We start from the raw sequence: 47,182 nt of genomic DNA, 5'->3' as shown, positions 1-47,182 counted from the left end.
TCGCTCGCCGCCGCGCGGCTGGCCCGGCACCGGGCCGTCCGCCGTGACCGGGCGGCCGCCCCGCCGGCCCCGGCGTGGACAGGCGCGGAACCGCCGGGCGCCGTCCGGCTCACCCCCGCGGAGAAACACCCCGCGTGAGCGCCGTCACTCGCCGGTGAAACGGGGCGCGCGCTTTTCCCGCTGAGCGGCGAGCCCCTCGGCCATGTCGCTCGTCGCCATCGTCACGGGCTGGGCGAGGGACTCCCACCGCAGCGCCGACTCCATGTCGGGATGGCCGCCGCCCGCCAGCGCGACCTTGGTGAGCCGGGTGGCGACGGGCGCCTGCGCGGCGACCCGCTCCGCGACGGCGAGCGCCTCGTCCAGGACGCGCTCGCGCGGGACGGCGGCGTTCACCAGTCCGTGCGCCGCGGCCTCGGCGCCGGTGAGGACGCGGCCGGTGAGCAGCAGCTCACGGGCCAGCGGCAGCCCGGCGACCTCGGGCAGCAGCCAGGTCGCGGCCATGCCGGGGTGCAGGCCGAGCGCGGTGAAGGGGGCCAGCAGCCGGGCGTCGGCGGCGGCGTAGCGCAGGTCGCAGGCCAGCGCGAGGCAGAGCCCGGCGCCGACGGCGTGGCCGTTCACGGCGGCGATCGTGGGCACTTCGAGCGTGCGGATCGACAGCCACGTCCGGTAGAAGCGGAGCATCCGGTCGCGCAGCGCGGGGACGGCGACGGCGTTCGCGTCGGCGAGCCAGGACAGCTCCCCGCCGGAGGTGAAGGCGCCGCCCGCCCCGGTCAGCACGACGCACCGCAGGTCGCCGTCGGCGCGGAGGCCGTCGATGGCGGCCTGGTAGGCGGCGGTCATCTCCTCGCCCATCGCGTTGCGCCGGGCCGGGTCGTTCAGCGTGAGGACGGCGATCCCGCCGGGACGGCGGTCGACCAGCAACACCTCGGCCCGGTCCGCGGTCGGCTCGGCACGAGTGCTTCCGGGCGTGTTCCCGGACGGTGAATCGGCGTGATCTTCGGGCATGGCCCGCACGGTACCGGGCGGGCCGGGCACGGGCTGGGGCGGCCCGTGAGAAAGCGCACACTTACCTCGTCTTCCCAGGTCGGCGGCCTCCCGGTTTCGGCCGGACCGGATTTGGGTCCGGCTCGTTGTGGCGCGAACGAGAGGCGATCACGGACAATGGTCGGCGTGAGCGATCTCCCCCGCCGCGCGGTGACGCGGTCAGCCAAGCTGGCGTCCCTTCCCCTCGGCTTCGCGGGGCGCGCCGCGCTCGGGCTGGGGAAGCGGACCATCGGCAGGCCGGCCGAGGCCGTCGCGATGGAGATCCAGACGCGCACCGCCGAGCAGCTGTTCACGGTGCTGGGCGAGCTCAAGGGCGGGGCCATGAAGCTCGGCCAGATGCTTTCGATCTTCGAGGCGGCGCTGCCCGCGGAGATCGCCGGCCCGTACCGCGCCACGCTGACCAAGCTGCAGGAGGCCGCTCCCCCGCTGCCGGCCTCGACCGTCCACAAGGTGCTGGCCGAGGCCCTCGGCGACGGCTGGCGCGACTCCTTCGTCTCCTTCGACGACCGGCCCGCCGCCGCCGCGTCGATCGGCCAGGTGCACCGGGCCGTGTGGCACGACGGCCGGGCCGTGGCGGTGAAGGTGCAGTACCCGGGCGCGGGCAAGGCGCTGATCGGCGACTTCAACCAGCTGGCCCGGCTCGGCCGGCTGTTCGGGGTGCTGATGCCGGGCCTGGACGTCAGGGCGATGCTCGCCGAGGTGAAGGAGCGGGTGGCCGAGGAGCTGGACTACTCGATCGAGGCGCGGTCGCAGACGGCCTTCCGGGACGCCTACGCCGGCGACCCCGACTTCGCCGTCCCCGAGGTGGTCGCGCAGGCCGGGAACGTGCTGGTCAGCGAGTGGATGGACGGCACGCCGCTGTCGCGGATCATCGCCGAGGGCGACCAGGAGACCCGCGACCACGTCGCGCTGCTGTACTGCCGTTTCCTGCTGTCGGGTCCCAGGCGGTCGGGGATGCTGCACGGCGACCCGCACCCCGGCAACTTCCGGCTGCTGGACGACGGGCGGCTCGGCGTCCTGGACTTCGGCGCCGTGGACCGCATCCCGGGCGGCTTCCAGAAGCGGCTCGGGCTGCTGCTGCGCATCGGCACGATGGCCGACATCGGCGAGGTCGAGGAGGCCCTCCGCCGGGAGGACTTCATCCGCGCGGGCGTCGAGGTCGACGCCGAGTCGCTGCGGGCGTTCCTGGCGCCGATCACCGAGCCGTTCGTCACCGAGACGTTCGCCTTCCGCCGCGCGTGGCTGCGCGACATGGCGGCGCGGGTCACCGACCTGCGCCCGACCAACGTCGTCCGGCAGCTGAACCTGCCGCCCGAATACGTGATCATCCACCGGGTGCTGTCGGCGGGCACCGGCGTGCTCTGCCAGCTCGAATGCGAGATCCCCGCCCGCGCCGAGTCGCTGCGGTGGGTTCCCGGCTTCGCCGACGACGAGGACGGCGAGCTGGTCGGCGGCTGAACCACAGCGGGGCCCCGCGCGCTGATGAGGCGCGCGAGGCCCCGCTTCGTGCGGCCGGTTCGGCGAGTGGGCCGCCGGACCGGCCGGGGCGCCCGCCCGGGAGGCGCGCCCGCCAAACCATCCAAGAAGGGCGGGCGGCCTGCGACCGGACGGGCCGGTGGTGGTCTCCTCAGGATCGGTGGCCGTCCGCCGCCTGCGAGTACTGCTCGGCGCTCACGGTGGGCGCGAGCAGCACGCGGCGGACGCGGAACGCCCGGGTTCGGGCGTCCCGGCGGGCGCGCCGCAGGGCGCGCACGCGCAGGACGAGCTCATCGGGCACGGCGCCGGGTATTCGCTCCCGGGACAGGTCCTGGCTGAGCAAGGTCATCTCGTTCTCCCTGGCCGCCCGGAGGCGCGGCCCCCGTGCGGGGGTCGCGCCTCCGGGGTTCTCCCGGCCGAGTATCGGCGTTGACGGCATCAGGTCCTCACACGGCCGCTTCGTCCGGCAGCGGGTGCTTGCGCGGACGGCCACGCGGCCGCTTGCGCGCGACGATCACACCGCGGACGAAGAGCTCGCCGCCCCAGACGCCCCAGGGCTCCTTGCGCTCGAGCGCGCCGGCGAGGCACTCCTTGCGGAGCGGGCACTCCAGGCACAGGGCCTTGGCCAGCTCGACGTCGGCGGGCGCCTCGGCGAAGAAGAGCTCCGGGTCGGTCCGGCACGGAAGCGTGAGGTCCTCCTCGCTCACTGCGAGAGCCCCCTGCATCACAGTCACCCTTGTTCCTCTCGTTGGATCTCAACGGGTGTGTCGGTGAGTTGTCTGGACAAACAAGAAGGCCGCGGATCCGGTTCGGATCCGCGGCCTGGGGGCTTGCCGGTGCTTGCTAGACCGGTCGCCTCCAGGGGTACGGACCCGACGCGTCACCCATGGGGGTGGCGCCCTTGTGGGCCGTGGCCGGAGCCTGGACGTCACTGCCATCGAGAAGGTGTTCGATGACGGTCCGTCCCCGCTCGTCCTGGACTCGCTGCTCGGAGCGCCTGCCGCGCAGATCACGCAGGCCGCGCAGTCGCACGCCGAACGCGCCGCCGTCATCGGTGGACGGACGCCACGCCGCATACGGCTCGCCGCTCAACGCGCTGGAGACATCCGCCCGCGCGGACACGCGCGCGAGGGCGTCACAGAAGCCGAGGCGTGCGGGGGCCCAGGACGGCGCTGATTTGATCAACGTGTTGTTCACCGGACTGCACACCACCTCTCTGGCTTCTCGGGCCACTGCCGGCGGATCGAGATCCGCGCGGCGGGCCGGTTGATTGCTCGCAACGAGCGTACGGGGACTACGGCAAATCAATCAAGGTATTTTTGACCTGCGGGTTTGCGGCCGGGTTCACCTCTGGGAGGAGGAACCTCCGGTGACGCGGACCAGGCCCTCCTGCATCACCGAGACCACCAGCTCGCCCGACCGGGTGAACACCTGGCCGCGGGCGAGGCCGCGCGCTCCGCCCGCGAAGGGCGTGTCCTGGTGGTACAGGAGCCAGTCGTCGGCGCGGAAGGGCCGGTGGAACCACATGGCGTGGTCGAGGCTGGCGCCCATCGTCCGGTTGTCGCCCCAGGCGAGGCCGTGGTTGAGCAGGACGGTGTCGAGCAGCGTCATGTCCGACGCGTACGTCATGAGGCACACGTGCAGGAGCGGGTCGTCGGGCAGGTCGCCGTCGACCTTGAGCCAGACCGCCGACACCGGCGTGGCGAGCGAGGGGTCCTTGGCCGCCTCCCAGGTCAGCGGCGTCGCGTGCCGGATGTCGAAGGGGCGGCTCTCGGCGAACTCGCGGGCGCGGGCCTCGCCGAACAGCGGGGTGAGGCGCTCCAGGAACGTCGGCAGGGTCTCCGGCTCCGGCGCGTCCGGCATGTCCGCCTGGTGGGCGGGACCGTCCTCGGTGATCTGGAAGGACGCGGACAGCGTGAAGATCGTCTGACCGTGCTGGACGGCCTTCACCCGGCGGGTCGTGAAGGACCGCCCGTCCCGGACCCGCTCGACGGTGTAGACGAGCGGGACGAGCGGGTCGCCGGGCCGGATGAAGTAGGCGTGCAGGGAGTGCACGGGCCGGTTCACCGGGACGGTGCGGCCGGCGGCGACGAGCGCCTGGCCGGCGACCTGGCCGCCGAAGACCCGCTGCTGGCGGTCGTCGGGGCTGCGCCCGCGGAAGATGTTGTTCTCGATCTGCTCCAGGTCCAGCAGGTCCAGCAGTGACTTCAGAGACTCCTTCACAGCGGCCAGTCTTCCCTATCGTCCCCTGTGATCGGTGTCTCACCCGGGCGGAAGGCAGCCGAGGGGCGGAACGGGACGGTCACGCGCCGCAGAGGCCGAGGACGGTCTCGCCGTAGCGGTCGAGCTTGACCTTGCCGACGCCGGGGATGCGGGCCAGTTCTTCCAGCGACCCGGGGGCGTGCTCGGCGATGGCCTGGAGCGTCGCGTCGGTGAACACGACGTAGGCGGGGATCCGCTGCTCCTCCGACACCTTGGCGCGCCATTCCTTGAGCGCGACGAGCAGGTCCTCGTTCAGCTCCGACGGGCAGTCCTCGCAGCGGCCCAGCTTGCGTTCGACGGCGGCGGTCAGCGGACGGCCGCACACCCGGCACGGCTGGGGTCCCTTCGCGGCGCGCCGCCGCGTCCGCTCGGCGCGGGGCGGGGCGGGCGTCGCGGCCCCGCCGGTGAGGCCGTCCAGGAAGCGGGACGGGCGGCGCCTGCGCGAATCGCCTGGCGAGCGCGACAGCGACCACGACAGTCCCAGGTGGACCCGCGCGCGGGTGATGCCCACGTACAGGAGCCTGCGCTCCTCCTCCAACTGCGCGGGCGTCTCGGCGTAGACGATCGGCAGCATGCCGTCGGTGAGGCCGGCGAGGAACACCGCGTCCCATTCCAGTCCCTTGGCGGCGTGCAGCGACGCGAGCGTGACGCCCTCCAGCGGCGGCGCGTGCTGGGCCGCGGCGCGCTCCTCCAGCTCGGCGACGAACTCCGGCAGCCCGGCGCGCGGGTCGTCGGCCGCCATGTCCTCGGCGAGCTGGGCCAGCGCGGCGAGCGACTCCCAGCGGGCGCGGGCCGCGCCGGCGCCCTCCGGCGGCCGGTCGGAGAACCCCGCGCCGGACAGGACGTGCCGGACGGTCAGGATCAGCCCGGTGCCGTCGGTCTCGGCGTCGGCGCCGGCGCGCGCGGCGCCGCGCAGCCGCACCACGGCCTCGCGCACCTCGGGCCGCTCGAAGAACCGCTCGGCGCCGCGCAGGACGTAGGGGACGCCCGCCGCCGCGAGCGCCGCCTCGTACGCCTCGGACTGGGCGTTGATCCGGTACAGGATCGCGATCTCGCGGGCGGGGACGCCCTCGTCGATCAGCTTGCGGGCGCGCCGCGCGGTGTCGTCGGCCTCGGCGACCTCGTCGTCGTACTGGGTGAACACCGGCTCGGGGCCGTCCGGGCGCTGCGCGACGAGGTGGAGCGGGTGGCCGCCCTTCGCCTGCCCGATGACGCCGTTGGCCAGCCGCACGACCTGCGGCGTGGAGCGGTAGTCGCGGACCAGCTCGACGACCGTCGCGCCGGGGTGGTCGCGGGTGAAGTCCAGCAGGTGGGACGCGCTCGCGCCGGTGAAGGAGTAGATGGTCTGGTTCGGGTCGCCGACCACGCACAGGTCGTCGCGGTCGCCGAGCCAGGTGTCGAGCAGCAGCTTCTGGAGCGGGTTGACGTCCTGGAACTCGTCGACGACGAAGTGCCGGTACTGCTCCCGGACCTGGCCCGCGACCTCGCGGTGCTCGGTGAGCACGGCCGCCGTCAGCTCCAGCATCCCCTCGAAGTCGAGCAGGTTCCGCTCGCGCCGCAGCTGCTCGTACATCGCGTAGACGCGGGCGACGTCGACGATGTCGGCGGGCGGCCGGCGGCCCGAGGTCGCGATCGCGGCGGCGTAGTCCTCGGGCCGGCGCTGGGTGACCTTCGACCACTCGATCTCGCTCGCGACGTCGCGCAGCTCGGTCCGGCCGAGGGAGAGCCGGCACGCGCGCGCCGCGTCCGCGACCAGGCCGATCTTCGACTCGATGATCTTCGGGGGTTCGCCGCCGATGACGCGCGGCCAGAAGTAGGTCAGCTGGCGCAGCGCCGCCGCGTGGAACGTGCGGGCCTGGACGCCGGGGACGCCGAGCTGGCGCAGCCGGGCCCGCAGCTCTCCCGCGGCGCGTGTGGTGAAGGTCACGGCCAGGACGCGCTGCGGCGCGACGACCCCCGACAGCGCCGCGTAGGCGATGCGGTGGGTGATGGCGCGCGTCTTGCCCGTACCGGCTCCGGCCAGCACGCATACCGGGCCGCGCACCGCCTCCGCGACCGCCCGCTGGTCGGGGTCGAGCCCCTCCAGCACCGCCTCAGCCATCATCCCCCCATCCTTGCAGCAGGAGGCGGCGCGTCCGGCCGGGCCCGCCGGAATGACAGACCGGCCCGCGCTGTTCTTCGATAGGCGTGATCGACGACAGGCGCGATCGACGCAGGGATCGAACGAACGAGGGAGACGACGCACCGATGGCGACGCCGACCACCGAACGTGCCAAGGGCCCGACCGGGCAGCAGCTCACCATGTACACGACCACCTGGTGCGGCTTCTGCCGCAGGTTGAAGAGCCAGCTCGCGCGGGACGGCATCGAGATGGTCGAGGTCGACATCGAGCGCGACCCCGCCGCGGCCGACTTCGTGATGAGCGTCAACGGCGGCAACCAGACGGTCCCCACCGTCACCATCGGCGATCGCGTGGTGCTCACGAACCCGAGCGCCAAGGAGGTCAAGCGCCACCTGGCGGAGCTGGCACTGGAGAGCTGAGCAGCACCCGTCAGAGGAAGCCAGGCAAGCGCCACACGCGTCAGCAGGCCGGCTCAGAAGGCGGGCATGTTGGGCAGTTCGCCGCCGTACCAGCGCATGATGAGCTGCGCCGCGATGGACAGCGGACCCGGCGCGACGATGTCGCCCGCGTCGATGGCGGCGCGCAGCTCGTCGCGGGTGTACCAGGCGGCGTCGAGGATCTCCTCGGGGTCGGGGCGCAGCGGAACGTTCCCGTCGGCGGTGGCGGTGAAGCCGACCATCAGGCTGCGCGGCAGCGGCCACGGCTGGCTGCCCGCGTAGCGGACGTCGCGGACGGCGAGCCCGACCTCCTCGGCGACCTCGCGCACGACGGCCTGCTCCAGCGACTCGCCGGGCTCGACGAACCCGGCGAGGACGGAGCGGCGGTCGGCGGGCCACTGCGGCCCGCGGGCCAGCAGGATCCGGTCCGCCGCGTCCGTGACGAGCATGATGACGGCGGGGTCGACGCGCGGGAAGTGCTGCGAGCCGTCCCGCGGGCAGACCCGCACGTGGCCGGCCGAGGCGACCTCCGTCTCGGCGCCGCAGCGCGGGCAGAACCGGTGGAGGGCGTGCCAGTTCTCCAGCGCGACGACGTGCGTGAGCAGCCCCGAGTCCCGGTCGCCGAGCAGCGCCCCGACCCGCCGCAGCCCGGCGGGCTCGGCGGCCTCGATGGCGGGCGGCGGCCCGGCCACGCCGAAGTAGGCGATGCCGTCGCCGTCCACGCCGAGCAGCCACCGGTCGCCGCCCGGCGCCTGCGCCGGCGGGACGAACACCAGCGCCGGCGTGGGCTCGAACACCACCGGGCACTGCCCGTCCCGCACGACGAGGACGCGCGTGCGCGGGTCGGCCCAGGCCGCCACGAGCCAGTCGTCGTCGCGGCGGTTGAGCGCGACCCGGTCCAGGGTTCCGCGCGCGAGCACCGGCGTTTCCAGCGGGCCGTCCTTCACCAACGAGGCCCTCCCCTCTGCATGCCTCAGGTTCAGCGCAGCGCGGCGGCGAACTCTTCCCACAGGTACGCGGCCGCCTCGGCGCCCTTCAGCAGCAGCGGGATCTCGACCTTCTCGTTGGGCGCGTGGATCCGGTCGTCGTTGAGCCCGACCGCGACGAACACCAGCGGCGCCTCGAGGATGTCGGCGAGGTCGGCCTCCGGGCCGCTGCCGCCCTCGCGGGTGAACAGGATCTCGCGGCCGAACGCGCGCTCCATGGCGCGGCGCGCGGCGCTGACGCCGGCGGAGCCGAGCGGGGAGAAGCAGGGCCGGACGCCGCCGCCGGGGATGTGCACGTCCGCCTCGATACCCGCCGGGGTGTGCTCGGCGACCCAGGCCCGGAACGCCTCCTGCACCTTCCCGGGGTCCTGCCCGGCGACGAGCCGGAAGGAGACCTTGGCGTGCGCCTCGCGGGGCACGATCGTCTTGGGGCCGGGGCCGGTGTGCCCGCCCCACATCCCGTTGATCTCGGCGGTGGGCCGGGCCCAGATCCGCTCCAGGGTGGTGTAGCCGCGCTCGCCGTGCGCGGCGCGGCTGTCGCCGGCGGTCCGCAGCCACTGCGCCTCGTCGAACGGGAGCCGCGCGAACAGGGCGCGCTCCTCGTCGGTCAGCGGGACGACGTCGTCGTAGAAGCCGGGGAGGGTGACGCGGCCGTCGGCGTCGTGCAGCGCGGCCAGGAGCGAGGCCATGGCGTGCAGCGGGTTGGGGACGGCGCCGCCGAACGAGCCGGAGTGCAGGTCGGAGGACGGGCCGCGCAGCGTCACCTCGGCCGTGCCGAGGCCGCGCATGCCGGTGCACATCGACGGGACGTCCGCCGCCCACATCGTGGTGTCGCTGATGACGATGGCGTCGCAGGCGAGCCGGTCGCGGTGTTCGCGCAGCAGGTCGGCGAAGTGCACCGAGCCCGACTCCTCCTCGCCCTCGACCAGGAGCTTGATCGTGACGGGCGGGGCGTCGGAGCCGGACGCGGCGAGCGCGGCGCGGACGCCGAGGGTGTGGAAGAAGATCTGGCCCTTGTCGTCGGACGTGCCGCGGCCGATGAGCCGCTCGTCCTTCTCGATGGGCGTGAACGGGTCGGTGTCCCATTCGTCGAGCGGCTCGACGGGCTGGACGTCGTGGTGGCCGTACACGACGACGGTCGGCGCGTCCGGGTCGGCGGCGGGCCATTCGGCGAACACGGCGGGCAGCCCCGGCGTCTCCCAGACCTCCACCGTCGGGAAGCCCTGGCCGCGCAGGTAGGAGGCGAGCCAGTCCGCCGAGCGCCGCACGTCCCCGCTGTGCGCGGGGTCGGCGGAAATCGAGGGAATCGCCAGCCACTCCTTGAGATCGGCGACGAAACGGTCCCTGTCCGCCTGGATGTACGCGACTACGTCGTTCACCTGCATGCCCCTTTGCACGTCGTACTGTCAAGGCACTGTAAAGGATCTGCTTGCGGAGGGGACCATCCGCCCTCCGCAATTCTCAGCGGGCTGGCAATTCTCAGCCGGCCAGGAGCACGAGTTCGGTCTGGACGTTGTGGCGCGCGCGTTCCTCGAACCGCGTCTTGGCCTCGGGCGTGTGGAACAGGGCGGGCAGCGCGAGGAGGCCGTTGAGGATTTCGGCCCGTCCGGCGCGGTAGATCTCTTCGGGGACGAACGCGTACTCCTCCCGGACGGCCGCGGTGTAGGCGGCGTACCGGGCGGGGTCCGCGCCGAGGATCGCGAGGTCGGCGTCGCACAGCACCCGGCCGTCGCGGTCGTCCTCCCGCGGGTCGTGCGCGGCGGTCAGCTCGACGAGCCGGACGACCCGCTCGACGACCGCGGGCGGGAGGTCGGTGTCGGCGAGCATGCGGGCGGCGAGGCGGGCGCTGCGCTCCTCGTTGTCGGCGCGCTGCGGGTCGTAGACGGCGTCGTGGAACCAGGCGGCGAGCCGGACCGCGTCGGGGTCGGCGGCGTGCCCGGCGAGCTCGTCCACCAGGTCGAGGACGGCGACGAGGTGCTCACGGGTGTGGTAGCGGCGATGCGGTTCGCCGTAGCGGCCGTCCAGTTCCACGCCGATGTGGCGGGCCTGCGGCCCGGCGAGGGCCACCCAGTGGTCCACGAGATCCATGGGCCCATCCTGGCGGATCGGCGGACGGGGCGGGACACGCGATGCGATCGTTCTTGCCTGCGGTCCGTGCCACGGCCACTATGGTGACACTTCGAGTTAGGCAAGGCTTACCTCACTCACTGGAAAGGCCGACCGTGGCCGCCTCTCTCCATGTCGTCGCCGGAAAGGCGACCGACTCGGTGACGCACGGATTCCTGCCCGCCGCCGCCCGCCTGGGCCTCGGCGCGGTGCTCCTCACCGACCGTCCCGCCGCGCACGCGGGCTCCCACGATGGACCGGTCGTCGAATGCGACGTCTCCGACTACCGGGACATCATCCACCGGATCTCCACGTGGACGGGCGTCGACGCGCCCACCGCGATCTTCTCCAACAGCGATTTCCTTCAGGCCCCCGCCGCGCTCGCCGCGGCGTACTTCGGGCTCCCCGGCAAGGACTGGCGCGCGGCGACCCGGGCGAAGAACAAGGCCCTGACCCGCCGCCACCTCGCCGGCCTGGACCCCGTCTTCTCGGCGGACGCGGCCCGCGTGCCGCCGGACGCGCCCTACCCGCTCGTCCTGAAACCCCGCGAAGGGGTGGCCAGCGAGGACGTGTTCCTCGTCGGGGACGCCGCCGAGCTGGCCGCCCGCCGCGCGGAGATCGCTTCCCGCCGGGGCGACCCGCTGGTGGCCGAGGAGTACCTCCCGGGCGCGCTGCACACACTGGAGACCCTCGGGGACGGGCACGAGCTGCGCGTCCTCGGGTCGTTCCGGACGCGGGTGTCGCCGCCGCCGTTCTTCGTCGAGGAGCGTCTGGAATGGGCCCCGCCGCCGCCGGAGACCCCGCAGGTCCTCGCGCAACTGGAGGCGCTGGGCGTGGGCTTCGGGGCGTGCCACACCGAGTTCGTCGTCCACGAGGGCCGGGCCCGGATCATCGAGGTGAACTACCGGCTGATCGGCGACCACTGCGACTTCCTGCTGGCGGACCTGCTCGGCGTGCCGCTGTTCGAGCAGATCCTGCGCGTCCATCTGGGCGAGCGGCTGGAACCGCTCGTCCCGCGGCCGCGCCGGCACGCGGTGGCCGAGCCGATCATCGCGGGCCGGTCCGGGACGCTGACCGCGGCGCCGGGCCCCCTGGAGCTGGAGGACGGGCCGGTGCGGCTGGCGTACCGGCCGCAGCGCGGCGTCGGCGAGACCATCGCCCTCACCCGCACGAACCGCGACTATCTGGGGACGGTCCGCGCCATCGGACCCGGGCCCGGGGAGGTGGAGGCGGCGCTGGCCCGCTTCCGTGCCGCCCACGACTGGACCATCGCGTGACCGGGATCGAGGGGTCGCTGGCGGCGCGGGTTCTGGACGCGCTCCTGCGCGAGGACTACGCGTGCCTGCGCGGCCTCGTCGACCCCGGCAGGCGGATTCTGAACCTTCCGGGCCGTCCCGTGAGGCTCGTGGCCGCCGATCCGCCCTTCCTGTCGGAACTGCTCGTCGACCGGACGCAGCCGCTGCGCCTCGGCGACGTGTTCACGGCCGTGCGCGCGCTCGCGGATCCGTACGACGACGTGGCGGCCTTCGAACGGGAGTGCCTGGACGCTCTGGCTACGGCGCGGCTCCACGAGGAGGCGCGGCCGGCCGTCCACCGCCATCTCGCGCGGATACCGGACGAGCTGCGGAGGGGGCCGGGGACGTTCTACGAGACGCTCGCCGCTTTCACGCACCATCCCGTCCACCCGGCGAGCCAGAGCCGTACGGGGCTGAGCAAGGCCGATCTCAGCCGCTACGCGCCCGAGTTCAGCCCCGCCTTCCCCTTGGCCTGGGCCGCCGTACCGAACGCGTCACTGACGGGCGAGCGGCCGACGTGGTGGCCTGACCCGTCCGACGTGGGGCTGCGCACAGACGACGCGATGTTCCCTGTGCATCCCCTGGCGGTTCCCATGGTGCGCAGGCAGCCCGGCGTGACCGTCGCCCCGGAGCGCTACCTCCAGGTCGCGCCCACCCTGTCGATGCGCACGGTCGCGGCGGCCCCGCTCGACCACCTGAAGATGCCGTTGCCGACGAGCACGCTCGGCCTGCGGAATCGCAGGACGATCGTTCCGGGCACGCTGCCGGACGGGGCGCTGGTCGAGCGGATCCTGCGCCGCGTCCTCGAACGGGAGAAGCTTCCCGTGCTCCTGGCGGACGAGCAGACCTACGGGCACGCGCACTCTCCACTGCTGGGCTATCTCGTTCGGCGATTCCCAGCCGAGACGGCGCGCGCGCACGTCGTCCCCGTCGCGGCGTTGCTCGCCCGGTCACCGGACGGCGGTCACGTCATCGAACGCTGGGACGTCGAGGAGCTCTTCGGCGCCTACCTGTCCGCGCTGTTCTCCTGGAACGTCGCGCTGTTCCAGTACGGCGTCGCGCTGGAGGCGCACCAGCAGAACGTCGCGCTCGTCCTCGACGACGGTCCGCTGCGTCTTCTTCTCAAGGACAACGACGGCGCGCTCATCGACCCCGCCGTGCTCCGCGAGCGGATTCCGCCCGTCCCGGGGAGCGATCCCCGGGATCTGGTCGACCGGCGCATGACGACCGGGGACCGAGAGGCGCTGGCCCGGGTCTTCGTCACGATCACCTTGCACCTGTGCGCCGCCGCGCCGGCCCTCGGGCTCGCGGAGCGGGGCCTGCTGCCGTGGCCCGTGGGCCGCGCCCTGATCCGCGCGCGGCTGGACGCCGCCCTCGGGCCCGGTGACGGCTTCCTGCGCGCCCGGACGCTGGACGCCGAGACGCTGCCGGCCAAGGCCATGGTCACCGCCGGGACCCTCGTCGACAAGGCCCGGACCGGCGCCGCCGACATCAACAAGCACTACGGCCCGCCGGGCCCGAACTACCTCAGGGACACCGAGTGCCCCTGACAGAGCCGACGTCGCCCACCTCGACCGCACAGCCAGAACAACATTGTGCTCCCAAACAACACCGTGCTCCCAAAACAACACTGACGGGACTTCACGTGCTCCTCAGCGACCCGGCCACGACCCCGGCCATCGCCGCCGGCGACGCCACTTCGACCGCGCTGCTGAACTGCCTCGTCCGTGAGGTCTGCGCGCCCGAGCACCAGCTGTGGCCCGGTGACGGGCGTCTCGTCATGCGGCTACCGCGCGCCGGGGTGGTCCTGCGGGCCGGTCTCGCCCGCCCGCCGGCGGCGACGTACCGCCTGGAGCCGCCGTTCGAGGAGCAGCGGGAGGAGGAGTGGGTCCCCGCGTCCTGGGAGCGCCTGGCCAGCCTGGTGGCCGGGGAGCTGGAGCTGGCGACAGGGTGTCCCAATCCCGAGTTCCTCACGCAGGTGGGTGACAGCAACACAGCCCTGGCCGCCATCATCGCCGCCCGGAGCGCTCCCCGCCCTGAGGACGGCCGGTACGTCGCGTCCGAACAGTCCCTCGTCGCGGGCCACCGCTTCCACCCGTCCCCCAAGGCGCGCCAGGGAGAACCGTCCGACTGGCTCCAGTACGCACCGGAGACCAGGGCACGCCTCCACCCGCATTGGCTCGCCGTAAGGAATGACATCGTCGCCGAGGAAGGGGACACCGACGCCTTCACGACCCTGGGCGGCCCGGCAGTTCCCCCGGGGCACAAGCTCCTTCCCGTCCATCCATGGCAGCTCTCACTGCTCTCGGATCGTCCCCTTCTACGCCACGCTCTGGCGAACGGGCTCATCATCGACCTGGGTCCATCCGAGACCGAGGCACTGCCCACGTCCTCCGTCCGGACGGTGTACCTCCCGGACGCGGACATGTTCTGCAAGTTCAGCCTGGACGTGCGCATCACCAACTGCGTCCGTAAGAACGCCTGGTACGAACTCGCGGGGACGATCGCCCTCAACGAGCTGCTTCCACCCCTGTTCACGACCCTCGGCGCGACGCTCCTCTCCGAGCCCGCCTACCGCAGCACCACGCTCGCGGACCAGCGCCTGTACGAGGGCTTGGGCGTGATCCTTCGCCAGGGCGTCAAAGCCCTCCCCGGCACACCGCTCCTAGCGGGCGCCTTGGCCGACCCCTACAGCACGTTCCTCACGGACCTGCCCGTCCTTGCGACACCCGACGGCGCCCTTGCCTGGTGGGACGCCTATGTGGCCCACGTGGCGCCGCCGGTGCTTCGCGCCTATCTGGACCATGGCGTCGTCCTCGAACCCCATCTGCAGAACGTCCTCATCTGTGTGGACGGAAACGGCATGCCCGTGCACGCCGCGTTCCGCGACTTGGAGGGCACGAAGCTGACCTCGGGCCGCTGGGATCTCGGCGCGCTTCCCCCACGGGTCGCCGAAGCACTCACCTATGCGCCCGATCACGGCTGGAACCGCGTCCTCTACTGCCTGGTGGTCAACCACCTCATGGAGGTCGCGGCGGCGGTGGCCGACCGTCATCCGTGCCTGGACGGCGCCCTGTGGCCCACCGCCCGCGCCCATTTCGTCCCCTACGGAGCCCACCCGCAGATCAGGGCACTGCTCTCCGGCGTACCGCTGCCCGCGAAGGCGAATCTGCGCACACGCTGGGCGCGCACCGCCGACCGCACCGCGACCTACGTCCCGACCCTAAATCCCTTGGCGCCATGAACCTCGACTACATCCGTGCTCTGGACCGCTATCCCGCCTACGTGTACGACCTCCGTGGCCTGGCCGACCACACGCGCGACATTCGCTCAGCCCTGGGCGCGACAGAACTGTTCTACGCCGCCAAGGCCAACCCGGACGCGGAGATCCTGCGTGCCATCGCACCTCACGTGGACGGTGTCGAGGTGTCGTCGGGTGGTGAGCTGACCCACGTCCGCGACGTTCTCCCACAGGCCCGCATCGCGTTCGGTGGCCCCGGCAAAACCGATGAGGAACTGGCTCTCGCCCTCGCCTTGGACGTCGACCGCATCCACGTGGAGAGTCCCCACGAACTCGCCCGTCTCGCCGCGCTCGGCCCCGCAGACGTACTACTGCGTGCCAATCTCCCCATCACGACCCCCAACGCGGTGCTCTCCATGAGCGGCCCGTTCGGCATGGACGAGGACGCTCTGACGGACTGTGCCCGTCACCTCGCCGGAACGCCCCACCTGCGCCTGCGCGGCGTCCACGCGCACCTGGCGTCCGGTCTCGACGCATCGACGATGGCCGACCTCGCCCGGAAGATCACCGACTGGGCGCTGCCCTGGCTGCGTGCCCTTGACGTGGCCGACCCCGAGGTCAACATCGGCGGCGGCATGGCCGTCGACTACGCGGAGCCCGACGCCCGCTTCGACTGGCACGCCTACGGCGCGGCCCTCCCCCAAGGCACCCTGCGCGTCGAACCCGGCCGTGCCATCACCGCCTATCACGGCTGGTACGTCACCGATGTCCTCGACGTGAAGACCACACGCGGCGAGACCTTCGTCGTGTTGCGCGGCGGCACCCACCATCTGCGCACGCCTGCGGCCAAGGGACACGACCAGCCCTTCACCGTCCTGACGCGTCCGCACGGCACCACGATGACGGCGACCCTGGTGGGCCAGCTCTGTACCCCTAAGGACGTCCTGGCGCGGAACGTCCCGGTGCCGCCGCTCGCACCGGGTGACGTCCTGGCGTTCACCATGGCGGGCGCCTACGCGTGGAACATCTCGCACCAGAACTTCCTGATGCATCCACCGCCCACTTTCCACTACCTCAGTTGAGGTCGCCCTGAGGCGTCCCGTACCAGCGCCACTGGGTTCGGCGGGGATGGCCGGGAAGTTCGGCACGTCCGGTCGCCCAAAGGAGGGTGGGCCACGGTTCCGCGCCGGTGGGGACGTCCGGGAAGAGGCGGGTGAGAACTTTCGCGCACAGGTCGGCGGGCGGGTTCCAGGGGAGGCCGAGTCCTTCGGCGAGGTCGTGGGTGTGCACGAGTGTTTCGACGATGCCCATCGCGGCGAATCCCGCCGCGTCCGACACACCGAAGCCGTGGTAGGCACGGACGTGCGGTGGTGTGAGGCGGACCATGGCCACGAGGAAGCCGCCGCACGATTCGAGGACCTGCAGCAGACCGGCGGGACCCGCTTTCCGGTCGGCGTGGATGGCGTTGGCGGGTCCGCCGGGCCGCCGCCGTTCCCAGATGAAGGGGATCTCGTTCTTGAGGGGCGGTGTCCTCGGGGCGAGTTGCGCGGCGTAGGCGAAGAGGTCGTCGCTCAGGTGCTCGACGGTCTCCCAGCAGTCCCATTGGAGGGATCCGGCGTTGGCGTCCCATGCCGAGGCCGGTGCCCGGCGGAGGGTGGCGAGGGAGAGTTGGACAACGCGGTCGAGGTCGTCCGCCGTCACGGCAACGTGCTCAGACATGCCAGGACACTAACTGTCTCACTGCCGTTCGGGTCGGACTATTTTCCAGCCACCGGACGGGGTGATCCAGACGAGGAGGCCGGGCCAGAGCTGGTGGAGCCCCCATCCGGGGCTTTGCTTGGTGCGGTGGTGCCGTCTGCACAGCGGGGCGAGGTTGCACCGGCAGGTGATCCCGGGCCGCCACGGTGTCGTGTGGTCGAGGTCGCAGTGCTGTGACCGCCGGTTGCAGGTGGGGAAGACGCAGGTGGCGTGCCGCGCCTGCACTTCCCGCCGCATCGCGGCCGGGGGACGGTGGGCGGTGCGGCCGTGCTCGGCGTCCGAGCCCCGGCAGAACGCCTCGCGCCGTTCGGCGAGTTCCTCGTGGATGCCCCGCACCGTCCGTTCCAGGGCCCCGCGCAGGCTGGCGCGTGAGGTCACGCGCTCGACATGCGCGAGCCGCATCCCGACCGTGTCCGCCAGGGCCTCGACGGCGGCGTCGCCGTCTCCGGAGGATTCTGTCTGCGTGAGGGGGGCTGCGTCGGGTGCCGCGTCGGGTGCGCCGGACGGGTTGAGCACGTCGCGGACGGCGCCGGGCAGGTCGGCTCCCTGGAGGAGGCGCACGGCCAGGTCCGCACGGATCTGGTGGAGAGTGCGGGCGTCACCGTCGTCCTTGATTCCGCGCGCGGCGGCACTGATCTTGTTGTAGACGGCCTGGGCGTCCTCGGGTGTCAGGTCCAGCACGGAGAGGTCTGCGGTGCCGTCGGGCGTCTCGCACAGCGCCAGGCGGCGCCGGGTGACGGCTTCTTTCCTGCGCTCGTCGACGGCCTCGGGCGCCAGGCGGTGGACGATCCGTTTCAGCCTGCGGCGCAGTTGCCCGGCCGTCTGGCCGGGGGCCTTGTCCAGCACGGCGGTCTCGACCTGCGCGGCGACGCCTTCGGGGAGCCGTTCGGAGCCGTCACAGATGACACGCGCCTTGGCCATGTCGATATGACCGGCTTCGAGCGCCCGGCGCGTGCCGGGAAGCTCCGTCGCGAGGCGCTCGGCGACGTGGACCAGCGTGGCCGCCGTGTTGCCGGTGACCACCAGGGCGGTGGCGACCTCCTCCGTCACCGACTCGCGGGCCGAGAGGATCCGATGATCGGGCTCCCTCTCGTCCGAGGTACGCCGCCGGGTCAGCTCGGCGATCGCGGCCAGCTCGCGGGCCTGCGCCCACGCGGTCTGGCGACGCGCGGCCGCAGCGACCTCCAGGAGCTCACCGTCAGAAAGATCGGAAAGGCGCTCCCGTCCACCGGAAAGGCAAACGGCGAGCTGAGGCCCCGGCGGAAACCACCCACGCCCCGCCCACTCACCACCATCCGCGAGACCCCCCACCACACCCTCACCCCCCATGCCGAAGAAGACTCTCTAATAATATAAAAGGGGACCAGAAAATCCAAGAGACAAATGAGACACAACAAAGATCAAAAGGGAAAAGCCCGGCCCCCCATCCAACCCCCTCCCCCAGCCGACCAAGCACCCAAAAACTAAGAACAGAACAGAAGACAGAACCAAGCCAAACAACCAGAAGAACAAAACACCAGAAGCCCGCAAGCGCAACCACCTGACAGCAAGAAGCAACAACGAAAGCAGACGCACACACCTGCGGAAGGCACCTCAACCCCCCACCCACAAAAACAACACCGATACCGAGAAAAGAAAACCTCAGCCGACCCCCACCCCGCACACACACCCCGCCCCGCACGCACAACAGGAGAGGAAAGGTTCCGTGCTGCTACTAGACCAGGTACGTTCGTACGCGAGTCTGGGAGCGCGGACGGCCCGAGCCGTCCTGGACACAGGAGCGCTGAGTCCGGTCCGCCCGGACAGGGCGATTCGCCTGCCGTTCCCTTATCTGCGTTTCGGCCCGGTCCCCGCCACGCTCGGAGCGATGTCGGCGCTGCGATTCCCCCACCGGACGGCTCTGATCGACGAAAAGGGAACCCTTACCTACTCGGACCTAGAAGAGAGAGCGGCTTCCCTGGCAACGGCCCTGCGGACTCGCTTGCCGGCGCCCTCGCATGCGACCACGAAGGCAATCGGAATCCTGTGCCGCAACCACAGGGGATTCATAGAAGCGGTCCTGGCGTCGACCAGACTGGGAACCGACGTCGTGCTGCTCAACACCGACTTCTCGGCCAGGCAACTGAACCAGGTCACCGAGCGCGAACATATCGGACTGCTCATCCACGACGAGGAGTTCACCTCGGTCGTGGACGAGTCTTTCAAAGGCCACCGCATCCTGGCCTGGAACACCGCGAAGGAAAGCGCGCACGAGACCATCGACGACCTGGCGGCGTCGACAACCCCGCACCCACTGATCCCCAAGAGCACGAGCAGGGTGATCGTGATGACCTCCGGGACGACGGGCACGCCGAAAGGCGCCCGCCACGACCTTTCGCTCGGCGCCCTGCTGCCGGTGGCGCTGACCCACATGATGCGCGTTCCGGTCCGCTCCGGTGCGCCGATCGTGATCGCGCCGCCGCTCTTCCACGTCCTGGGATTCGCGTACGCGATCGTGGGGCTTGGGATGGGGATGCCGCTGGTGCTGTCGCGCCGCTTCGACCCGTCCGAGACCCTTCAGGCGATCGAGGACCGGGAGGCGGGGGCACTGGTCGCGGTACCGGCGATGCTGGAGCGAATCCTGGACGCACAGAACAAGCAAGACAAGGAGAACAGAACTACACAGCCCTCCCTCCGCGCGGTCGTCTGCGGCGGATCGGCGCTGCACCCGCATCTGTCGGAGGCGTTCATGGACGCGTTCGGCGACGTCCTGGTGAACGTGTACGGAGCGACGGAGACGGGCTGGGCCACGATCGCGACACCTCGGGACCTCCGGGACGCGCCGGGCACGGCCGGGAAGCCTTCGCTGCGGCTGACCGTCCGGATCCTGGACGAGGACGGCCGCGAGCTGCCCGCAGGCGAGACCGGCGAGATCCACACCGGCGGCGGGCTGCGGTTCGCGGGCTACACCGGGGGCGGTGAGAGGCGGGTCCGGGACGGTCTGACGGGCACGGGCGATCTCGGCCATTTCGACGGGGCGGGCCGCCTGTTCGTCGACGGCCGCGCCGACGACATGATCGTCTCAGGCGGGGAGAACGTGTTCCCGGGCGAGGTGGAGGACCTGCTCGCCGGGCATCCGGGCGTCGCCGACGTCGCGGTGACCGGGGTCGAGGACGAGAGGTTCGGTCAGCGCCTGGCCGCGTACGTGGTGCGCGCGCCGGGCGGGCGGGTGACCGTGGACGACCTGAAGTCCTACGTCAAGGATCATCTCGCCCGCTACAAGGCTCCGAGGGACGTGCATTTCGTCGACGCCCTGCCGCGCACCAGCACGGGCAAGGTCCGCCTCGGCGACCTCGGCCGGTAGAGCGGGGAAGGCGGCGCCCGCGCTCGGGCCGCGATGGGCTCGGACGCCGCCCGGCTCGTCCCACGGCACCCCGATTGCCGCGTTTCCCGCTCCCCGCCCCGGAACTCACGCCGGAACTCACACCGGAATTCACCCCGCGTTCTCAGGCGGCGCCGACGCCCCCGGCGCTGTTCTTGGCCGCCATGCAGATGCGGGCCAGATCGTTGAGGGCGTCGGCGCGGCGCTCGTCGAGGGGCCGCCGGTCGCCGGGGTCGGCCGCCGCGAGCGTGTCGATGACGAGGGAGAAGACCGGCCATTCGGCGGGGCCGATGGCACCCTGGAAGTCGACGCCGCCTTCGAGGTCGTCGAGGTCCAGGTTGCGGGCGAAGGTGGCGAGGGCGGCCTCGGCCGCGACGACGCCGATGCGCATCGCCAGCGCGGCCGGCTCGCGATCGAGGGACCGCACGTTGGTTGAACCCATGGCGGACAACCTAGAACATACGAGCGATCATCGTCGAACGTTTGCTCGAAAAACCCGCCGTGCTCCACCGAGGCCGGCGAAACGTCAGCACGAACCGCAGATCACCCCGCGATGGCGTGCTGGAACAGGTACGAGTGGGTGAAACACAGCTCGCCGTCGACCCGGCTGGGCCGCATGCCGGTCGCGGGGCCGCCGGTCAGCTCGTCCTCGAACTCGCGGCGGATCAGCGCGGCGGTGTCCGCGGGCGTCTGCGCGAGCTCCAGCCACGGCCCCAGCGGGCGGATGACGTCGAACCGGTCCGTCCGCTTGACCTCGGCGCCCGCCGCGCCGACGAGCGCGGCGATCCCGTCCTCGGTGAGCAGGGTGCCGTGCGAGGGGTCGCGGAGCCGCTCGATCCGGTCGGGGTCGCCGTCCAGTCCGTCCGGGCGGACGAGATCCGCGATGATCACGGCGGCGCCGGGGCGGCTGACCCGGACCATCTCCTTGACGACGGCCGCCGGGTCGGCGACCTGGTGCAGGGAGAAGCGGGTGACGACCAGGGTGAACGAGCGGTCGAGGTAGGGCAGGACGGTCGCGTCGCCGTGGGTGAACGTGACGTTGGTGACGCCGCAGCGGTCGACGGCGCGCTTGCCCTCGGCGAGCATGGCGGGGGTCAGGTCGAGCGCCGTCACATGCCGGACGCGGCGGGCGATCGCGCGGGAGACGAGACCGGTGCCCGCCGCGACCTCCAGCACGACGTCCTCCAGGTCCAGCTCCGGCTCCATGAACCGGACGAGCCGGTCCATGTGCAGGGTGAGCGCGACGTTCAACCTGGGGTCGGCGAACCCGGCGGCCTGCTTGGAGAACTCCCGTACGACCTTCTCGTCATGCGTCACCGGTACGCCTCCCTCGATGTGGTTGCCCGGATCATCCCTGAAACCTCGCGCGGTGAACAGAGGCATTCACGCCGGGTGGCGGAGGAGGCCGGCGGGTCCGGCGGCGGGGATCGGGGGGCGCGGATCAAGCGGCGGGGACGCCGTCGAGGAGCGCGGCGAGCCCGTCTGCGGTGAGCAGGTCTGCGGGCCGGACGGTGAGGTTCGCGCCGACGTAGTGGAACGCGGCGCCGACCCGCTCGACGGGCACGGCCGCCAGTTCCGCCCAGGCCAGCCGGTACGCCGCGAGCTGCACCGACGCCGATGACGCCTCGCCGCCGGACGGCGGCGAGCCGGTCTTCCAGTCGACGACCTCGTAGCCGCCGCCGGCCGTGCGGAACACCGCGTCCATGCGCCCGCGGACGAGCCGGTCGCCGATGATGGTCTCGAACGGGACCTCGATGTCGAGGGGCTCCCGCGCGGCCCATTCCGACTCCTCGAACCGCTCGCGCAGCATCGCGAGGTGGGCGTCGTCGGCGGCGCCCTCGTCGGCGGCGCCGGGCAGCTCGTCGGGGTCGAGGAGCCGCTGCTGCCCCCACCGGCTCTCCAGCCAGGCGTGGAACGCGGTGCCGCGGCGGGCGTACGGGGCGGGCGGGCGGGGCATGGGCCGGCGGATCTGCCGGGCGAGCCCGGCCGGGTCGCGGGCCAGCGACACCAGCGCCGACACCGACAGGTTGGCGGGCAGCTCGACGAGGAGCCCGTCGCCGCCGCGGCCCCGGTCGCGCTCGGCGAGGAGCAGCTCGACGTCGCGCGCCCACGCCGACATGCGACCGCGGTCGGCGGCAGACAGCCCGGCGTCGCCGGCCCAGTGCCGGGCGCGTCCGGCCATCGCGTCCTCCACCATGCGGGCCGCTTCGACGACGGCGGCGTACCGTTCGCGGGCGGTCGCGTCGGTGCGGCCGCGCTCCCCCGGACCGGCGGGCCAGTGGGCCTCGTCGGGGTCGGCGAGGAGCGGGTTGGCGGCGTCCTCGCCGGGCGGGTCCGCCCAGACGGCGACGGATCCGGCACCGGTCAGGCACACCTCCCGGACCTCCTCCAGGAACGGCGACGGCCCGAGCGGGCGGCCCGACGCGCCCCACCAGTAGCCGGTGGTGATGAGCAGGCTGGACGCGCGGGTGACGGCGACGTAGGCCAGCCGGCGCTCCTCCCGCAGGTCGCGCTCGGAGCACGCCTGGTCGAACGCGGCGAGGTCGTCCTTGTCGAGCCCCTTCAGGTCGGGCAGGTCGGCGCGGTCGCCGCGCAGCATGAACGGCAGGACGCGCGGGTTGGCCGTCCACCGGGTGGCGTTCTGCGGCGGCGACGGGAAGATCGAGCCCTTCGCCGGGCCGCCGTTCTTCTGCGGCGTGTAGGACAGCCCGGGGACGACGACGACCGGCCATTCCAGGCCCTTGGACGCGTGGACGGTGAGGAGCTTGACGCTGTCGGTCTCGCCCACCCGCCCCGCCTCAAGGCCGAACTCCTCCGTCTCGGCCGCCTTGAGGTAGGCGAGGAACGCGCCGAGCGTCGGGTCCTCGGCGTCGCCGGCGAAGGTGGCGGCGGCGCCGATGAAGGCGTCCAGGTCGGCGCGCGCGGTGACGGGGTCGAGCCCGGACCGGGCGGCGACCTCGATGTCCAGGCCGAGGGCCCGCTCCACCTCGCCGACGAGGTCGGGCAGCGGCAGCCCGACCTGGCCGCGCAGGGCGCGCAGCTCGTCGCGCAGCCGCCGCAGCCGCCCGTACCCCTCGGGCGAGTACGCGGCGCGGTCGCCGAGGTCGTCGAGGGCGTCGACGAGGCTGCCGGTCTCCTGGTTGAGCTCGCTGACCAACTGCCGCAGGGGATCATCGCCCTCGGCGACACCCCCCTCCGAGACAGCACCTTCCGAGACACCCCCCTCTGGGGCGCCATCCTGTGGGGCACCGTCCTGTGGGGCACCATCCTGTTGGACGGGACTGACGTCGCGGGCGGATTCCTGGGCGAGGGCGCGGGCGCGGCGGCCGAGGGCGACGAGGTCGCGGGGGCCGAGCCGCCAGCGGGGGCCGGTGAGGATCCGGGCGAGCGACGCGCCCGCCGTGGGGTCGTGGACGGCGCGCAGGGTGGCGACGACGTCCTGTACCTCGGGGACGGTGAGCAGGCCACCGAGCCCGACCACCTCGACGGGGATGCCGCGGCTCTCCAGGGCCCGCCTGAGCAGCGGGAACTGGGAGCGTTTGCGGGCGAGGAGGGCGATGTCGGAGTACGCGAGCGGCTCGGGCCGCGGGCCGCCGTCGGGGGCGGTGCCGGGGTCGGCGGCGATGAGCCCGGCGATGCGCGCGGCGATGCGGTCGGCCTCCTCCTCGACGGTCTCGAACAGCGCGCACTCGACGCGGCCGCGTCCCTCACGGCCCGCGCCGGGGACGAGCCGCGGCACCGCCGTGGTGTCGGCGCGCAGTTCCTCCTGGACGCGGGCCGCGGCCTCCAGGATCAGCTCGCCGTTGCGGAAGGAGCGGCTCAGCTGGACGACCGGCGCCGGGACGGGCCGCCGCGCGCCGGCGGCGGGCTGGGCGGGGAAGTCGTGGGCGAAGCGGAGGAGGTTGCCGGCGCTGGCGCCGCGCCATCCGTAGATCGACTGGCAGGGGTCGCCGACGGCGGTGACGGGGTGGCCGCCGGCGAACAGCGAGGTGAGCAGGACGAGCTGCGCCTGGCTGGTGTCCTGGTACTCGTCCAGCAGGACGACGGTGAACCGGGACCTTTCGATCATCCCGACCTCGGGGTGCCTGTAGGCGATCCGCGCGGCGAGGGCCATCTGGTCGCCGTGGTCGATGACCTCCCGGTCGGACTTGGCCCGGTGATACGCCTCGACCAGCGGCATGAGCTGCTCGCGGACGCCCTGCCTGGCGAGGATGTCGCGCTGCGCCTTGAGGGGTTTGCGCACCGCGGCGAACCGCTCGTCCAGCCAGGCGCCGACGCGGCGGACGTCGTCGGTGGTGCGCAGGTGCTCCGACAGGTCTCCGGCGAGTTCCATGACGGCCTTGGTGACGGTGTCGGGCGCCCAGTCGACGTGGTCCATGGGGCCGTTGTAGGCGTCCACGACGCGGGAGCAGATCTGCCAGGCGACGGCGGGTGAGATGAGCCGCATCGTCGGTTCGAGCGCCTCGCGGAGGGCGTGGTCGCCGAACAGGCGGGCCGCGTAGGAGTGGTAGGTCGACACCATGGGCTCGCCGTCGAACAGGGCCTCGCCGCCGAGCCGTTCGAGCTCGTCGCCGGGCAGGACCTCGCGCAGCGCGTCGAGCCGCCTGCGGACGCGGACGCCGAGCTCGGCGGCGGCCTTGCGGGTGAAGGTCAGGCCGAGGACGCGTTCGGGGCGGACGAACCCGTTGGCGACGAGCCACACCACGCGCGCGGCCATCGTCTCGCTCTTGCCGGACCCGGCACCGGCGATCACCGCCATCGGGGCCAGCGGCGCCTCGATCACGCGGGCCTGCTCGCCGGTCGGTTCGGGGATCTCCAGGAGCCGCGCCAGCTCCGCCGGTGTGATCATCGCGCTCCCGCGGCGGCGTCCGTCCCGGCGCGCGCCCTAGTCGCCAACCTGGCCTCCTTCGTCGTGGACGGGGCAGCACGAACGTACGGGGCAGGTCCGACACTTGTCGTTGGCGCGGGCCTGGAACACCTCGCCGGCCATGCCCGTCGCGACGATCTCGACGAGCTTCTTGGGCCAGTCGGGGTCGGCGTCCTCGCCGGGCGGCGGCTGTTCCTGCTCGCGGGCGCGGGCGGTGAAGGCGGCCTTGCCGACCTGGACGAGCTTGGCGCCGCCGGGTTCGATGAGCCCGTGCCGTTCGAACGCGCCGAGCATCACCGCGTACTGGTAGACGCCGAGCTGCGGGTGGCGGGCCAGGTCGTCCTTGGGGACGGCGGTGGTGGAGGTCTTGATGTCGATGATGACGGCGCGGCCCTGCTCGTCGCGTTCGGCGCGGTCGATGCGGCCCTTGATGACGACGCGGCCGAGGTCGACCTTGAACGACTCCTCCAGGGCGACGACCTCGTTGGGGTTGTCGCGGTGCCAGGCGAGGAACTTGTCGACCATGCGGGTGGCCTGCTCGCGCTGCTTCTCCGAGTACCAGGTGCTGCGGAAGTCGAGGTCGTTCCAGATCTCGTCGAGCCGCTCGGCGACGTCCACCTCGCTGATCCCGTCGTCGGCGCCGGCCATCTCGGCGACGGCGTGCACGACCTTGCCCATGGTGCTGTACTCGTTCGGGCCGCCCTCCTGCGCGCCGACGGCGGAGGCGAGCAGCCAGCGCAGCCCGCAGGTGGTGAACGCCTCGACCTGGGACGGCGAGATCGTGATCTGCTCGTCGCCGGCGAACGCGGGCCCGGGGTCCGACAGCGCGGTGATGGCGTACCAGTGCTCGGGCGCGGCGCCGCGCACGCCGGCCCGCGCGAGCCGGGCGAGGTGCCCGGCGGCGGCGCGGCGGACGGTCAACGCGGCGGCCGCGCTGCCCGTCCCCGCGCCGCGCCTGGACGCCTCCGGTGGTCTCGGCTGGCGGGCGGAGGACCCCGCCGGGGCCGTCCTCGCGCTGGTCGCCAGGGACGCCCTGGACCTGGTCGCCTCGGCGGCGCTCGGCCGGGTGCGCACGTGCGCCGGGTCCGACTGCCGGGCGCTGTTCGTGGACGACTCCAGGCCCGGCACCCGCCGCTGGTGCTCGATGAACACCTGCGGCAACAAGGCCAAGAAGGAGGCCCTGCGCGAGAGGACCACCGGCACCGGACGACACTGAACCGGCGCCGAGGGCCAACCGGCAGAATCGCCTGGTGGCCAACATTTTCACGGACTTCATCCGGGTCTACCCACATCCGGGGCAGGGGATTTCGGAAACCGCGGCACAGTGGATCGCCTGGATGCTGATCGGCCCCCAGGGGTCCCGGCATGTTCCGGTCCACATCCGGCGCGGCCCTCAGGGAGGCTATGCCGACGTCCAGTACGGGTCGAGCGGGAGTCCCTCCATCGTGGACTTCTGCAGGGACTACATCGGGACCGGGCCGTACGCCGCGATCTGGGCGCGGCACTTCAACGAGGGCGGCACTCAGGACGTGATCTGGCAGGACGACGTCAACGACGGCCCGCGCCGGTTCTGCCGGTACGGCTTGGACGAGGTCCGCGTGGTCGCCGCCGACGAGGGCCGGCTCCCCGCCTGCGTCGCCGACGCGGACGGCGGGCCGCCGCGGACGCCCGGGGAGCCGTGGCGGCGGGATCCCGACGGCTCGTGGCGGCGGCGGGTCGCCGGGAGCTACCGGGCGGGCAACGACCGGTCGGCCGAGGTCGGCGCCGATGCCACGCCCGCGACGGTGCCGCCGGAGCCGGAACCGGCGGACAGGGCGCTGGCCACGCCGACCACACCGAACCTCTTCGGGGACGAGCCGACGCGCGTCGACCCGCCCTGGCTCGCCTCCCTCACCGAGGGCCGGTCCGGTGCCGCGCTGGTCGACTGGTACCACCGGTGATGACCGGCTTTCCGCGGCCCGGCCGGCGCGGAGGCCGGGCAGAGAAGCGGACAGAAACTGGCCTCTTCTGCTGCGATCCTGGCCGTGTGCCAGTCGACGATCCGAAGGGGCCGCCCGCCATGACCACCGTTCTCGGCAGCCGGGCGCTCAACCGCGCGACGCTCGCGCGGCAGCTGCTTCTCGACCGCGCCGACATGCCCGTCCTCGACGCCGTCGCGCATCTGGGCGGGCTTCAGGCACAGGAGCCGCAGGAGCCGTTCACCGGGCTCTGGTCCCGGCTGCGCGGGTTCGATCCGGCGGTGCTCTCGGATCTGCTGGTCCGGCGGAGCGTGGTGCGGACCCACCTCATGCGCCGCACCGTCCACCTCGTGCCCGCCGCCGACGCGCTGGCCTGGCGGGCGCGGCACGACTCCATGCTGCGGCAGCGGGTACTCGGGGTGTACCGCCGCGAGTTCGCCGGAGTGGACCTCGACGAACTCGCGGCGGCGGGACGGGCGGTGACGGCCGACGGGGAGCCGCGCTCGACGGCCGAGCTCGTGCGGGCGGTCGCCGGGCGCCGGCCGGACACGGCGCCGCAGGTCGCGCCGCGGGCGCTGGGGGAGATGCTGGGCGCCCTGGTCCCGATGGCGCAGGCGCCGCCGCGCGGGCTGTGGCGCGTGAAGGCGGGGGTGCGCCACGTGCCGCTCTCCGGCTGGCTGGGACGCGAGGTGGACCCGCCGGCCGCCGCGGGCTCCGATCCGGCGGGCGAGGCGATGGTGCGGCGCTACCTGGCCGCGTTCGGCCCCGCCGCCACGGCCGACCTGCGGGCCTGGTGCGGCCTCGCCGGGATGCCCGCCGCGGTGGACGCGACGCGCCCGGAGCTGGTCGCCTTCCGCGACGAGCGGGGCCGGGAGCTGCTGGACCTGCCCGGCGCGCCCCGTCCGGACCCCGGCACGCCCGCGCCGGTGCGCTTCCTGCCCGCGTTCGACAACGCGCTCCTCGGCTACCAGGACCGCGGCCGGATCGTGGACGACGCCCACCGCGGCCTGTCGGTCGCGGGCGCCCGGGTCGTCCTGGTCGACGGGCGCGTCGCCGCGACCTGGACCGTCGAGGACGAGGCCGTGACCGTGACACCGCTGCGCCGTCTCTCCCGGGCCGATGTCGCCGACGTCGCCGAGGAGGGACGGGCGCTGGCGGTCTTCCTCTCCGACGGCGAGAGCCACCGCGTCCGGGTCGCCGCGTCTCCCCAGTGACGATTCGTCCGGTATGGCCCTGCTCAGGTCACGTGTAGTAGCCCTCGACGGGGACGCGGGCCTCCTCGAAGAGGGCGGGCCCCTCCTGCGGGACGCGGGGAAAGCCGCCCTTCGGGCTGAGCCCGTCGTGCTGCTCGGAGGAGAGGGCGTAGACGACCCGTCCCAGCCCCGAGCGGTCGATCGCGCCGGTGCACATGGGGCATGGCTGGCAACTGGTGAACATCGTGGTGGCCGCGGCGGTGGCGGGGTCGAGTTCGCGGGCCGCCCAGCGGGCCAGCTTCAGTTCGGGATGGGCGCTGATGTCCCGGTCGGCGCGGACGGTGTTGTGCTCCTCGGCGAGGATGACGCCGTCGGGATCGGCCAGCAGCGATCCGTAAGGGGCGTGCCCCTCGGCGCGGGAGTTCGCGGCGAGCTCGATGGCCCTGCGCAGCAGACGCGTTTCGTCGGGTGTCATCGTCCGTCCTTCCAGTGGGCCGCGACGGTCGCGAGGGCCTGCCACGCGATCTCGGGGCGGCGGGTCTCGTCCGGGTCGCCGAGATAGGGGTCGAGGACGACGCTCTCGGCCCCCAGCCGGCGCAGATGGTCCAGGTCGGCCAGCACCTGCTCGATCGTTCCCTCGCCCGCGCGGCGCTCGGCCAGGGGCTCGGCGGTGAGGCGCAGCACGATGCGGGGGGCGAGCGCGGGGACGGGACGGCCCTCGGCCGCGGCGATCGCGGCGAGCCGCTCCACCCTCTCCTCGAACCAGGGCATGGTGAAGCGGAGCGGGTGCCAGGCGTCGCCGAGGAGCACGGTGCGGCGGAGCGCGGCGTCGCTCCCGCCGCCGACCCAGAGGGGGATCCGGGCGGTATCGAGGGCGCCGTCGTCCTGGGGCGGCCTGAGGGTCCTGAGCAGTTCGTCGGTGAGGACGCCGCGGCGCTCGAAGGGGACGCCGAGCGCCGCGAACTCCCGCCGCGCCCAGCCGGCTCCCACGCCGAGCACCAGCCGCCCGCCGCTGAGCCGGTCCAGGTTGGCGGCCATGCGGGCGACCAGCAGCGGGTGCCGGTAGGGCGCGATCAGCACCGTCGTCCCCAGCCGGACCCGGTCGGTGACCCCCGCGAGCCACGACAGCGTCGTGAAGGGCTCGTAGAAGGGCTCCGGGTACTGCTCGGCCACGTCGGACGTGATCACGACGTGGTCGGAGACCATCAGCAGGCCGAAACCGAGCCCCTCGACGGTGCGCCCCCAGTCGCGCAGCCTGCCCGGATCGGTGCCGGGGCCGAAGTTGGGAACGTTGACTCCTAGATCCACGCGCTCAGGCTATCCAGGCGATCCGGCGTCCCTGAAGGGAGATGTCCCGGTGTTGGGAGCGTTCATCCGTGGATCCGCCGGTATTTTGGCGCTGTGACCGAGAATCTCGACGCGACGGACTGGGCGATCCTCACCGAGCTGCAGCGCGACGACCGCCTCGCCCTCACCGAGCTGGGCAAACGGGTGAGCCTCAGCGCCTCGGCCGTCACCGAGCGGGTCCGGCGGCTGGAGGCGGCGGGCGTGATCAGCGGCTACCACGCGCGCGTCGACCTGGCTCGGGCCGGGCTGCCGGTGCTGGCCGTCGTGCGCCTGAAGTACCCCGGCAACCGGCACGCCCCGCTGCACGAGCTCCTCAGGGAACGCGAGGAGATCCTCGAATGCCTGCGGACCACGGGCGAGGACTGCTACGTGCTGAAGATCGCCGCGACGTCCATGGCGCACTTGGAGGAGATCGTGGACGGGCTGCTGGACCTCGGCAGCACCACCACCAACCTCGTCTACAGCGAACCGCTCTCCTACCGCGGCCTGCCCTCTAACCCGGTCGGGTCGTAGAGGGGACGCACCGCCGGCACTGGGAGCGAACCGGCCACTCCAGTGCGGATCCACCGGCCCGGCGCGGTCAGCCGCGGTGTCGCGGCGCGATGGCATTCACCAGGGCGAGGGCGCCCCGTCGCAGGGGCGCCTCGCCGAGCCGGGCGGTGACCAGCGCGTAGATCGCCTCGCGGACGGCCACCGCCCGCGCGACGTCCGCCGCGTCGCAGGCGGGCACCGCCTCGGCGAGCCCTAACCCCATATGCCAGGCATCAAGGCTCTCGGGGCGTCCGCTACGCCTCCGGCGGCCCCGTTTCGATCAGGTGCCCCTCGGCGAGCCGCAGCCAGCGCTCCACGCCGATGTCGGCGAGGAACCGCTCGTCGTGGCTCACCACCACGAACGCGCCCTGGTAGGAGCCGAGCGCGCTCACGAGCTGGCCGACGCTGACCAGGTCGAGGTTGTTGGTCGGCTCGTCCAGGAGCAGCAGTTGCGGCGGCGGCTCGGCGCACAGGACGCAGGCGAGCGTCGCGCGCAGCCGTTCACCGCCCGACAGCGCCCCGATCGGGAGGTGGACGCGGGGACCACGGAACAGGAACCGGGCCAGCAGGTTCATCCGCTCCGCCTCGGGCATCGTGGGCGCCGCCGCGGCCAGGCTCTCGGCCACGGTCCGGTCGAGGTCCAGCAGGTCCAGCCGCTGGGAGAGGTAGGCCACCCGCCCGTCCGCGCGGCGCGTCCGCCCGCCCGCCGGTTCCAGGCCGCCTTCGACCAGGCGGAGCAGGGTCGACTTCCCGGCGCCGTTGGGACCGGTCAGCGCGATCCGCTCCGGGCCCCGGATCACCAGGTCGGCGCCCTCCCCGGTGAAGATCGCCCGGTCGCCGCGGCGGACCCGCATCCCCTCGCCGAGGAAGACCGTCCGCCCGGCCGGGACCTTCGTGCCCGGCAGCTCCAGCGAGATCCGCTCGTCCTCGCGCACGGCGCGCCCGGCCTCGTCGAGGCGGGCCCTGGCATCGCCGAGCCGCGCGGCGTGCGTCTCGTCCGCCCGGCCCGCCGACTCCTGGGCGCGCCGCTTCAGCCCCCCGGCGACGATCTTCGGCAGGCCGGCGTTCTTGAGGTTGCGCTCGGCGTTGCCCGCCCGCCGCGCGGCCCGCTCCCGGGCCTGCTGCATCTCCCGCTTCTCTCGTTTCACCTCCTGCTCGGCGTTGCGGACGTTCTTCTCGGCGACCTCCCGCGCGGCCCGCACCGCCTCCTCGTAGGCGGTGAAGTTGCCGCCGTGGAACCGGATCTCGCCGCGGTCGAGCTCGGCGATCCGGTCCATGCGGTCGAGCAGCGCGCGGTCGTGACTGACCAGGAGCAGGCAGCCGTTCCACTCCTCCAGCACGTCGTAGAGCCGGTGCCGGGCGTCGAGGTCGAGGTTGTTGGTCGGCTCGTCCAGCAGCAGGACGTCCGGCCGCTTCAGCAGTTGCGCGGCGAGGCCGAGGGAGACGACCTGCCCGCCGCTGAGGGTGTCCAGGCGGCGGGAGAGGCCGACGTCGGTGAGGCCGAGACGGTCGAGCTGGGCGCGGGTGCGCTCCTCGACGTCCCAGTCGTTGCCGATCGTGGTGAAGTGCTCCTCGCTCGCGTCCCCGGCCTCGATGGCGTCCAGCGCCCTGATCACGGGGGCGACGCCGAGGACGTCCGCCGCGGTCAGGGCGCCGTCGAGCGGGAGGGTCTGCGGCAGATGGCCGAGCACCCCCTCGACGGTGACCGTCCCGCCGGCCGGCCGGTACTCCCCGGCGATCAGCTTGAGCAGGGTGCTCTTCCCGGCGCCGTTCGGCGCGACGAGCCCCGTCCTGCCTCCGCCCACGGTGAAGGACAGGTCCTGGAAGACAGGGGTGTCGTCAGGCCAGGAGAAGGAGAGATGCGAGCAGATGACGAACGCGTCGGACATGCGAGTGACCTCGTGAGAAGACACGGGCGCGCGAAAGGCACCCGGAAGGGACGGGAAACGACGCGATGGCCACGGCGGCGGCGCGTCCGCGCGCCCGCCGGTGGCCGATCACTTCCGGGAATCACCCGGAGATGTCGTCGTCACCTGCCACGTCTGGTCTCCCTGAGATCTGGGCTGCTCGCGGCCCACCCTAGCAACACACCTCCACGCCCTCGAAATGACCTTTCGGGCCCGCCGGCGGGACGCCCGCCATAGTTGGGCAACCCATGGCGCGCCGATTGCTTTTCCCGGACGGGGAAGCAGGCATAAGCAGGCATGAGCCACGGACCACCTCCCATCGCGAGGTGAGAGATGAAGACCATGAGGTTCCGGGTGCTGCTGACGATCGACGCCGGGGTTCGGTCGTCCACGGGCCTGCCCAGCGCGACATGGGAGGTCGGGATCAGGCCGGAGGGCACCGACGGCGACATGGGCGCGCTGGCCGCCGCCGACGACGGCGAGCCGTTCCGGCCGGGGGAGCGCCGGCGGGAGGCCACGCTGACCGTCACCGACGACCGCGCCGAGGAGGAGCTGCGGACGGGCCGGGCGTTCCAGCTTCGCCGCGACGGCCCGATCGGGCACGGCGTGGTCGTGCGCCGCGCCTTCTTGTGAACCGGCGGAGCGGGGAGGGCACATGGCACTGCACCGGGTGGGGGACGACAAGGAGACCGACGTCTTCGCGGCGCCGCTGAGCGGCGAGACCCTGGCGAAGTACCGCATTCCGGAGGACGTCTCGCCGCCGAAGGTCGTCTACGCGGCGCTCCACAACGAGCTGCTGCTGGACGGGAACGCGGTGCAGAACCTCGCGACGTTCTGCACGACGTGGTCGGAGGACGAGATCCACCGGCTCATGAACGAATGCCTCGGCAAGAACATGGTCGACAAGGACGAGTACCCGCAGACCGCGGAGATCGAGTCCCGCTGCGTCCACATCCTGGCCGACCTGTGGAACTCGCCGGCGGGCGCGGGCACGATGGGCTGCTCCACGACCGGGTCGAGCGAGGCGGCGATGCTCGGCGGTCTCGCGCTGAAATGGCGCTGGCGGCAGCGGCGGGCGGCCGAGGGCGGGTCCACCGGCCGGCCCAACCTGGTGTGCGGCCCGGTGCAGATCTGCTGGGACAAGTTCGCCCGCTACTTCGACGTGGAGCTGCGCCAGGTGCCGCTGGAGCCGGGTGCGACGGGCCTGCGCCCCCACCAGCTCGAACGGTACGTCGACGAGAACACCATCGGCGTCGTCGCGATCATGGGGGTGACCTTCACCTGCGACTACGAGCCGGTCCGGGAGATCGCCGCCGAGCTCGACCGCATCCAGGAGGAGCACGGCTGGGACATCCCCGTCCACGTCGACGCCGCCAGCGGCGGTTTCGTCGCCCCGTTCCTGCATCCGAACCTGCCCTGGGACTTCCGGATCGAGCGGGTGGCCTCCATCAACGCGTCCGGCCACAAGTACGGTCTCGCGCCGCTCGGCGTCGGCTGGATCGTGTGGCGGGAGGCGGACCTCCTGCCGGAGGACCTCGTCTTCCGGGTGAACTACCTCGGCGGCGACATGCCGACCTTCTCGCTGAACTTCTCGCGGCCCGGCGGCGAGGTCATCGCGCAGTACTACCTGTTCCTGCGGCTCGGCCGGGACGGCTACCGGCGCGTCCAGCAGGCGTGCGCCGACACGGCCCGCTATCTCGCCGGCGAGATCGCGAACATGGGCCCCTTCACCCTGCTCTACGACGGGCAGGGCGCCCTGCCCGCGGTGTCGTACACGCTCGCCGACCCCGCCGGGGCGGGCTTCTCGCTGTACGACCTGTCCGACCTCATGCGGATGCGCGGCTGGCAGGTCCCGTCCTACCCGCTGCCCCCGGACCGGGAGGACACCGTCATCCAGCGCGTTCTCATCCGCCACGGCGTCGGCCGGGACGAGATCGCCCTGCTCGCGCAGGATCTACGCCGTTGCCTGGACCGCCTGGCCCACGGCACCCCGCCCGACAAGGCGAGAGCCGGATTCCACCACTGAGACCCACCTCGGTGTTTGCTGCGCTGCCTGCCGCCCTGCCTCCTGCCCTGCCTCCTGCCCTGCCTCCTGCCCTGCCTGCCGCCCTGCCTCGTCCAGGCCCTCGGACGTGCGAACCGGGGCCTGGACGAGGGGACGCCGCCGAGGCGGGAGCGGTCAGCGGGCCGCGCGGGCTCCGGATCCCTTGAAGACCTCGAACATGGCGAAGTAGTTCTCGGTGCCGTGCCCCTCGGCGATGGCCTGCTCGGCGAGGGCCCGCATCAGCTCCGGGTGGTCCGGCCGGACTCCCTGCTCGACGCTGGTGCGGGTGATGTGCTCGATCGCGGTCAGGTTCATCTCCATGGTTCCGAGGTCCCCGGGGTAGAGGCCCTCGTCCATGTTCGCCGCCTGCCCGGCGAACGTCGCGGGGGGCAGCACGACCGGCATGAACCAGCCCGCCGCGAGCTCGGCGAACCCGGCCGCGGTCATCCCCGCCGAGGCGGCCAGGGCCGCGCCGTGCAGGTAACCGTTCAGGGTCGCGTACATCAGCCCGAGCAACGCCGTGTTGAGCAGCACCGCCAGACCCGGGTCGGCGCCGAGGAGGCGGGGGTCGCCCAGGTCGTCCAGGACCGTCCGGTGCCGGTCGAAGACCTCCCGGGGGCCGCCGTACAGGAAGACCGCCCCGGGGTCGCCGACCAGGGGCGGCGGCACCATGATCGCGCCGTCGAGGTAGCGGACGTCCCGCGCGGCGGCCCAGTCCGCCGCGGCGCGGGCCTCCCGCGGCGTCCCGGAGTTGAGGTTCACGAGCGTCCGGTCCCGGAGCGCCGCTCCGGCGGACCCGAACACCGCGTACATGGTCGTGTAGTCGTTGAGGCACATGACCGTGACGGGGCTCGCGGCCACGGCCTCGGCGACCGTGGCCGCGCGCCGCGCCCCCCGGGCGACCAGGCCGTCCGCCTTGCCGGGGGTCCGGTTCCAGACCGTCAGGGAGCGGCCCTTGTCGAGGAACGTCTCCGCCAGCGCCGAGCCCATGGGCCCGAGCCCGGCGACGGTGACCTCGGTGCTGTTCCTTTCGGGTGAAGTGTGATCTGTCATACGGATTAGGTTGGAGTCTCACACCGGCGTGAGAGTCAACTCGAAGTGGCGGTCGTCACATGCGGATCGGAGAACTGTCCCGGCTGACGGGGGTCAGCGTGCGCGCGTTGCGCTACTACGAGGAGCAGGGCCTCCTCCACCCGCCGCGTCGGCCCAGTGGCTACCGCGAGTACCGGGAGGAGGACGCCGTCACGGTCCGGGGCATCCGCCTCCTGCTCGCCGCCGGGCTGAGCACCGCGACGATCGGCGAGCTGCTGCCCTGCATGACCGACGACGGGGACGGGCCGACGCCGGCCTGCGGCGGCATGCTCCCCGACCTGCGGCGCGAGCGGGAGCGGCTCACCGCCGCCGCGTCCGAGCTGCTGACCGCGCGGGACCGGCTGGACGTCCTCATCGAGGCCACCACACGCCTCGACCCCGTCGACCCCGAAGACTGCGCGGCTGTGTTGACTGCGAGCCCGGCCCACGGACTCGCCTAGCGGCTCGCCCGTGACCGTTCTCGTGCGAGCGCGAATCGCTTCGCGATCTTCCCGGCGGGGCTCGCCTTCGGCGTCGCCCCGCCGGTCAGGGCGCGCGCTCGCGTGACGGCTGAGCACCACCGTGAGCCCGTCCCCGGCGCGGCCTCCCGCGAAGGGCCGTTGACTGCGAGGCCGGGTCACGGGCTCGCCTAGCGGCTCGCCCGTGACCGCTCTCGTGCGAGCGCGAATCGCTTCGCGATCTTCCCGGCGGGGCTCGCCTTCGGCATCGCCCCGCCGGTCAGGGCGCGCGCTCGCGTGACGGCTGAGCACCACCGTGAGCCCGTCCCCGAGCGCCGCGTCCCCGCGAAGGCCGGGGTCCCGCTAACGGTGGCGTCTACCGGACGTCGGCTGTGGGCCGTCAGGTGCCGACGTAGTCGGCCAGGTGCTCGCCGGTGAGGGTGGAGCGGGCGGCGACGAGGTCGGCGGGCGTGCCCTCGAAGACGACCCGGCCGCCGTCGTGACCGGCGCCGGGACCGAGATCGATGATCCAGTCGGCGTGCGCCATGACCGCCTGGTGGTGCTCGATGACGATGACCGACGTGCCGGAGTCGACGAGCCGGTCGAGCAGGCCGAGCAGCTGTTCGACGTCGGCGAGGTGGAGCCCGGTGGTCGGCTCGTCGAGGACGTAGACGCCGCCCTTGGCGGCCATGTGGGTGGCGAGCTTGAGCCGCTGCCGCTCGCCGCCCGACAGCGTGGTGAGCGGCTGGCCGAGGGTGAGGTAGCCGAGCCCAACGTCGGCGAGCCGGTCCAGGACGACGCGCGCGGCCGGCGTGCGCGCCTCGCCGGAGCCGAAGAACTCCGCGGCCTCGGCCACCGACATCGCGAGCACCTCGGCGATGTCGCGGCCGCCGAGGCGGTGGTCCAGCACCGACGCCTCGAACCGCTTCCCCTCGCACTCCTCGCAGGTGGTGGCGACGCCCGCCATCATCGCGAGGTCGGTGAAGACGACGCCCGCGCCGTTGCAGTTCGGGCAGGCGCCCTCGGAGTTGGCGCTGAACAACGCCGGCTTCACCCCGTTGGCCTTGGCGAACGCCTTGCGGATCGGGTCGAGCATCTTGGTGTAGGTCGCCGGGTTGCTGCGCCGCGAGCCGCGGATCGCGTCCTGGTCGATCGACACGACGCCCGCCCCGGCGGGGATCGACCCGTGCACGAGCGAGCTCTTGCCCGAGCCGGCGACGCCGGTGATCACGGTGAGCACGCCGAGCGGGATGTCGACGTCGACGTCGGCGAGGTTGTTCGCCGTCGCGCCGCGGATCTCCAGGGCGCCGGTGGGCGTCCGCACCGACTTCTTGAGCGCGGCCCGGTCGTCCAGATGGCGGCCGGTGACGGTGCCGCTCGCCCGCAGCCCCTCGACGGTGCCCTCGAAGCAGACGGTGCCGCCCGCCGTGCCCGCGCCGGGGCCGAGATCGACGACGTGGTCGGCGATCGCGATCGTTTCCGGCTTGTGCTCCACCACGAGCACCGTGTTGCCCTTGTCGCGCAGGCGCAGCAGCAGGCCGTTCATCCGCTGGATGTCGTGCGGGTGGAGGCCGATGGTGGGCTCGTCGAAGACGTAGGTGACGTCGGTGAGCGAGGAGCCGAGGTGGCGGATCATCTTGACCCGCTGCGCCTCGCCGCCCGACAGCGACCCGGCCGGCCGGTCGAGCGAGATGTACCCGAGCCCGATCTCCACGAACGAGTCGAGGGTCCGCCCGAGCGTCGCGAGCAGCGGCGCCACCGAGGGCCGGTCGAGGCCCCGGACCCACGCGGCCAGGTCGCTGATCTGCATCGCGCACGCGTCGGCGATGCTCATCCCGTCGATCTTGGACGAGCGGGCCGCCGCGCTGAGCCGGGTACCGCCGCACTCGGGGCAGGCGGTGAAGGTGACCGCCCGGTCCACGAACGCCCGGATGTGCGGCTGCATCGCCTCCCGGTCCTTGGCGAGGAACGACTTCTGCACCTTCGGGACCAGGCCCTCATAAGTGAGGTTGATCCCGTTGACCTTCACCTTGACGGGCTCTTTGTAGAGAAAGTCGTCCAGTTCCTTCTTGGTGTACTTCCGGATCGGCTTGTCCGGGTCGAGGAAGCCCGACTGGGTGAAGAGCCCCACCGTCCACTGGTTGTCCGCTTTGTAGCCGGGGATGGTGATCGCGCCCTCGGCGAGCGACTTGGAGTCGTCGTAGAGCTGGGTGAGGTCGATGTCGGAGACGGTGCCCCGGCCCTCACACCCCGGGCACATGCCCCCGGTGCGGGTGAACGTCTGCTTGACGGTCTTGGCCTCACCGCGCTCGACCGTGATCGCGCCGCTCGCCCGGACCGTCGGGACGTTGAAGGAGAAGGCGTTGGGCGAGCCGACGTGCGGCTCGCCGAGCCGGCTGAACAGGATGCGCAGCATCGCGTGGGCGTCGGTGGCGGTGCCGACCGTGGAGCGGGGGTCGGCGCCCATCCGCTGCTGGTCGACGATGATCGCCGTCGTCAGCCCCTCCAGCACGTCGACCTCGGGCCGCGCGAGCGTCGGCATGAAGCCCTGCACGAAGGTGCTGTACGTCTCGTTGATCATCCGCTGCGACTCGGCGGCGATCGTGGCGAACACCAGCGAGCTCTTGCCCGAGCCGGACACGCCGGTGAACACCGTCAGGCGCCGCTTGGGGAGGTCGACGCTGACGTCCCTGAGGTTGTTCTCGCGCGCGCCGTGCACGCGGATCAGGTCGTGGCCGTCGGCGTCGTGCTGCTCGGGCGGCTGCGCGCCCGTCCTGGTGGCGATGCTCATCGTCTCTCCATCCGGGGGGCCGGGGGGCCGGCTCTCATCGGTCCTGAAGCAGCCCGAGGACGTTGCCGTCGGGGTCGGTGACGGTGGCCACCAGGCGGCCTCCGCCGACGTCGTGCGCCGCCTCCTTGACGGTGGCGCCGGCGGCGGTCACCTCGGCGATCTTCGCCTCGATGTCCGGTACGTGCCAGTAGGCCACGGGCGAGGTCATGGCCTGCGGCCCGCCGCCCGGCACCAGCCCGATGTGCTGACCTTCGACCTCGAAACCGACATAGTAGGACTCGTCGGTCTGCGGCGGGACGCCGAGCAGCGCGGTGTAGACCTCCTTGGCCGCCGCGATGTCGGAGACGGGGTGCAGTACGGTCTTGATCCCCTGGGTGGTCATGGTCGCTCCCGATGTGGTTCGTTCCAAGGTAGGCAGCCCGGACGGGTGGTCCGGCCCGTGACGATCACGCTACGTGCGCGTCGGTGAAGGGCGCTTCTCGAATCCTGACCGTCTTGGTCACCGGCGGCCGGCCCCCGTCCCCCCGCGGCGGACCCTGGCCCGGCCGCCCCGCTCGATGGCGCTGAATGTGACGTTAGTCCGCTCTGCCGTAATTCATGGGGAACCATGCGCTAATAGGAAAATGCCTCCTTTGTTCCGATCGCCGATTGTCGTGATTGGCCGGGTGCGGCCACGATCCCGGTGTCTTATGCGATGTGTACGCCGCTGAGGTGGTTGAGGGCTATACGTAGGTAGCTCGGTCGGGTATCCGGGTTGGAGTGTGTTTGAGGTTTCGGGTAGCCGTGGCGGCCAGCGAGCCGGTCATGGCGTGGGATGACGTCCATGGCCCCGCCCGGGGCGTCGTGTACGGCCTGCTGAGATCGCAGGATCCCGGGTTGACGGCGCGGATCCATGACCACGGATGGGCCGGGCACCCGCTCAAGCCGCTCGGCATCTCCCCGCCCCTCTTCGCGGGCGCCAAGGCGCGCAAGGGCACCTACACGACCTCCGCGAACGGGACGATCTGGCTGGGTTCCCCCATCCCGCAACTCGCGGGGCTCCTGCTGGCGGCGCTCGCCGGCCGCGTGACGGTCGACTGGGGACGGATCGCCCTGTCGGTGCGCGGCGTCCAGATGGAGACGACCCCGGACCACTCCGCCGGCGAGGGCGTGTTCGAGTCCGTCTCGCCGATCATCGTCAAGCACGAGGACCGTTACCTGCTCCCGGGCGACCGGCTGTACGAGGAATGCCAGCTGCGGAACCTGCGCCACAAGGCCGACGTCCTGAAGCTGCCGTCCGAGGTCGAACTGGAGGTCCTGGAGGCCGGGCCACGGCGGCGCTTCGACGTGCACGGGGCGATGCGGATCGGCGCCACGGCCAAGATCCGGGTGAGCGCCGCCCCGGCACTGCTGGACGCCGTCCGCGACTGGGGCCTCGGCCTGTACACGGTCCAGGGCTTCGGCTGCGTCAGATGACCCGGAACGGTGCGGCGAAGGCCGCCCGCCGCGGAACGCGGGGTGGCCGCCATTCGCGTGAATGAGCCGGGCGTGAGATGAGAAAAGGCAGGGAGTTGAACTCCCTGCCACTTCTTACTTTATAGCGCACCGGGGGGCTTGCGGCAAGACCCGGGTCGTCCCTCAGGATTGTCGGCCGAAGGCGGAGCCTGGGGAAAATGGGGGATTCACGACATGCGAGTGGTGTTGTCGACATGGGGGTCGCGTGGGGACGTGGAGCCGCTGGCGGCGCTCGCGGTGGCGCTGCGTGAGCTCGGCGCGGACGTGCGGGTGTGCGCGCCGCCGGACGAGGAGTTCACGGCGCTGCTGACAGGTGCCGGGGTGACGCCGGTGCCGCTCGGCCCGCCGGTGCGCTCGGTGGTGACCGGGGCGCGGCCGCCGTCGCCCGCGGACGCGTTCCGGCTCGCGCCCGAACTGGTCGCCGCGCGGTTCGAGACGCTCACCGCCGCGGCCGAGGGGGCCGACGCGCTGGTGGCGACCGGCCTGATGCCGGCCGGGGCGCGGTCGGTGGCGGAGAAGCTGGGCATCCGCTATGTCCTCGCGTGCTTCCATCCGTTCGGGCTGCCGTCGCGGCACTTCCCTCCGATGGCGCGTCCGGGCCGGGCGTCCTCGCGGGAGGAGACCGACTACAGGGTGCTGTGGGAGGAGGACGCCGAGCGGGTGAACGCCCTGTACCGCGAGGCGCTCAACGGCCACCGGGCGGCGATCGGCCTGCCGCCCGTCGACAACGTCCGTGACCACGTCTTCACCAAGCAGCCGTGGCTGGCGGCCGACCCTGTTCTGGGGCCGTGGCAGGACATGACGGAACTCGACGTCGTGCAGACCGGGGCGTGGATCCTGCCTGACGATCGGCCGCTCCCGGAGGACCTGGAGGAGTTCCTGGACGCCGGTGAGCCGCCGGTGTACGTGGGGTTCGGCAGCATGGCGATGCACATGGCCCCGGACCTCGCCCGGGTCGCCGTCGAGGCGGTCCGGGCGCAAGGCCGCCGCGTCCTGCTCGGGCGCGGCTGGGCCGGCCTGGCGCCGATCGACGACCGGGGCGACTGCCTCGCCGTCGGCGAGGTCAACCATCGGGCCCTGTTCGGCCGGGTGGCCGCCGTCGTGCATCACGGCGGCGCCGGGACCACCACGAAGGCCGCCCTGGCAGGGGCGCCCCAGGTGGTGGTGCCCCAGATCGCGGACCAGCCGCGCTGGGCCGCCCGGGTCGCCGCGCTGGGCATCGGCGCGGCGCACGACGGCCCGGCGCCGACCGTCGAGTCCCTGTCGGCCGCGCTCGGCACGGCCCTGACGGACGACACCCGGGAACGCACGGAGATCGTGGCCGGCGTCGTCCGCACCGACGGGGCACTGATGGCCGCGAGGCTGCTGCTCGGCGGGGGTGGCGGTGCGGAGCCCCCCACCCCCGCGCATACGCCGACGTGACCGTCGTGGGGAGGACGGTCAGCGCCCTTCTCTCCCATAGCGGGTGAGGACGGCGGCGCCGACCGATTCGGCCGACAGGCATTGCAGGTAGGCGGTGGGCGTGCCGGCGGGGAAGAGCCGCTCGCCCCCGCCGAGGACCGTGGGAAAGGTCAGAAGACGGTACTCGTCGACCAGGTCCGCGGCCATCAGCGCGCGCACGACGCTCAGGCTGCCGGTGATGACCACGTCGCGCTCCTCGCGCCTGACGGCGTCGAGAAGGTCGCCGTCCATGACCGTGGAGTTGGCCCATGCCGAGGTGTCGGCCAGCGTGCGGCTGGCGACCAGCTTCGAGGCGGCGTTCATCCGCTGGGAGAACGGGTCGTCGCGCTCAGGCCAGAGACCCGAGAACAGCTGCCATGTCGCGCGGCCCAGCAGCATGACGCCGTCGTCCAGGACGGCTCCGAGCCGGAACTTGTCCCCGGCGACCGTCTCGGGGCCGTGCCGGAACGCCCAGCCGCCCAGCGGAGTGCCCGCCGACCCGTCCGGGTCGGACACGATCCCGTCCAGGGTGATGAACTCGATGACGATGACGCTCACGATGGGATCCTTTCGATGCTCACCGGTAGATACCGGCGGCATCGGCCGAACTCATCGCGCCGGGCCGGATTTCCGCCCGGCCGCCCCGGTCATGTGAGCAGCCGGCGCGGCCTCGGCCGTGTCTCGGGTCATGGGAGGGGGATTCGGACCCGGGGCAGGTCCGGGGGTGTCGACTGCCAGTCGTTGGAGAGCAGGACGCTGAGCGTGTAGATGTGCCAGATCTGGTTCGACCACGAGGTGGGGACGGACGCGAAGTGCTCCTTGGCCTTCGTCTCGTTGACGATGTCGAAGAGCTCGCGGGGGCCGTTCATCACCTGGTCGCGGAGGATGGCCAGGAAACCGGGGTCGTAGGACTTGCGCCAGTTGAAGGACGAGGTCCGGCCGGTGGGGACGAGCGGGGCGCGGTTCCTGCGGGCGCGGAACTCGGAGAGGCGGCGCGCGCCGGTGCGCTCGAAGCGCCAGCGCTTGCCCTCGGTCGGCACGTCGCGCAGTTTCGGGGCCAGAAGCGAGATGAGGCCGTGGAAGGGCTCCTCGCTGTGCCGCCAGAGGGCGGGGAGGGTGAGCATCTCGCGGACCACCCGGTTGTCGAAGAACGGGTGGTAGTAGGTGGAGTTCATCAGGGTGGCGGTGTGCGAGCCGACGATCCACCGGCCCGTCCGGTAGAAGAGGTAGAGCTTGTCGAGCGCGTCGGGGCCGGCCTCGGACGCCCACCTTTCATGGTGGAGGCGGGCCCGGTCGTTGGCCTCGGGGGTGGCGAAGCCCTCGGCCGACAGGAAGATCGAGCGGACGCGGCGCTGGAGGGCCTTCGGGGAGATGTCGTCCTGGTCGTAGAGGAAGCCGCCGCGCAGGGTCTCGCCGCCCGAGCCGGACGTGCGGGGCGCCAGCGTGTAGGGCTCGTGGCGGTCGACGGACTCGTAGGCGGACGTCATGCCCTCGCACATGCGGATGACGTGGTGGGCGCGGACGAGCGGGTGCTCGACCTCGATCGAGTCCCGGGCGGCGGTGGGGGCGGTCGGCTCGAAGCGGTGCTCGACGCCGAGGATGCCGGCGACGCGGGCGGCCAGGATCGGGTCGGGGTGGTCGGGGAAGCCGTGTGTGCGGGTGTGGAAGGGAACCCCGGCGGCGTGCAGCACGGCGGCGAGGAGACGGCTGTCGCGCCCGCCGGAGAGGGCGAGGCGGACGGGGTCGCTGTGCCGCCGCAGCGGTTCGACCGCGGCGAGGAGGGCTTCGGCGGGCCGGGCCAGCAGGGCGCGGGCCTCCTTGGCGGTGCGGGGCGGCGGCGCCTGCTCCGGAAAGGACCGCTCGATGATCGTGACGATGCCGTCGGCCTCGACGGTGAGGGACGCCGCGTTGGGCAGGGCCCGGACGCCGGCGAACGGGGTCTCGTCGGTGGCGAAGAAGCCGTGGCGGACCATCGGCTGGAGCGCCGGGACGTCGAGGACCGGCGTGCGGTTGGTCGCGAGGTGGACGAGGAGGGCGCGGCTGCCCGCGAGGTGGAGGCCGCCGGACGTCGCGTGGTACACGGGGCACACCCGGGTGATCGAGGTGACCGCCTCGAAGCCGCCCGGTCCGGCGCGGAACAGGGAGAAGCAGCCGCCGAGCCCCTCCGCGGTGCCGGCCAGGTCGGTGCTCTCCAGCAGGCGCCGGTCGTCGCCGGGATCGCCTAGGTAGCCGCAGTGGCCGAGGACGCGTCCGGCGTGCTCGGTGATGAGCGGCGGCAGCAGCGGGTGCGCGGGCTCGTTCGTCCAGCCGAGCAGCGCGGTGGCGCCGTCGTCGGAGACCCACTCCTCAGCGCGCAGGTCGTGGGCCGGCACCGGGACGCACCGGGGCGCCACCTCCCTGATCCGGGCGAGGACCTCCGGAGGGATCCGGGTCGGACCGCCGGTGGACAGGGCGAGATAGGCGCGCATGGACATGATCCCTTCGGGGGGCGTGAACCCCAGAGACCCGTCCGGATGACAGCGGTTGACAGTTGAACCGAGAGTTCATCTTGTATCCCAAGGGCGTTCATCTCTTGGTTTTGAATCCGTTTGTAAACCTTTCGTCGACCTGGTGGTCTCTGTCCCATGACCACTGCGGCGGACCTGGAGAGCGCCGGCGTCCCCCCGTTCGGGGACCCGTGCGAGGAGCTCTTCGACGGTCATTTCTGGGGGCTGGTACGGCTCGCGTCACTGCTCGGCGCCGACGACCCCGAGGACGTGGTCCAGGAGGCGTTCGTCCGGCTGCACCGCAAGGGGCACGCGCTGCGCGACCCCGACGCGGCGCTGGCCTACCTGCGGAGCACGGTCTGCAACCTCAACCGGAACCGGCTGCGGCACCTGAGGATGGCGCGCCGCCACCACCGGCATCTCGCCGCGGAGACGGAGATCTCCTCGGCGGAGTCGTCGGTGGTGCACAACGAGTCGGTGCGGGAACTGCTGGCGGCGCTGACCCGGTTGCCGCGCCGCCAGCGGGAGGTCATCGTGCTGCGGTACTGGCTCGACCTGACCGAACGGGAGACCGCGGAGACATTGAACGTCGCCCTGGGCACCGTGAAGGCCCACGCGGCCCGTGCGATCGCCACGCTGAACACCAGGCTGAAGGAGCCGAAATGATCGAGGAGCGGATCCGGGAGGCCCTCGGAGCCGGTGCCGCCCGCGTCGTCCCGGGCGGCGATCCCGGCGCGGAGCACCTGCGCCGGGTGACGCGGCGCGGGCACCGGCAGCGCCGCCGGCGCCGGTTCGCGATCCCGGCGGCGGCCCTCGCGGTCGCGGCGGTCGCGTTGTCGCCGCTGCTGCTCAGGCTGCCGGACGGCGGCAGACCGGTCGCGTCGGCGCCGCCGGACCTCGACCCGCGGTACCGCCCGGTGAGCGCCGTCGTCGACGTCGGGAACGGGACGTCGATGTGGTTCACGGCCCGCAGGCTCTGCTGGCGGCTGGGCGGCGGCGGAGGCGACTGCCGCGGGTGGAACCTTCCGCAGGGGCGGCACGCGGGGGTCGTCGGGGTGCGTTCCGCCAAAGCGCCGGTGACGGAGGACGCCCGGACGGCGCGGAGGATCGTCTACGGCGTCGCCGACGACCAGATCTCCCGGGTGGCCATGACGGACGGGGCGGCGACGGGCGAGTTCGTCCGGGTCGCCAAGTCGAAGTGGCGCGTGTGGCAGATCACCGTCGACCTGCCCTTTCCGCCGTCCCCGGCGGACGCGACCAAGAGTGTGACGTTCACGTCCCGGGACGGTTCCGTGACGCGTGCGAACGTGGCCGGGGCCGGCGGGATGGTCGACGAGCCGCGCCCGCTCACGACCGGCGTTCCGCTGTTCACGTTCCAGAATTGGAACGGCAGGCCGGAGACGATGCGGGCCTTCCGCGACGGTAATGCCGTCGGGTTCGGCGAAGGGGAGAGCCACTGGGTGAGCGCGGGCAAGGGTCCGTACTTCGGCGGAGTCGGCCACGTCTCCGACGGGCCGGACGCCGTCTGGTGGTACGGGTTCCTGGCGCCCCGCATGGCGCGGCTGACGGCGAGGCTCAACGACGGGCGGGTCCTCACGGCCCGGACCTTCGATCTGGGCGGCGGCCAGCGTGTCTTCGCCGTCCGGCTGCCGGGCGTGAACCCGAAGAAGCTGAACGCGGCCGGCAAGCTCGTCGGCTATGACGCCGACGGCGCCGTCCTGGCCACGTGGAGGATCTGACTCACAGGTGGTGGCGGAGGGCCAGGGGCTCAGGGAACGGGTTCAGATAGGTCTGGGTGGCCAGGTAGGTGAGCTCTTCCCCTTCGGCATGGTGGCGTAGGAGGGCGATGGGGACGCTGAGAGGGGATTCGCCCACGCGGTAGGACTCGATCGCGGTGACGATGTCGTGGCGCCGGGGCTGGTTGAGGCGCTCGCTCAGCGGGCCGAGGACGTGCATGAGCGCGTTGGCGTGCCGGCCGCGCCGGGCGCGGACGGCGAAGGCCGCCGCGAACGCGTGGCGGTAGTCCTCCTCCAGCGCCTCGCGGTCGCGGGTCCCGGCGCGCGCGACGATGCGTCCCATCTCGCGGTAGCCGGACGGGGTGTGCGCGAGGATCTGCAGCTTGTGCGCGCTGTGGAAGGCGACCAGGTCGCGGGGCCGCCAGTCGCGGGCGAAGAGCTCGCGGAGCCGGGCGTGGGCGAAGACGCGCTCGACGAAGTGCTCGCGCAGGACGGGGTCGCGGAGCCGGCCGTCCTCCTCGGTGGGCAGGTCGGGGAGCGCCGCGCGGATCCGGTCGGCGAACAGCCCGTGGCCGCGGCGGTCGACGGGCTGGCCGTCGGTGCGTTCGCCGGGCGTCCCGGAGGCGTAGCGGGGGAGGCCGAGGAGCCCGCAGCTCGGGGAGCGCGACTTCAGGACGTAGCCATCGAGGTCCGACAGATCGGGCACGCGCCGCTCGGCGAGCGCGGTCATGGCGCCGGTGTGGTCGGCGTCGCCGTTCTTGGTGACGAGCCGCCCGTCGGTGCGGAGGCGGAGCGTCGGCCGGGGCGTACCGAGGCCGATCTCCATCTCGGGGCAGACGGGCGTCCAGTCGACGTGCGGTGCCAGGGCGCCGGTGAGGAAGCGGTCACGGCTGTGGCCGCCGTTGTAGCGGACGGGCGCGCCCAGCAGGCAGCTCGACACCGCGAGCCGGGGGCGCGGGTGGGCGGGTGCGTTCACAGCAGTTCTCTCATCCGGCGCAGGCCGCGGGTGGTCCGCGCCTTGACGGTGCCGAGGGGGATCGCCAGCCGGTCGGCGATCTCCCGCTGGGTCAGCTGCCCGAAGTGGGCCAGCACGAGGGCCTGGCGCTGCGGCGGCGGCAGGGCCGCCAGCGCGCGGCGGACGTCACAGGCCGCGTCGACGGCGCCGGTGGAGTCGGTCGTGGGGCCGCCGGCGGTGGTGACGTCGTCGAGCGGGGCCGAGCGCCGGTAGTGGCGCGCCTCGGCGCGCAGCTTGTCGATAGCGCGCTTGCGGGCGATGGCCAGCACCCAGGGTTCGAAGGCGCGGGCCGTGTCGTAGCGGTGACGGCAGCGCCAGACGTCCAGGAAGACCGCCTGGACGACGTCGTCCACGGCGTGGCGGGGGACCAGGCCCGCGATGTGGCGGCGGACGAGCGGGCTCAGCGCGGTGTAGCACTCGGCCAGCGCGGTCTCGTCGTCGTTGGCGAGCCGCTCTCCGATGAGCATGACGCCTCCATAAATCGCTTCAAATATTGTTCATAGTCGATCCGGTGGGCGCGCGCAACCGGGGCAGCGCAAAGGGAACGGAAATATGCCCTGGTACAGACCTATGCGGGGGTCAGGACGGGCCGAAGGCCCCGCCGAGCGCGGCGACCGCGGCGGGCAGCGACTCCACCGGGCGGACGGCGGGAGGGAGCCGGTCCAGTGCCCAGCCCGGCCCGCCGACCAGCAGCAGCGGCGCCGGGCGCGCCCCGGGCAGCTCGGCGAGCCAGCCCGGGTCGCCGGTCGCGGCGGT

The 47,182-nt window shown here is 72.6% G+C and carries 43 protein-coding genes and 1 pseudogene; 18 read left to right on the top strand and 26 right to left on the bottom strand.

Annotated elements, in window-relative coordinates; translation table 11 throughout:
- Positions 1-144 precede the first annotated feature (144 nt).
- Positions 145-1,005: an enoyl-CoA hydratase/isomerase family protein gene (locus E1291_RS11575; protein ID WP_165495073.1), complete on the bottom strand. Its 861-nt coding sequence runs from the start codon at positions 1,003-1,005 to the stop codon at positions 145-147.
- Between the two features lie 165 nt (positions 1,006-1,170).
- Between E1291_RS11575 and E1291_RS11570 the strand changes: the two genes are divergently transcribed.
- Positions 1,171-2,502 carry an ABC1 kinase family protein gene (locus E1291_RS11570; protein ID WP_131737759.1) on the top strand — a complete coding sequence of 444 codons (1,332 nt, stop codon included), beginning with the start codon at positions 1,171-1,173 and terminating at the stop codon, positions 2,500-2,502.
- Between the two features lie 169 nt (positions 2,503-2,671).
- Here E1291_RS11570 and E1291_RS11565 read toward each other — a convergent pair whose 3' ends face one another.
- The 5 genes from E1291_RS11565 to E1291_RS11545 all read right to left on the bottom strand — a co-directional run bounded on the left by E1291_RS11565 (position 2,672) and on the right by E1291_RS11545 (position 6,886).
- On the bottom strand, positions 2,672-2,869 hold the full coding sequence (locus E1291_RS11565; protein ID WP_131737758.1) for a hypothetical protein: 198 nt from the start codon (positions 2,867-2,869) through the stop codon (positions 2,672-2,674).
- Between the two features lie 97 nt (positions 2,870-2,966).
- Entirely contained in the window at positions 2,967-3,245 is a 279-nt protein-coding gene (locus E1291_RS11560) for a WhiB family transcriptional regulator (RefSeq protein ID WP_131737757.1), read from the bottom strand.
- Between the two features lie 118 nt (positions 3,246-3,363).
- Positions 3,364-3,717 (bottom strand): hypothetical protein, encoded by a 354-nt coding sequence (locus tag E1291_RS11555; RefSeq protein ID WP_131737756.1) that lies wholly within the window; start codon positions 3,715-3,717, stop codon positions 3,364-3,366.
- A gap of 147 nt (positions 3,718-3,864) precedes the next feature.
- A complete protein-coding gene (gene tesB, locus E1291_RS11550; protein ID WP_131737755.1) occupies positions 3,865-4,743 on the bottom strand; it encodes an acyl-CoA thioesterase II in 879 nt (292 codons plus the stop codon).
- A gap of 79 nt (positions 4,744-4,822) precedes the next feature.
- Entirely contained in the window at positions 4,823-6,886 is a 2,064-nt protein-coding gene (locus tag E1291_RS11545; protein ID WP_131737754.1) for an ATP-dependent DNA helicase UvrD2, read from the bottom strand.
- A 143-nt stretch (positions 6,887-7,029) separates the two neighbouring features.
- Here E1291_RS11545 and E1291_RS11540 point away from each other — a divergent pair, with 143 nt between their 5' ends.
- Positions 7,030-7,323 (top strand): mycoredoxin, encoded by a 294-nt coding sequence (locus E1291_RS11540; protein WP_131737753.1) that lies wholly within the window; start codon positions 7,030-7,032, stop codon positions 7,321-7,323.
- Between the two features lie 53 nt (positions 7,324-7,376).
- Here the strand turns inward: E1291_RS11540 and nudC are convergent, their stop codons facing one another.
- The 3 genes from nudC to E1291_RS11525 form a co-directional block, all read right to left on the bottom strand.
- On the bottom strand, positions 7,377-8,288 hold the full coding sequence (gene nudC, locus E1291_RS11535) for an NAD(+) diphosphatase (RefSeq protein ID WP_131737762.1): 912 nt from the start codon (positions 8,286-8,288) through the stop codon (positions 7,377-7,379).
- Positions 8,289-8,320: 32 nt separating this feature from the next.
- Positions 8,321-9,712 carry a dipeptidase gene (locus E1291_RS11530; protein WP_131737752.1) on the bottom strand — a complete coding sequence of 464 codons (1,392 nt, stop codon included), beginning with the start codon at positions 9,710-9,712 and terminating at the stop codon, positions 8,321-8,323.
- Between the two features lie 94 nt (positions 9,713-9,806).
- Positions 9,807-10,415, bottom strand: a complete 609-nt coding sequence (locus E1291_RS11525) for an HD domain-containing protein (protein WP_131737751.1) — start codon at positions 10,413-10,415, stop codon at positions 9,807-9,809.
- Between the two features lie 134 nt (positions 10,416-10,549).
- On the opposite strand from E1291_RS11525, the gene E1291_RS43865 reads away from it, so the two are divergent.
- The 4 genes from E1291_RS43865 to E1291_RS11510 all read left to right on the top strand — a co-directional run bounded on the left by E1291_RS43865 (position 10,550) and on the right by E1291_RS11510 (position 16,051).
- Entirely contained in the window at positions 10,550-11,710 is a 1,161-nt protein-coding gene (locus tag E1291_RS43865) for an ATP-grasp domain-containing protein (RefSeq protein ID WP_242614084.1), read from the top strand.
- Positions 11,707-13,278, top strand: a complete 1,572-nt coding sequence (locus tag E1291_RS11520; RefSeq protein ID WP_242614083.1) for an IucA/IucC family protein — start codon at positions 11,707-11,709, stop codon at positions 13,276-13,278. The genes E1291_RS43865 and E1291_RS11520 overlap by 4 nt, the downstream gene beginning before the upstream one ends.
- Positions 13,279-13,373: 95 nt before the next feature.
- Positions 13,374-14,972, top strand: a complete 1,599-nt coding sequence (locus E1291_RS11515) for an IucA/IucC family protein (RefSeq protein WP_207400686.1) — start codon at positions 13,374-13,376, stop codon at positions 14,970-14,972.
- Positions 14,969-16,051, top strand: coding sequence for an alanine racemase (locus E1291_RS11510; RefSeq protein WP_131737749.1), 1,083 nt, complete (start codon positions 14,969-14,971; stop codon positions 16,049-16,051). The genes E1291_RS11515 and E1291_RS11510 overlap by 4 nt, the downstream gene beginning before the upstream one ends.
- Here the strand turns inward: E1291_RS11510 and E1291_RS11505 are convergent.
- Both E1291_RS11505 and E1291_RS11500 read right to left on the bottom strand, forming a co-directional pair.
- The gene (locus tag E1291_RS11505) at positions 16,044-16,688 is read right to left on the bottom strand and encodes a hypothetical protein (RefSeq protein WP_131737748.1); all 645 of its coding nucleotides are present in this window, start codon (positions 16,686-16,688) and stop codon (positions 16,044-16,046) included. The genes E1291_RS11510 and E1291_RS11505 overlap by 8 nt on opposite strands.
- Positions 16,689-16,706: 18 nt before the next feature.
- Positions 16,707-18,056 (bottom strand): HNH endonuclease signature motif containing protein, encoded by a 1,350-nt coding sequence (locus tag E1291_RS11500; protein WP_131737747.1) that lies wholly within the window; start codon positions 18,054-18,056, stop codon positions 16,707-16,709.
- A gap of 538 nt (positions 18,057-18,594) precedes the next feature.
- On the opposite strand from E1291_RS11500, the gene E1291_RS11495 reads away from it, so the two are divergent.
- Positions 18,595-20,070: an AMP-binding protein gene (locus E1291_RS11495; RefSeq protein WP_242614082.1), complete on the top strand. Its 1,476-nt coding sequence runs from the start codon at positions 18,595-18,597 to the stop codon at positions 20,068-20,070.
- Between the two features lie 142 nt (positions 20,071-20,212).
- Here E1291_RS11495 and E1291_RS11490 read toward each other — a convergent pair whose 3' ends face one another.
- From E1291_RS11490 to E1291_RS43205, 4 genes are all read right to left on the bottom strand, one after another.
- Positions 20,213-20,530, bottom strand: a complete 318-nt coding sequence (locus tag E1291_RS11490) for a hypothetical protein (RefSeq protein ID WP_131737746.1) — start codon at positions 20,528-20,530, stop codon at positions 20,213-20,215.
- A gap of 101 nt (positions 20,531-20,631) precedes the next feature.
- The gene (locus E1291_RS11485) at positions 20,632-21,405 is read right to left on the bottom strand and encodes a class I SAM-dependent methyltransferase (protein WP_242614081.1); all 774 of its coding nucleotides are present in this window, start codon (positions 21,403-21,405) and stop codon (positions 20,632-20,634) included.
- 124 nt (positions 21,406-21,529) lie between these two features.
- Positions 21,530-24,937, bottom strand: a complete 3,408-nt coding sequence (locus tag E1291_RS11480) for an ATP-dependent helicase (RefSeq protein ID WP_131737744.1) — start codon at positions 24,935-24,937, stop codon at positions 21,530-21,532.
- Between the two features lie 36 nt (positions 24,938-24,973).
- Positions 24,974-25,822, bottom strand: coding sequence for a RecB family exonuclease (locus E1291_RS43205; RefSeq protein ID WP_242614080.1), 849 nt, complete (start codon positions 25,820-25,822; stop codon positions 24,974-24,976).
- Between E1291_RS43205 and E1291_RS11470 the strand changes: the two genes are divergently transcribed.
- The 3 genes from E1291_RS11470 (at position 25,788) to E1291_RS11460 (ending at position 28,127) form a co-directional block, all read left to right on the top strand.
- Positions 25,788-26,171, top strand: coding sequence for a CGNR zinc finger domain-containing protein (locus E1291_RS11470; protein WP_131737743.1), 384 nt, complete (start codon positions 25,788-25,790; stop codon positions 26,169-26,171). The two genes, E1291_RS43205 and E1291_RS11470, sit on opposite strands and share 35 nt — an antisense overlap.
- A 229-nt stretch (positions 26,172-26,400) precedes the next feature.
- Positions 26,401-26,895 carry a hypothetical protein gene (locus E1291_RS11465; protein ID WP_131737742.1) on the top strand — a complete coding sequence of 165 codons (495 nt, stop codon included), beginning with the start codon at positions 26,401-26,403 and terminating at the stop codon, positions 26,893-26,895.
- Positions 26,896-27,014: 119 nt separating this feature from the next.
- Positions 27,015-28,127: a winged helix DNA-binding domain-containing protein gene (locus E1291_RS11460; protein ID WP_131737741.1), complete on the top strand. Its 1,113-nt coding sequence runs from the start codon at positions 27,015-27,017 to the stop codon at positions 28,125-28,127.
- A 28-nt stretch (positions 28,128-28,155) separates the two neighbouring features.
- Here the strand turns inward: E1291_RS11460 and E1291_RS11455 are convergent, their stop codons facing one another.
- Both E1291_RS11455 and E1291_RS11450 read right to left on the bottom strand, forming a co-directional pair.
- On the bottom strand, positions 28,156-28,581 hold the full coding sequence (locus tag E1291_RS11455; protein WP_131737740.1) for a nucleoside deaminase: 426 nt from the start codon (positions 28,579-28,581) through the stop codon (positions 28,156-28,158).
- Positions 28,578-29,414 carry an LLM class flavin-dependent oxidoreductase gene (locus tag E1291_RS11450; RefSeq protein WP_131737739.1) on the bottom strand — a complete coding sequence of 279 codons (837 nt, stop codon included), beginning with the start codon at positions 29,412-29,414 and terminating at the stop codon, positions 28,578-28,580. The genes E1291_RS11455 and E1291_RS11450 overlap by 4 nt, the downstream gene beginning before the upstream one ends.
- A gap of 93 nt (positions 29,415-29,507) precedes the next feature.
- On the opposite strand from E1291_RS11450, the gene E1291_RS11445 reads away from it, so the two are divergent.
- Entirely contained in the window at positions 29,508-29,966 is a 459-nt protein-coding gene (locus E1291_RS11445; protein WP_131737738.1) for an Lrp/AsnC family transcriptional regulator, read from the top strand.
- A 67-nt stretch (positions 29,967-30,033) separates the two neighbouring features.
- On the opposite strand, the pseudogene E1291_RS11440 reads toward E1291_RS11445, so the two are convergent.
- Positions 30,034-30,225 (bottom strand): annotated as a pseudogene (locus E1291_RS11440) (ABATE domain-containing protein); the annotation flags it as partial.
- A 13-nt stretch (positions 30,226-30,238) separates the two neighbouring features.
- A complete protein-coding gene (locus tag E1291_RS11435) occupies positions 30,239-31,873 on the bottom strand; it encodes an ABC-F family ATP-binding cassette domain-containing protein (RefSeq protein WP_131737736.1) in 1,635 nt (544 codons plus the stop codon).
- A 351-nt stretch (positions 31,874-32,224) separates the two neighbouring features.
- On the opposite strand from E1291_RS11435, the gene E1291_RS11430 reads away from it, so the two are divergent.
- A complete protein-coding gene (locus E1291_RS11430) occupies positions 32,225-32,524 on the top strand; it encodes a hypothetical protein (RefSeq protein ID WP_131737735.1) in 300 nt (99 codons plus the stop codon).
- A gap of 22 nt (positions 32,525-32,546) precedes the next feature.
- Positions 32,547-33,917: a glutamate decarboxylase gene (gad, locus tag E1291_RS11425; RefSeq protein WP_131737734.1), complete on the top strand. Its 1,371-nt coding sequence runs from the start codon at positions 32,547-32,549 to the stop codon at positions 33,915-33,917.
- Positions 33,918-34,070: 153 nt separating this feature from the next.
- Here the strand turns inward: gad and E1291_RS11420 are convergent, their stop codons facing one another.
- Positions 34,071-34,988, bottom strand: coding sequence for an NAD(P)-dependent oxidoreductase (locus E1291_RS11420; RefSeq protein ID WP_131737733.1), 918 nt, complete (start codon positions 34,986-34,988; stop codon positions 34,071-34,073).
- Between the two features lie 59 nt (positions 34,989-35,047).
- On the opposite strand from E1291_RS11420, the gene E1291_RS11415 reads away from it, so the two are divergent.
- Positions 35,048-35,467: a MerR family transcriptional regulator gene (locus E1291_RS11415; RefSeq protein WP_131737732.1), complete on the top strand. Its 420-nt coding sequence runs from the start codon at positions 35,048-35,050 to the stop codon at positions 35,465-35,467.
- Between the two features lie 397 nt (positions 35,468-35,864).
- Here the strand turns inward: E1291_RS11415 and E1291_RS11410 are convergent, their stop codons facing one another.
- Together E1291_RS11410 and E1291_RS11405 are read right to left on the bottom strand one after the other, a co-directional pair.
- Positions 35,865-38,255, bottom strand: a complete 2,391-nt coding sequence (locus E1291_RS11410; RefSeq protein ID WP_131737731.1) for an ATP-binding cassette domain-containing protein — start codon at positions 38,253-38,255, stop codon at positions 35,865-35,867.
- Between the two features lie 34 nt (positions 38,256-38,289).
- The gene (locus tag E1291_RS11405; RefSeq protein ID WP_131737730.1) at positions 38,290-38,637 is read right to left on the bottom strand and encodes a VOC family protein; all 348 of its coding nucleotides are present in this window, start codon (positions 38,635-38,637) and stop codon (positions 38,290-38,292) included.
- 383 nt (positions 38,638-39,020) lie between these two features.
- Between E1291_RS11405 and cas6 the strand changes: the two genes are divergently transcribed.
- Positions 39,021-39,710, top strand: coding sequence for a CRISPR-associated endoribonuclease Cas6 (gene cas6 / locus E1291_RS11400; RefSeq protein WP_131737729.1), 690 nt, complete (start codon positions 39,021-39,023; stop codon positions 39,708-39,710).
- A 213-nt stretch (positions 39,711-39,923) separates the two neighbouring features.
- Complete coding sequence (locus E1291_RS11395) at positions 39,924-41,171, top strand: glycosyltransferase (RefSeq protein WP_131737728.1); 1,248 nt, start codon at positions 39,924-39,926, stop codon at positions 41,169-41,171.
- 18 nt (positions 41,172-41,189) lie between these two features.
- Here E1291_RS11395 and E1291_RS11390 read toward each other — a convergent pair whose 3' ends face one another.
- The gene (locus E1291_RS11390; RefSeq protein WP_131737727.1) at positions 41,190-41,747 is read right to left on the bottom strand and encodes a dihydrofolate reductase family protein; all 558 of its coding nucleotides are present in this window, start codon (positions 41,745-41,747) and stop codon (positions 41,190-41,192) included.
- Positions 41,748-41,875: 128 nt separating this feature from the next.
- Positions 41,876-43,657, bottom strand: coding sequence for an asparagine synthase-related protein (locus E1291_RS11385; protein WP_165495070.1), 1,782 nt, complete (start codon positions 43,655-43,657; stop codon positions 41,876-41,878).
- A 156-nt stretch (positions 43,658-43,813) separates the two neighbouring features.
- Between E1291_RS11385 and E1291_RS11380 the strand changes: the two genes are divergently transcribed.
- Complete coding sequence (locus E1291_RS11380) at positions 43,814-44,341, top strand: SigE family RNA polymerase sigma factor (protein WP_131737725.1); 528 nt, start codon at positions 43,814-43,816, stop codon at positions 44,339-44,341.
- The gene (locus tag E1291_RS11375; protein ID WP_131737724.1) at positions 44,338-45,414 is read left to right on the top strand and encodes a hypothetical protein; all 1,077 of its coding nucleotides are present in this window, start codon (positions 44,338-44,340) and stop codon (positions 45,412-45,414) included. Before E1291_RS11380 ends, E1291_RS11375 begins: the two co-directional genes overlap by 4 nt.
- A gap of 1 nt (position 45,415) precedes the next feature.
- On the opposite strand, the gene E1291_RS11370 is transcribed toward E1291_RS11375, so the two are convergent.
- Together E1291_RS11370 and E1291_RS11365 are read right to left on the bottom strand one after the other, a co-directional pair.
- A complete protein-coding gene (locus E1291_RS11370) occupies positions 45,416-46,387 on the bottom strand; it encodes a YbgA family protein (protein ID WP_131737723.1) in 972 nt (323 codons plus the stop codon).
- Positions 46,384-46,893: an RNA polymerase sigma factor gene (locus tag E1291_RS11365; protein ID WP_131737722.1), complete on the bottom strand. Its 510-nt coding sequence runs from the start codon at positions 46,891-46,893 to the stop codon at positions 46,384-46,386. The genes E1291_RS11370 and E1291_RS11365 overlap by 4 nt, the downstream gene beginning before the upstream one ends.
- Positions 46,894-47,182: the final 289 nt, after the last annotated feature.

The organism is Actinomadura roseirufa (assembly GCF_900659635.1).
Taxonomy (GTDB): domain Bacteria; phylum Actinomycetota; class Actinomycetes; order Streptosporangiales; family Streptosporangiaceae; genus Spirillospora; species Spirillospora roseirufa.
Note: the sequence above shows the minus strand (reverse complement) of the source record. Positions and strands in the feature narration are given on the sequence as shown.

What these genes read in the sequence shown, in the direction of transcription:
- E1291_RS11525 (WP_131737751.1), bottom strand. Translation starts at nt 10,415, where the DNA reads ATGGATCTCGTGGACCACTGGGTGGCCCTCGCCGGGCCGCAGGCCCGC.
- E1291_RS11365 (WP_131737722.1), bottom strand. Translation starts at nt 46,893, where the DNA reads ATGCTCATCGGAGAGCGGCTCGCCAACGACGACGAGACCGCGCTGGCC.
- E1291_RS11410 (WP_131737731.1), bottom strand. Translation starts at nt 38,255, where the DNA reads ATGAGCATCGCCACCAGGACGGGCGCGCAGCCGCCCGAGCAGCACGAC.
- E1291_RS11435 (WP_131737736.1), bottom strand. Translation starts at nt 31,873, where the DNA reads ATGTCCGACGCGTTCGTCATCTGCTCGCATCTCTCCTTCTCCTGGCCT.
- E1291_RS11375 (WP_131737724.1), top strand. Translation starts at nt 44,338, where the DNA reads ATGATCGAGGAGCGGATCCGGGAGGCCCTCGGAGCCGGTGCCGCCCGC.
- E1291_RS11415 (WP_131737732.1), top strand. Translation starts at nt 35,048, where the DNA reads ATGCGGATCGGAGAACTGTCCCGGCTGACGGGGGTCAGCGTGCGCGCG.
- E1291_RS11540 (WP_131737753.1), top strand. Translation starts at nt 7,030, where the DNA reads ATGGCGACGCCGACCACCGAACGTGCCAAGGGCCCGACCGGGCAGCAG.
- E1291_RS11545 (WP_131737754.1), bottom strand. Translation starts at nt 6,886, where the DNA reads ATGATGGCTGAGGCGGTGCTGGAGGGGCTCGACCCCGACCAGCGGGCG.
- E1291_RS11530 (WP_131737752.1), bottom strand. Translation starts at nt 9,712, where the DNA reads ATGCAGGTGAACGACGTAGTCGCGTACATCCAGGCGGACAGGGACCGT.
- E1291_RS11380 (WP_131737725.1), top strand. Translation starts at nt 43,814, where the DNA reads ATGACCACTGCGGCGGACCTGGAGAGCGCCGGCGTCCCCCCGTTCGGG.
- E1291_RS11480 (WP_131737744.1), bottom strand. Translation starts at nt 24,937, where the DNA reads ATGATCACACCGGCGGAGCTGGCGCGGCTCCTGGAGATCCCCGAACCG.
- E1291_RS11500 (WP_131737747.1), bottom strand. Translation starts at nt 18,056, where the DNA reads ATGGGGGGTGAGGGTGTGGTGGGGGGTCTCGCGGATGGTGGTGAGTGG.
- E1291_RS11455 (WP_131737740.1), bottom strand. Translation starts at nt 28,581, where the DNA reads ATGACACCCGACGAAACGCGTCTGCTGCGCAGGGCCATCGAGCTCGCC.
- E1291_RS11505 (WP_131737748.1), bottom strand. Translation starts at nt 16,688, where the DNA reads ATGTCTGAGCACGTTGCCGTGACGGCGGACGACCTCGACCGCGTTGTC.
- E1291_RS11490 (WP_131737746.1), bottom strand. Translation starts at nt 20,530, where the DNA reads ATGGGTTCAACCAACGTGCGGTCCCTCGATCGCGAGCCGGCCGCGCTG.
- E1291_RS11510 (WP_131737749.1), top strand. Translation starts at nt 14,969, where the DNA reads ATGAACCTCGACTACATCCGTGCTCTGGACCGCTATCCCGCCTACGTG.
- E1291_RS11560 (WP_131737757.1), bottom strand. Translation starts at nt 3,245, where the DNA reads ATGCAGGGGGCTCTCGCAGTGAGCGAGGAGGACCTCACGCTTCCGTGC.
- E1291_RS11420 (WP_131737733.1), bottom strand. Translation starts at nt 34,988, where the DNA reads ATGACAGATCACACTTCACCCGAAAGGAACAGCACCGAGGTCACCGTC.
- E1291_RS11495 (WP_242614082.1), top strand. Translation starts at nt 18,595, where the DNA reads ATGTCGGCGCTGCGATTCCCCCACCGGACGGCTCTGATCGACGAAAAG.
- E1291_RS11575 (WP_165495073.1), bottom strand. Translation starts at nt 1,005, where the DNA reads ATGCCCGAAGATCACGCCGATTCACCGTCCGGGAACACGCCCGGAAGC.
- E1291_RS11385 (WP_165495070.1), bottom strand. Translation starts at nt 43,657, where the DNA reads ATGCGCGCCTATCTCGCCCTGTCCACCGGCGGTCCGACCCGGATCCCT.
- E1291_RS11395 (WP_131737728.1), top strand. Translation starts at nt 39,924, where the DNA reads ATGCGAGTGGTGTTGTCGACATGGGGGTCGCGTGGGGACGTGGAGCCG.
- E1291_RS11430 (WP_131737735.1), top strand. Translation starts at nt 32,225, where the DNA reads ATGAAGACCATGAGGTTCCGGGTGCTGCTGACGATCGACGCCGGGGTT.
- E1291_RS11565 (WP_131737758.1), bottom strand. Translation starts at nt 2,869, where the DNA reads ATGACCTTGCTCAGCCAGGACCTGTCCCGGGAGCGAATACCCGGCGCC.
- E1291_RS11405 (WP_131737730.1), bottom strand. Translation starts at nt 38,637, where the DNA reads ATGACCACCCAGGGGATCAAGACCGTACTGCACCCCGTCTCCGACATC.
- E1291_RS11470 (WP_131737743.1), top strand. Translation starts at nt 25,788, where the DNA reads ATGGCGTACCAGTGCTCGGGCGCGGCGCCGCGCACGCCGGCCCGCGCG.
- gad (WP_131737734.1), top strand. Translation starts at nt 32,547, where the DNA reads ATGGCACTGCACCGGGTGGGGGACGACAAGGAGACCGACGTCTTCGCG.
- E1291_RS11460 (WP_131737741.1), top strand. Translation starts at nt 27,015, where the DNA reads ATGACCACCGTTCTCGGCAGCCGGGCGCTCAACCGCGCGACGCTCGCG.